Annotated in this window: 53 protein-coding genes and 2 tRNA genes (2 of these 55 only partly in view); 30 read left to right on the forward strand and 25 right to left on the reverse strand. The window is 31.7% G+C overall.

The features are described 5' to 3' along the window. Nucleotides 1-531: the 3' portion of a phosphatidylserine decarboxylase family protein gene (locus N456_RS17375; RefSeq protein ID WP_062059969.1), read on the forward strand. 117 nt of this gene lie to the left of the window's left edge; the window shows 531 of its 648 coding nt (coding positions 118-648); its start codon lies off the left edge, out of view; its stop codon occupies nt 529-531. Between the two features lie 135 nt (nt 532-666). Further along, nucleotides 667-939 carry an acyl-CoA-binding protein gene (locus tag N456_RS17380; RefSeq protein ID WP_062059971.1) on the forward strand — a complete coding sequence of 91 codons (273 nt, stop codon included), beginning with the start codon at nt 667-669 and terminating at the stop codon, nt 937-939. Between the two features lie 210 nt (nt 940-1,149). Here the strand turns inward: N456_RS17380 and N456_RS17385 are convergent, their stop codons facing one another. Beyond that, nucleotides 1,150-3,783: a valine--tRNA ligase gene (locus N456_RS17385; RefSeq protein WP_062059973.1), complete on the reverse strand. Its 2,634-nt coding sequence runs from the start codon at nt 3,781-3,783 to the stop codon at nt 1,150-1,152. 252 nt (nt 3,784-4,035) lie between these two features. On the opposite strand from N456_RS17385, the gene N456_RS17390 reads away from it, so the two are divergent. Beyond that, nucleotides 4,036-4,428, forward strand: a complete 393-nt coding sequence (locus N456_RS17390; RefSeq protein WP_062059975.1) for a DUF1573 domain-containing protein — start codon at nt 4,036-4,038, stop codon at nt 4,426-4,428. A gap of 55 nt (nt 4,429-4,483) precedes the next feature. Here the strand turns inward: N456_RS17390 and N456_RS17395 are convergent, their stop codons facing one another. Next, nucleotides 4,484-5,836 carry a retropepsin-like aspartic protease gene (locus N456_RS17395; RefSeq protein ID WP_062059977.1) on the reverse strand — a complete coding sequence of 451 codons (1,353 nt, stop codon included), beginning with the start codon at nt 5,834-5,836 and terminating at the stop codon, nt 4,484-4,486. A gap of 159 nt (nt 5,837-5,995) precedes the next feature. Beyond that, nucleotides 5,996-6,316, reverse strand: coding sequence for a hypothetical protein (locus tag N456_RS17400; RefSeq protein ID WP_148639362.1), 321 nt, complete (start codon nt 6,314-6,316; stop codon nt 5,996-5,998). A 479-nt stretch (nt 6,317-6,795) separates the two neighbouring features. On the opposite strand from N456_RS17400, the gene N456_RS17405 reads away from it, so the two are divergent. The 4 genes from N456_RS17405 to N456_RS17420 all read left to right on the forward strand — a co-directional run bounded on the left by N456_RS17405 (nt 6,796) and on the right by N456_RS17420 (nt 9,943). Next, nucleotides 6,796-7,986 (forward strand): pyridoxal phosphate-dependent aminotransferase, encoded by a 1,191-nt coding sequence (locus N456_RS17405; protein ID WP_062059980.1) that lies wholly within the window; start codon nt 6,796-6,798, stop codon nt 7,984-7,986. Continuing rightward, nucleotides 7,986-8,999, forward strand: coding sequence for a UDP-N-acetylmuramate dehydrogenase (gene murB, locus N456_RS17410; RefSeq protein ID WP_062059981.1), 1,014 nt, complete (start codon nt 7,986-7,988; stop codon nt 8,997-8,999). The genes N456_RS17405 and murB overlap by 1 nt, the downstream gene beginning before the upstream one ends. A gap of 121 nt (nt 9,000-9,120) precedes the next feature. Beyond that, nucleotides 9,121-9,327: a hypothetical protein gene (locus N456_RS17415; protein WP_062059982.1), complete on the forward strand. Its 207-nt coding sequence runs from the start codon at nt 9,121-9,123 to the stop codon at nt 9,325-9,327. Nucleotides 9,328-9,370: 43 nt separating this feature from the next. Continuing rightward, entirely contained in the window at nt 9,371-9,943 is a 573-nt protein-coding gene (locus tag N456_RS17420; protein WP_082422575.1) for an RNA polymerase sigma factor, read from the forward strand. Nucleotides 9,944-9,954: 11 nt separating this feature from the next. On the opposite strand, the gene N456_RS17425 is transcribed toward N456_RS17420, so the two are convergent. Next, nucleotides 9,955-10,185: a hypothetical protein gene (locus N456_RS17425; RefSeq protein ID WP_062059984.1), complete on the reverse strand. Its 231-nt coding sequence runs from the start codon at nt 10,183-10,185 to the stop codon at nt 9,955-9,957. A 268-nt stretch (nt 10,186-10,453) separates the two neighbouring features. Here N456_RS17425 and lipA point away from each other — a divergent pair, with 268 nt between their 5' ends. The 3 genes from lipA to N456_RS17440 are packed head-to-tail and all read left to right on the forward strand — an operon-like array spanning nt 10,454 to nt 14,606. Further along, on the forward strand, nt 10,454-11,326 hold the full coding sequence (gene lipA / locus N456_RS17430) for a lipoyl synthase (RefSeq protein WP_062059985.1): 873 nt from the start codon (nt 10,454-10,456) through the stop codon (nt 11,324-11,326). Nucleotides 11,327-11,348: 22 nt separating this feature from the next. Beyond that, nucleotides 11,349-12,353, forward strand: a complete 1,005-nt coding sequence (gap, locus tag N456_RS17435; protein ID WP_062059986.1) for a type I glyceraldehyde-3-phosphate dehydrogenase — start codon at nt 11,349-11,351, stop codon at nt 12,351-12,353. A gap of 30 nt (nt 12,354-12,383) precedes the next feature. After that, nucleotides 12,384-14,606 carry a tetratricopeptide repeat-containing hybrid sensor histidine kinase/response regulator gene (locus tag N456_RS17440; protein ID WP_062059987.1) on the forward strand — a complete coding sequence of 741 codons (2,223 nt, stop codon included), beginning with the start codon at nt 12,384-12,386 and terminating at the stop codon, nt 14,604-14,606. A gap of 486 nt (nt 14,607-15,092) precedes the next feature. Here the strand turns inward: N456_RS17440 and lpxK are convergent, their stop codons facing one another. After that, on the reverse strand, nt 15,093-16,106 hold the full coding sequence (gene lpxK, locus N456_RS17445) for a tetraacyldisaccharide 4'-kinase (RefSeq protein ID WP_062059989.1): 1,014 nt from the start codon (nt 16,104-16,106) through the stop codon (nt 15,093-15,095). Between the two features lie 107 nt (nt 16,107-16,213). On the opposite strand from lpxK, the gene N456_RS17450 reads away from it, so the two are divergent. The 4 genes from N456_RS17450 (at nt 16,214) to N456_RS24580 (ending at nt 19,750) form a co-directional block, all read left to right on the forward strand. Then, the gene (locus N456_RS17450; RefSeq protein WP_062059991.1) at nt 16,214-17,308 is read left to right on the forward strand and encodes a Nif3-like dinuclear metal center hexameric protein; all 1,095 of its coding nucleotides are present in this window, start codon (nt 16,214-16,216) and stop codon (nt 17,306-17,308) included. Between the two features lie 3 nt (nt 17,309-17,311). Continuing rightward, nucleotides 17,312-18,088, forward strand: a complete 777-nt coding sequence (locus N456_RS17455; protein ID WP_062059993.1) for a zinc ribbon domain-containing protein — start codon at nt 17,312-17,314, stop codon at nt 18,086-18,088. 65 nt (nt 18,089-18,153) lie between these two features. Continuing rightward, nucleotides 18,154-19,398, forward strand: coding sequence for a glycosyltransferase (locus N456_RS17460; protein WP_062060098.1), 1,245 nt, complete (start codon nt 18,154-18,156; stop codon nt 19,396-19,398). Nucleotides 19,399-19,609: 211 nt separating this feature from the next. Then, the gene (locus N456_RS24580) at nt 19,610-19,750 is read left to right on the forward strand and encodes a hypothetical protein (RefSeq protein WP_158447922.1); all 141 of its coding nucleotides are present in this window, start codon (nt 19,610-19,612) and stop codon (nt 19,748-19,750) included. Between the two features lie 377 nt (nt 19,751-20,127). On the opposite strand, the gene rpsT is transcribed toward N456_RS24580, so the two are convergent. The 4 genes from rpsT to proS form a co-directional block, all read right to left on the reverse strand. After that, the gene (gene rpsT / locus N456_RS17465; RefSeq protein WP_062059995.1) at nt 20,128-20,376 is read right to left on the reverse strand and encodes a 30S ribosomal protein S20; all 249 of its coding nucleotides are present in this window, start codon (nt 20,374-20,376) and stop codon (nt 20,128-20,130) included. A gap of 34 nt (nt 20,377-20,410) precedes the next feature. Beyond that, nucleotides 20,411-20,482 (reverse strand) — tRNA-Glu (locus N456_RS17470). 68 nt (nt 20,483-20,550) lie between these two features. Continuing rightward, nucleotides 20,551-20,622 (reverse strand) — tRNA-Glu (locus tag N456_RS17475). Between the two features lie 76 nt (nt 20,623-20,698). After that, nucleotides 20,699-22,177 (reverse strand): proline--tRNA ligase, encoded by a 1,479-nt coding sequence (gene proS / locus N456_RS17480; protein WP_062059996.1) that lies wholly within the window; start codon nt 22,175-22,177, stop codon nt 20,699-20,701. Nucleotides 22,178-22,276: 99 nt separating this feature from the next. On the opposite strand from proS, the gene N456_RS17485 reads away from it, so the two are divergent. The 3 genes from N456_RS17485 (at nt 22,277) to N456_RS24895 (ending at nt 25,456) form a co-directional block, all read left to right on the forward strand. Then, nucleotides 22,277-23,452, forward strand: coding sequence for a hypothetical protein (locus tag N456_RS17485; RefSeq protein WP_062059998.1), 1,176 nt, complete (start codon nt 22,277-22,279; stop codon nt 23,450-23,452). Nucleotides 23,453-23,540: 88 nt separating this feature from the next. After that, complete coding sequence (locus tag N456_RS17490) at nt 23,541-25,055, forward strand: OmpP1/FadL family transporter (protein WP_062060000.1); 1,515 nt, start codon at nt 23,541-23,543, stop codon at nt 25,053-25,055. Between the two features lie 113 nt (nt 25,056-25,168). Then, a complete protein-coding gene (locus N456_RS24895) occupies nt 25,169-25,456 on the forward strand; it encodes a hypothetical protein (protein WP_062060002.1) in 288 nt (95 codons plus the stop codon). 89 nt (nt 25,457-25,545) lie between these two features. On the opposite strand, the gene N456_RS17500 is transcribed toward N456_RS24895, so the two are convergent. From N456_RS17500 to N456_RS17510, 3 genes are all read right to left on the reverse strand, one after another. Further along, nucleotides 25,546-26,283: an SDR family oxidoreductase gene (locus tag N456_RS17500; RefSeq protein WP_062060004.1), complete on the reverse strand. Its 738-nt coding sequence runs from the start codon at nt 26,281-26,283 to the stop codon at nt 25,546-25,548. A 63-nt stretch (nt 26,284-26,346) separates the two neighbouring features. Continuing rightward, nucleotides 26,347-26,895, reverse strand: coding sequence for a Crp/Fnr family transcriptional regulator (locus N456_RS17505; protein WP_062060006.1), 549 nt, complete (start codon nt 26,893-26,895; stop codon nt 26,347-26,349). Nucleotides 26,896-27,233: 338 nt separating this feature from the next. After that, nucleotides 27,234-28,721 carry a T9SS type B sorting domain-containing protein gene (locus tag N456_RS17510; protein ID WP_062060008.1) on the reverse strand — a complete coding sequence of 496 codons (1,488 nt, stop codon included), beginning with the start codon at nt 28,719-28,721 and terminating at the stop codon, nt 27,234-27,236. A gap of 285 nt (nt 28,722-29,006) precedes the next feature. On the opposite strand from N456_RS17510, the gene folE reads away from it, so the two are divergent. From folE to N456_RS17535, 5 genes are all read left to right on the forward strand, one after another. Continuing rightward, on the forward strand, nt 29,007-29,684 hold the full coding sequence (gene folE, locus N456_RS17515) for a GTP cyclohydrolase I FolE (protein ID WP_062060010.1): 678 nt from the start codon (nt 29,007-29,009) through the stop codon (nt 29,682-29,684). A gap of 46 nt (nt 29,685-29,730) precedes the next feature. Beyond that, on the forward strand, nt 29,731-31,218 hold the full coding sequence (cysS, locus tag N456_RS17520) for a cysteine--tRNA ligase (protein WP_062060100.1): 1,488 nt from the start codon (nt 29,731-29,733) through the stop codon (nt 31,216-31,218). 3 nt (nt 31,219-31,221) lie between these two features. Further along, nucleotides 31,222-31,479, forward strand: coding sequence for a membrane protein insertion efficiency factor YidD (yidD, locus tag N456_RS17525; protein ID WP_205410283.1), 258 nt, complete (start codon nt 31,222-31,224; stop codon nt 31,477-31,479). Between the two features lie 186 nt (nt 31,480-31,665). Further along, nucleotides 31,666-32,598: a prolipoprotein diacylglyceryl transferase gene (lgt, locus tag N456_RS17530; RefSeq protein WP_062060011.1), complete on the forward strand. Its 933-nt coding sequence runs from the start codon at nt 31,666-31,668 to the stop codon at nt 32,596-32,598. Nucleotides 32,599-32,705: 107 nt separating this feature from the next. Beyond that, nucleotides 32,706-33,761 carry a hypothetical protein gene (locus N456_RS17535; protein ID WP_062060013.1) on the forward strand — a complete coding sequence of 352 codons (1,056 nt, stop codon included), beginning with the start codon at nt 32,706-32,708 and terminating at the stop codon, nt 33,759-33,761. 173 nt (nt 33,762-33,934) lie between these two features. On the opposite strand, the gene prfA is transcribed toward N456_RS17535, so the two are convergent. Beyond that, a complete protein-coding gene (gene prfA, locus N456_RS17540; protein ID WP_062060015.1) occupies nt 33,935-35,011 on the reverse strand; it encodes a peptide chain release factor 1 in 1,077 nt (358 codons plus the stop codon). A gap of 387 nt (nt 35,012-35,398) precedes the next feature. On the opposite strand from prfA, the gene N456_RS17545 reads away from it, so the two are divergent. Further along, nucleotides 35,399-37,297, forward strand: a complete 1,899-nt coding sequence (locus tag N456_RS17545) for an outer membrane protein assembly factor BamB family protein (protein WP_062060017.1) — start codon at nt 35,399-35,401, stop codon at nt 37,295-37,297. A gap of 253 nt (nt 37,298-37,550) precedes the next feature. Here N456_RS17545 and N456_RS17550 read toward each other — a convergent pair whose 3' ends face one another. Then, complete coding sequence (locus N456_RS17550; protein ID WP_062060018.1) at nt 37,551-39,110, reverse strand: peptide MFS transporter; 1,560 nt, start codon at nt 39,108-39,110, stop codon at nt 37,551-37,553. Between the two features lie 37 nt (nt 39,111-39,147). Here N456_RS17550 and N456_RS24585 point away from each other — a divergent pair, with 37 nt between their 5' ends. Next, entirely contained in the window at nt 39,148-39,309 is a 162-nt protein-coding gene (locus N456_RS24585; RefSeq protein WP_158447923.1) for a hypothetical protein, read from the forward strand. On the opposite strand, the gene N456_RS17555 is transcribed toward N456_RS24585, so the two are convergent. Then, nucleotides 39,283-40,392, reverse strand: a complete 1,110-nt coding sequence (locus tag N456_RS17555; RefSeq protein WP_062060103.1) for a hypothetical protein — start codon at nt 40,390-40,392, stop codon at nt 39,283-39,285. The two genes, N456_RS24585 and N456_RS17555, sit on opposite strands and share 27 nt — an antisense overlap. A gap of 1,012 nt (nt 40,393-41,404) precedes the next feature. Here N456_RS17555 and N456_RS17560 point away from each other — a divergent pair. The 6 genes from N456_RS17560 to N456_RS17590 all read left to right on the forward strand — a co-directional run bounded on the left by N456_RS17560 (nt 41,405) and on the right by N456_RS17590 (nt 45,856). Then, a complete protein-coding gene (locus N456_RS17560; protein WP_062060019.1) occupies nt 41,405-42,097 on the forward strand; it encodes a hypothetical protein in 693 nt (230 codons plus the stop codon). 69 nt (nt 42,098-42,166) lie between these two features. Then, nucleotides 42,167-42,562, forward strand: coding sequence for a type VI secretion system tube protein TssD (tssD, locus tag N456_RS17565; RefSeq protein ID WP_062060020.1), 396 nt, complete (start codon nt 42,167-42,169; stop codon nt 42,560-42,562). Between the two features lie 15 nt (nt 42,563-42,577). Next, the gene (locus N456_RS17570; protein WP_062060021.1) at nt 42,578-43,849 is read left to right on the forward strand and encodes a hypothetical protein; all 1,272 of its coding nucleotides are present in this window, start codon (nt 42,578-42,580) and stop codon (nt 43,847-43,849) included. A 13-nt stretch (nt 43,850-43,862) separates the two neighbouring features. Continuing rightward, entirely contained in the window at nt 43,863-44,267 is a 405-nt protein-coding gene (locus N456_RS17575) for a hypothetical protein (protein WP_062060022.1), read from the forward strand. Nucleotides 44,268-44,410: 143 nt separating this feature from the next. Further along, the gene (locus N456_RS17580) at nt 44,411-44,629 is read left to right on the forward strand and encodes a hypothetical protein (RefSeq protein ID WP_062060023.1); all 219 of its coding nucleotides are present in this window, start codon (nt 44,411-44,413) and stop codon (nt 44,627-44,629) included. Nucleotides 44,630-45,490: 861 nt separating this feature from the next. After that, nucleotides 45,491-45,856 (forward strand): hypothetical protein, encoded by a 366-nt coding sequence (locus N456_RS17590; protein WP_062060026.1) that lies wholly within the window; start codon nt 45,491-45,493, stop codon nt 45,854-45,856. Here the strand turns inward: N456_RS17590 and N456_RS17595 are convergent. From N456_RS17595 to N456_RS17640, 10 genes are all read right to left on the reverse strand, one after another. Further along, complete coding sequence (locus N456_RS17595) at nt 45,829-47,253, reverse strand: zinc-dependent metalloprotease (RefSeq protein WP_062060028.1); 1,425 nt, start codon at nt 47,251-47,253, stop codon at nt 45,829-45,831. The two genes, N456_RS17590 and N456_RS17595, sit on opposite strands and share 28 nt — an antisense overlap. A gap of 29 nt (nt 47,254-47,282) precedes the next feature. Continuing rightward, the gene (locus N456_RS17600; protein WP_062060030.1) at nt 47,283-47,834 is read right to left on the reverse strand and encodes a hypothetical protein; all 552 of its coding nucleotides are present in this window, start codon (nt 47,832-47,834) and stop codon (nt 47,283-47,285) included. Nucleotides 47,835-48,312: 478 nt separating this feature from the next. Further along, a complete protein-coding gene (locus tag N456_RS17605; protein ID WP_062060032.1) occupies nt 48,313-49,491 on the reverse strand; it encodes an AIR synthase related protein in 1,179 nt (392 codons plus the stop codon). 67 nt (nt 49,492-49,558) lie between these two features. Beyond that, on the reverse strand, nt 49,559-51,049 hold the full coding sequence (locus N456_RS17610) for a carboxypeptidase regulatory-like domain-containing protein (RefSeq protein WP_062060034.1): 1,491 nt from the start codon (nt 51,047-51,049) through the stop codon (nt 49,559-49,561). A 68-nt stretch (nt 51,050-51,117) separates the two neighbouring features. Beyond that, nucleotides 51,118-52,503: a CsgG/HfaB family protein gene (locus N456_RS17615; protein WP_062060036.1), complete on the reverse strand. Its 1,386-nt coding sequence runs from the start codon at nt 52,501-52,503 to the stop codon at nt 51,118-51,120. A gap of 9 nt (nt 52,504-52,512) precedes the next feature. Beyond that, complete coding sequence (locus tag N456_RS17620; RefSeq protein WP_062060038.1) at nt 52,513-52,923, reverse strand: curli production assembly/transport component CsgF; 411 nt, start codon at nt 52,921-52,923, stop codon at nt 52,513-52,515. 11 nt (nt 52,924-52,934) lie between these two features. Next, nucleotides 52,935-53,630 carry a CsgE family curli-type amyloid fiber assembly protein gene (locus N456_RS17625; protein WP_158447924.1) on the reverse strand — a complete coding sequence of 232 codons (696 nt, stop codon included), beginning with the start codon at nt 53,628-53,630 and terminating at the stop codon, nt 52,935-52,937. Between the two features lie 151 nt (nt 53,631-53,781). After that, entirely contained in the window at nt 53,782-54,282 is a 501-nt protein-coding gene (locus tag N456_RS17630; RefSeq protein WP_062060042.1) for a hypothetical protein, read from the reverse strand. Nucleotides 54,283-54,380: 98 nt separating this feature from the next. Next, nucleotides 54,381-55,904, reverse strand: a complete 1,524-nt coding sequence (locus N456_RS17635; protein WP_062060044.1) for a hypothetical protein — start codon at nt 55,902-55,904, stop codon at nt 54,381-54,383. Nucleotides 55,905-56,391: 487 nt separating this feature from the next. After that, on the reverse strand, nt 56,392-57,671 hold the 3' portion of the coding sequence (locus tag N456_RS17640; RefSeq protein WP_062060046.1) for a glutamine synthetase III family protein. The gene runs 907 nt beyond the window's last position; 1,280 of the gene's 2,187 nt are visible here — the last part of the coding sequence; its start codon lies off the right edge, out of view; its stop codon occupies nt 56,392-56,394.

Consider the following 57,671-nt stretch of genomic DNA (forward strand, 5'->3'; position numbering starts at 1 on the left):
ATCACATCAGTGTTTCTAATTTTAATTTTACAATTTTTTAGAAACCCTAAAAGAACTACTCAGGTTAATGACAAAACTATAGTTTCTCCTGTAGACGGAAAAGTTGTAGTTATTGAAGAGGTATATGAAAAAGAGTACTTTAAAGAAAATAAGTTACAAGTCTCTATTTTTATGTCTCCAATAAATGTTCATGTAACAAGACACCCTATTAACGGTGAAGTTCTATTTAGCAAATATCACCCTGGTAAATATCTTGTAGCTTGGCATCCTAAAGCTTCTGAAGAAAATGAAAGAACAACTGTAGTTGTAAAAAATAATGTTGTAGAAATACTATATCGACAGATTGCCGGAGCTTTAGCCAAACGAATTGTAAATTATGCAACAGTAGGAGAAAAAGTCATCCAGGGATCTGATGGAGGGTTTATTAAATTTGGGTCTAGAGTAGACCTATACCTCCCCATAGGAACAAATATTAATGTTTCTTTAAATCAAAAAGTAAAAGGTGGAGAAAGTATTATTGCTAAGCTTTAAATAAGGTACAATACATAAAAAATCCCCCATTTACTAAATATCAAAAACCAGACTATAATATAAGTCTAGATATTTGTTTGACTAACCATTTTGAGTTCTCCTCTAGGATGAATTCTCAAAAAAGGAGTAAGTATAATGACTGAAGAAGAATTAAATACAGCTTTCGAAAATGCATATGAGCGCGCTAGCAATACTAAAATACAATTGCCTCCAGATATCATGCTTCGATTCTACGCATGTTATAAACGAGCAATACACACAGATACAGAAGGTTTTTTTACCCCCTCAGGAAATAGTCAACTTAGAAATGCATTTAAACTAAATGCATTTTTTCAAGCAAAAAATCTCACCCCAAAAGAAGCAAAAGAAAAATATATCGAATTAGTGAATACATATATTACAGATTAAATTTAATTTCTATATCAAACTCCTTTATTAAAAATCTGTACACCTTATAAAATAAACGTAATATATTGTTGCTTTTCTAAGTCCCAATGTTTTTTTTCAAAAAATTGCAAATTTAAACACTAAAAAAACCATGATTAATTACAGAATCATGGTGTTTAGTATTAAATAGAATATAAACAATCTACATCTACACGATTACAATAGACAAAACTACTTCTGTAAACTCTCTAAACTAGATTGTATAGTTGCTATTTTAGCCTCCGCATCAGCTTGTTTTTTTCTTTCATTAGCAATAACCTGATCTGGTGCGTTATTTACAAAACGCTCATTTTGTAATTTTTTCTGTACAGATTTTAAAAAACCTTCTGTATAGGATAATTCATCAGTCAATTTTTTAATTTCTTCTTCTATATTTATCGCTCCTGAAATCGGGATAAAGTATTCATTAGATTTTACTCTAAAAGAAAGCGCACCTTCTACTTTAGCATCTACATAGTTTAACACTGATAGGTTACCAAGTTTACTGATTACAGTATCGAAAGTAGTGTTGTTTTTCTCACTATTCAATACAGATAATTCAATAGTTTCTTTAAATGCTATATTTTTTTCTTTTCGTATCGTTCTAATCCCAGAAACTACATCTGCTGCAATCTCAAATTCTGCAATCAAGCCCTCATTAATAGGTTGTGATTTTGGCCAGTTAGCAATAATCAACGCTTCTTCTGGTGTTCTACCTGCAACTTGTTGCCATATTTCTTCTGAAATAAAAGGTGTGAAAGGATGTAAAATTTTTAGATTCTCTTCTAAAATAGTAATCACTTGCTGATATGTTTTTGCATCAATAGGATTACCGTAAGTAGGCTTAACCATTTCTAGCAACCAACTACAAAAATCATCCCAGACCAGTTTATAAGTAATCATTAAGGCATCACTAATACGGTATTTTGTATAACTATCTTCAAGCTCTAACAATGCTTTCTGAAACTTTGAAACATACCATTCTATCGCCATAGTAGAAGATTCTGGCTGATTTATAGTATCATCAACTTCCCAACCCAAAATGAGTCTAGATGCATTAAATATTTTATTAACAAAAGCCCCTCCTTGTTTACATAAATCCTCATCAAACATCAAATCATTTCCTGCAGGAGAACTTAACAACATCCCTACTCTAATACCATCTGCCCCATACTGATCTATTAAATCTAATGGATTCGGGGAATTACCAAGTGATTTAGACATTTTGCGTCTTTGTTTATCTCGCACTATTCCTGTAAGATATACATTAGTAAATGGTTTTTCTTTTCTATACTCATACCCCGCTATAATCATACGAGCTACCCAGAAAAATAAAATTTCAGGAGCAGTCACCAAATCATTTGTTGGATAATAATAATTAATTTCTTTATTATCTGGTTGCAAAATACCGTTAAAAACACTCATTGGCCATAACCATGAAGAAAACCAAGTATCAAGAGCATCAGGGTCTTGAGTAAGGCTTGCCTCTGTTAGTTCTTTATTTCCTGTTTTTTTCTTAGCTAAAACGAGAGCTTCTTCCTTACTTTCTGCTACTACAAAGTCTTCTTTACCATCTCCATAGAAATATGCCGGAATTTGATGTCCCCACCATAATTGACGAGAGATATTCCAATCTCTAACATTTTCCATCCAATAGCGATATGTACTTATAAACTTCTCTGGCACAAGATTTACGTCTTTATTCAAAACAGAATCTAATGCTGGCTGAGCCAGGTCTTTCATTTTCAAAAACCATTGATCACTTAGTTTTGGTTCAATTACAGCTTTGGTACGCTCACTAGTCCCTACTTTATTAAGATGAGTTTCTATTTTTTCTAAAGCTCCAATACTTTCTAATTCTTTTACAATCTCTTTTCTAACTACAAAACGATCTTTACCCTCATATTGTAATCCATAAGAATTTAATGTCGCATCATCATTAAAAATATCTACAACATCCAAATGATGTTTATCACCAAGGATTTTATCATTAGGATCATGGGCAGGAGTTACTTTAAGGCATCCTGTACCAAACTCCATATCTACATATTCATCTTCAATTATAGGGATAACACGATTAGCAATAGGTACAATTACTTTTTTACCTTTAAGATGGGTAAATCGTTCATCATTCGGGTTTATACATATTGCAGTATCTCCCATAATAGTCTCTGGGCGTGTGGTAGCAATAGTAAGTATATCTTTAGAATTCTCTATTTTATAGTTAAGGTAATATAAATTACCTTGCTTTTCTTCATATATTACCTCTTCATCAGACAAGGTAGTTTTAGCTTCTGGATCCCAATTTACCATTCTGTACCCGCGATAAATAAGTCCTTTATTATATAAATCAACAAAAACTTTAATCACAGAAGCAGACAAATTATCATCCATAGTAAAAGCAGTACGTTCCCAATCACAAGAAGCTCCTAACTTTTTCAATTGTTCTAAAATAATTCCACCATGTTTATGAGTCCATTCCCAAGCATGCTCTAAAAACTCTTCTCTAGTAAGATCATTTTTATCAATCCCTTCTTCTTTTAACTTAGCAACAACCTTAGCTTCTGTAGCAATCGAAGCATGATCTGTTCCTGGAACCCAACAAGCATTATATCCTTGTAGACGAGCTCTACGAATTAACACATCTTGGATTGTATTATTAAGCATGTGCCCCATATGTAGAACACCAGTAACGTTTGGAGGTGGAATAACAATAGTATATGCCTCTCTTTCATCAACTTCTGAATGAAAATAATTATTTTCCATCCAATAAGAATACCATTTTTCTTCTATTGATTTTGCATCGTATTTTGCTGCTAAAGACATACTTTGGTCTGATTTTTGATTTTAAAATGCAAAAGTACTTATTATAGTATGAAGAACGAAGTTAGAAATATGAAAATTTAAAAAACATAGGTAATAAATCTCATACTGTTACTATACAAAAAATGTTGTATAGCTCTAAAATAAATGAAATTTTACAACTCATAGTATCAATTTCTAACCTCCAACTTTATAGTTATAATTTTGCGGTTGAATAAAAAGTAAGTACTTTTACATTTAATAAAAACCTACATTATGAAAAAAATAATAATGATTCTATTTATAAGTTTTCTGGGCACAACCATACATGCTCAGGATGCTAAGGCTCAAATAAAATTTAAATCAGAAGTTATTGACTATGGTGAAATAGCTAAGGGTAGTGATGGTGTTCGTAAATTTGAATTTACAAATACAGGAAATGCTCCTTTGATTGTTTCTAAAGTATATTCTAGTTGTGGATGTACTATCCCTAAAAAACCAGAAAATCCAATTGCTCCTGGAGAAACAGGTTTTATCGAAGTAAAATATGATACTAACAGAGTTGGTCCTATTCGTAAAACGATAACAGTAAACTCTAATGCTACAGAAAGTACCAAAGCATTAAAAATTAAAGGAACTATACTAGAAAAAAGCGTTTTAGAAAACTAAAAATGAAACATATATATATTAAAAGGCACTATTTTATAGTGTCTTTTTTTATATGTCAAAATAATACTTTCTTTAATAAGAATTGGTAATTAATTTCCATCCCCAACCTTTTAATCTTCATTTTAATTTTTTTACCCGACTCAAAATAGAACAATTCATTAAGATCAGAAAGTTTATAATTATGAGCACTTTTACCATTTACCTGCAAGATAATGTCTCCTTTTTTTAAACCTGCAAGATCAGCTGGAGAGTTAGACCTCACGTCTAAAATCTCATATTTAGGGTGAAGCACGAAATTGTTAAACAATTCTATAGTTTTTTTACTCACCACCTTATTTATCCCTAAATAAACCCTATCATTCTCTTGATAATTCTTTACTGCGGTAAAACCAGTATGCTGAATAGTAATTCCACTCATATTATAATTAAAAGGCTTATTAAAGAAACTATTCTTTTTAAAAGATATTTTTTGATGAGGGTAATCTACTATTAAATTAAACCTTCGTAATATGCTCCCTCCTAACGATCCTTGTCTGTTATTCAAAGATACTCCTTGTATGTATATAGAATCAGGAAATGAGGCTGTAACTTCTTTCATTTTAAAATCTCCTATCCGAAATTCCTTTATTTTTGTTTTTAGCCCATAAATATCACCATTAAACCCTTTTCCTAAAAAATCTCTAAAAGAATTGTCACTTGCATATATCCCTTTAGCTTTATTTTCAAACAACCATAAAGATGAACTAGAACCAGAATCCAATAATAGATCTACATCAACCAAGCCATTAGCAGAATGGTATTGAGCTGTTATATATGGTCTTCTTTTTTTGTTTCTAAACGCTATATTGGTTTGATAACATTTTTTACAATCCTTATACTCATATTGTTTAGGATCATATACTTTTATAACTTTTTTTGAATAATTAATATCTAAAACAAAATTTTTAAAAAAATCATAGCCTATAATCCCATGTATTGGAAAACCCATTCTGGGAGAGAAGTTAATAGACTCATCCAACACTAAAAAAATCTTATGGTCAGTACTGATTGATTTCCCTATCCTTACTTCATTGTTCATTGATTTTATAGCCTCTACAGGCTCTCCGTCACCCAATCCCCTAAGATAGATCTTTGAAGCATTTTTTAACTCTAATGTGCTCTTATTATCTACACTAAATATAATTGTTGAGCCAACTCCTGTATCCAATATAAAAGAAAGTTCAACTCCATTAACAACAATAGGAATAACAATGAGATTATTTGCTAGTTCAAACTTAATTTTGTCGCTTTTTTTACCAATAGGTAACCTAAAGTCTTTTTGAGCATAAAAGGCAATATTAAAAAATAGGAATAATACTAAAATTTTATTTTTAAAAAAATTATATAAATCTGGTAGTAAGTTCTTCATTACTCTAAATATAAAAAAATAGTTTAAAAATAGTACCAGAGATATTCTTATTTCTTAAAAAAATAAGAATATCATCATTATTTTATTTAATAATACTCACCACATACTAAGTTCATATTAAAAATATATTATATAAATCTCTGGAAAGATTTATTATTACTAAATTATTTCTTTTTTCTTATTGTTAAACAATCCCAAAGAAGAGCCAGAACCCATATCCAATAAAAGAGTAATATCAATCAACCTTTTTTCTAATAAATATTGAGCAACTATAAATGGTTTTTTCTTTTGTTCTCTTAAATAAAGTTTAGCTTGGTAGCACTTTTTACATTTTCTATAAGTATAAGATTCAGGAGGGTATATTTTTATATACTCTTTTGAATAATTAACATCAAAAATAAAATGTTTAAAGAAATTATAACCTATTACACCATGTACAAGAATTCCCATTCTGTGAGAAAAATTAATTGATTTATCCAAAACCTTATAAATCGTATGATTAATACTTAAAAAACTACCTATCTCAATCGTATTATTAACTGATTTTATAGCTTCTACAGAAGCTTTATCACTTAATTCTCTAAGGTCTATTTTTGAAACATTAATATGCTTTATAAGTCTGTATCATCTACCGCAAAAAGAATTGTAAATTCAATACCTATGTCCAACTCCTTTATATTAACAGGAATAACAATGAGATTGTTTATAAGTTAAAATCTAATCTTATCACCTTTTTTTCTAAAAGGTAACCCGAAGTCATTTTATACAGAAAGAACAAAACTGAAAAATAAAATATTCACTACAATCCAGCTTTTCATAAAACGAGAAAAATTAAAAAAATAAAAGCTTTAATATTAAAATTAAAAAATATAATCGAAAAATACTATCAAGGATACAGCTATTTCTTAAAAAAATTAAGAAATTTACGGCTATTTTATTTTTTTTTAAACTCAGATTAAATGCCAGTAGTGTCACATAAAGGCAAAACAATGCCCGAATCTCCAATACGAAAATTGGTTCCTTTTGCTGAAAAAGCAGCAAAAGACGGTAAACATATCTACCATTTGAATATCGGTCAACCAGATATCAAAACACCAATTGAAGCCATGGAAGCCGTACGAAATCACACATTAGACATTCTAGCTTACAGCCATTCAGCCGGATTTGAGAGTTTTAGAAGCAAACTAGCTCTATACTATGCTAAACATGACATTAGTGTTACATCTGATGATATTCTAATTACTACTGGAGGTAGTGAAGCATTAATCTTTACTATGGGTAGTATCACTGACCCTGGAGATGAAATCATAGTACCCGAACCTTTTTATGCCAATTACTATAGTTTTTCAACACAATCTACCGTAAAAGTAGTACCTGTAGTTTCTTCTATAGAAAATGGATTTGCTTTACCATCCATCTCTGAATTCGAAAAACTTATCACATCAAAGACTAAAGCCATATTAATTTGTAACCCAGGTAATCCAACGGGTTACTTATATAGTAAAGAAGAAATCAAAGAATTATCTAGACTTGCTATAAAATACGACCTATTCTTGATCTCTGATGAAGTCTATCGAGAATTTGTATATGATGAATCAGAACATTATTCTATTTTACAAGAAAAAGAATTAAATGAACATGCTATTGTAATAGATTCTCTATCTAAGAGATATAGTATGTGTGGAGCGCGTATTGGATGTATGGTTAGCAAAAATAAGAATGTAATAGAAACCGCCATGAAATTTGCACAAGCTCGGTTAAGCCCTCCTACCTTTGCGCAAATTGCTAGCGAAGCTGCACTAGATGCTCCAGAATCATACTACACAGAAACTATTGCTAAATATAAATTAAGAAGAGATACCCTAGTTGCTGGACTTAAAGAAATCCCAGGAGTAAAAGTATCCACTCCTAAAGGTGCTTTTTACTGTATTGCTGAATTACCCATTAAAGATGCTGATCATTTTACAGAATGGCTTTTAGGTACTTTTCATCTAAATATGGAAACAATTATGCTCACTCCTGCTTCTGGATTTTACTCAAGCATTAATAAAGGAAAAAATCAAGTTCGCATAGCTTATGTTCTAAATCGTAGAGACTTAAAAAAAGCAATAGAAATATTAAAAATCGCGCTAGAAAAATATAATGACTAATGAAGGTTGAGAATAATAAATCCTTAAAAGAATATAATACTTTTGGTATTAACAGTACTGCTTCAGAGTTTGTTTCAATAACCTCTGAAGCAGATTTAATTAATGCGATTTCAATCATACATAAAAGACCTATTTTTATATTAAGTGGAGGTAGTAATATGCTATTAACAAAAAATCTTGATGCATTTGTTCTACATATAAAAATAAAAGGTATTACTGTTATTGAGGAGTCAGAAAACTCAGTATTAATTTCTGTAAACGCAGGAGAAAACTGGCATGATTTTGTACAATATTGTATAAAGAATAATTATGGTGGATTAGAAAATCTATCCCTAATTCCTGGTTACGTTGGTAGTGCTCCTATTCAAAATATTGGTGCTTATGGTGTAGAACTTAAAGACACTATGATAAGTTGTGAAGCAATCAACATTGCCACCAGAAAGAAACACATCTTCTCGAATAAAGATTGTAAATTCGGATACCGCAATTCTATTTTCAAAAATGAAGTAAAGGGAGAATATATCATCACAAAAGTCACATTTAACCTCACTAAAAAAGAACATACTCTTACTACTAGTTATGGAGCCATAGAAAGTGCATTAAATGACCAAGGAATTACCAAACCAACAATCAAAGATATTTCTGAAGCAGTTATCAAAATACGTAAAAGCAAACTCCCTGATCCTTCAAAAATAGGAAATAGTGGTAGTTTTTTTAAAAACCCTGTTATTACAAAAAGTCATTTTACTAAACTTCAAAAAATATATCCAAACATTCCATCATATAAAATAGATGACGATCATATAAAAGTCCCTGCAGGCTGGCTAATAGAACAATCTGGTTTTAAAGGAAAACGATGGGGTGATGCAGGAGTACATGAAAAACAAGCCTTAGTTTTAGTAAATTATGATAACGCTACAGGAAAAGAAATTTTAGACCTTTCTAAAAAAATCATTTCAGGAATAAAGGAAAAATTTGATATTCTTCTAGAAACTGAGGTTAATATAATATAACCGCAAAACTCTTCACATTAAATTTTATTAAAAAAAATAATAATTGTTTTTATTTAATAGGGCACTTACTTAGCCGCACATTCTTTGTATCTTTGTAAAAAAAATTGATTTTTATACAGTTATGAAACTTTTATTACTTACAGTTGGTTTATTATTATTAGCATTTGGTGGTATTGCTATCAAGTTATGGGCAAAAAAAGATGGTAAATTTGCTGGTACATGTGCTAGTCAAAGCCCTTTTTTAAATAAAGAAGGTGAATCGTGTTCTCTATGTGGTAAAACTCCAGATGAATATTCAACCTGTAATGATGAAAAGCATTCTAATTAGTTTTTAACTATGTTAGTCACTTATTCTAATCAAAAAAAAATCATTGAAAAAAGAAAAATCTATTCCTCTAGAAGATCACATTAAAAATGCTAAAGAAGGGAAACAAATATCTTTTAATTATCTTTTAGATACTTTTTGGAATGATGTTTATAATTTTCAGTTAAAAAGAACTGAAGATGAATACGAAGCCGAAGATATTACGATACAAAGTTTTTCTAGAGCATTTGATAGAATCAGCACATTTAAGGAAGAATATAGCTTCAAAACTTGGTTGATTCAGATTTCAAAAAATATTCACATAGATTTATTACGAAAAAAAAATGCTTCAATACAATCTAAGACCACTACCCAAGCAGATGATGTGGTGTACAAAATTATTGACGACACTCCCACTCCAGAAGATAAATTAATTACTAAACAGAATCTAGCTCAGTTACTCCTGTATATTAAGCAATTAAAGCCTAACTATCAAAAAGTAATTAATTTAAGATATTTTCAGGAGTTGAGTTATAAAGAGATCGCTGACCACCTAGATGAACCCATAAATAATGTTAAAGTTAAATTACTACGAGCTAAAAAATTACTTTCTGAGATAATCACTGATGTAAAACATTAATGTTTTAAAAATTACCTTAAAGTAAATGAAGTAAACTCCTTTATAATACTGTATAATGGATCAATCCATTTATCATTAATCTTTTTATCATATTTAATAAACTTTTGTACCAACCCTTTTGGTGCAGAAATTTCTTTCTCTATTGCAGTGATATTAATATATCTCTGATTATTAAGTAACCATTTTTCCACACGCTTTCGATTGTTTTTCTTCTTTTTAAGACTAACCAATTCTTCAGACATGATTTTTTATCTTTAATTAAGAGGATAACTAGAAAAAATAAAAAAAATTTCACGTTAACTTAATTTTAACCTAATGTTAAGACTTTACTTAAGTAAGGTATTGCAGTAAACTAAAAAATCTATAGTTTATGATTTTCAGAATATACTTTTCTAACTAGAACACTTCTTTATTAATCAACAAACTTCTTTTGTAACGATATCTTAACTTTACAGAAAACTTCATTTTAATCTAAGCTTTCTTTGTATTTTTGCTAAAAATATTTCTTGTATGAATAATGATGTTACTAGTGTAGCTCCACCTAAAGGAAAACCAAAATGGTTACGTGTTAAACTCCCCACAGGAAAAAAATATACCGAACTCCGAGGACTGGTAGATAAATATAGTCTACACACAATCTGCACCTCAGGAAGTTGCCCTAACATGGGAGAATGTTGGAGTGAAGGAACAGCTACTTTTATGATATTAGGAAATATCTGCACACGATCTTGTGGTTTTTGTGGAGTAAAAACAGGAAGACCTGAGACAGTAGATTGGGAAGAACCCGAAAAAGTCGCTCGATCTATAAAAATTATGAATATAAAACATGCAGTAATAACATCTGTAGACAGAGATGATTTATTAGATGGTGGTTCAATTATCTGGGCAGAAACTATCCAAGCTATTCGTAGAATGAACCCAGAAACTACACTAGAAACTTTACTCCCCGATTTTCAAGGAAAAACAAAGAATATCGATAGAATTATTGCGGTAAAACCAGAAGTTGTTTCTCATAATATGGAGACCGTAAAAAGATTAACACGAGAAGTTAGAATACAAGCTAAATATGAGCAAAGCTTACAAGTTTTAAAATATCTTAAAGACAATGGCATTGATCGTACAAAAAGTGGAATCATGCTTGGTCTTGGAGAAAAAGAAAATGAGGTTATACAAACACTTACAGATCTAAGAACTGTAGGATTAGATATTGTTACTATCGGACAATATTTACAACCAAGTAAAAAACACCTACCAGTCAAAGAATTTATAACTCCGGATCAGTTCAAAAAATATGAAGAAATTGGATTAGAAATGGGGTTTAGACATGTAGAAAGTGGTGCTCTAGTAAGATCTTCTTATAAAGCTCAAAAACATTTAACATAACTAAAAAAGTAATATCCATTTAATGAATACGTCTACTAGAATTGCTATCAACGGCTTCGGAAGAATTGGTCGTAATTTATTTAGATTATTGGTCAATCACCCACATATAGAGGTTGTAGCTATCAATGATCTTGCTGATTCAAAAACATTAAGTCACCTACTTAAATATGATAGTATTCATGGTATTTTACCTTTTGAAATATCTTACACCAAAGATCATATAGTCGTACAAAACAAAACAATTCCATTACTTAACAAACAAGATCCCGAGCAATGTAACTGGAAAAAATACGATGTAGATGTAGTTATAGAATCTACAGGAAAATTTAAAACAAGATCTAGTGCTGAAAAGCACCTAAAAGCAGGAGCAAAAAAAGTTATTCTTTCTGCCCCCCCTGTAGATGATAGTGTAAAGACTATTGTTATGGGAGTAAATGATCACATTATAGATGGTTCAGAAAGTATTATATCAAATGCTTCTTGTACTACAAATAATGCAGCACCTATGATTAAGGTTGTCAATGATTTATGTGGTATTGAGCAAGCTTATATCACTACAATACATAGCTATACCACAGATCAAAGCTTACATGATCAACCTCATAGGGATTTAAGACGCGCAAGAGCCGCTAGCCAATCTATTGTTCCTACAACAACGGGGGCTGCAAAAGCACTAACAAAAATTTTTCCTGAATTAAGTAATGTTATAGGAGGGTGTGGAATCCGGGTTCCTGTTCCAAATGGGTCGCTTACAGACATTACCTTTAATGTTAAAAAACAAACATCAATTCAAGAAATTAATGATGAGTTTAAAAAAGCTTCAGAAGCTAATTTAAAAAGTATTTTGTCTTATACCGAAGATCCAATTGTATCTGTTGATATTCTTGGTAATCCATACTCTTGTACATTTGATTCATTAATGACTTCTGTAATAGGAAAAATGGTAAAAATAATAGGCTGGTATGATAATGAAATTGGCTATAGTAGCAGAATAATCGATTTAATTATTCACATTTGTAAGAAATAACTATCTTAGTTGAGATATTTCAAAAGAAAAATGCCAACCCAATTCAAATACTTTACAGTTATACTTTTATTAGTTTGTTATTTTTTTGGTGTCTCACAAACAACTAAAGATCTAGAAAACAAACAATTAAAAGACTCTATAGAACATTATTTAATTAATGCCTCTCAATCCATTGATCAAGCAAAATTAGAACTTGCACTTTCTAATATTATTAATGCAAAAGAACTTGCCTTACAAAAACAAGACAAAATCTATATCGCAAGAACTAATATGATACTTGCTAAGTTATATATAGAACTAGGTGATCTAAAAAAAGCTGAAGAACAAATTCTTGATGCAATAGCAATTCAAAATGAAGGGAAAGATGAAATTATGCTTGCTTCTTCATATACTATTTATGGATCAATATATATCAGACTTAAAAAATATAAAGCAGCATTACAATCACTAGAAACAGCACTTATACTAGCAAAAAAAAATAAAATTAAATCTCAAGAAGGGCATATAAAATTAAATCTTGGTATTTTAGCGCTTGCCCAAAATCAACCTGAATTAGCCATACAACATTTTGATAGTGGACTTCCCATTATCAGTTCACTTGATCAATATTATTTTAAAGCACAATTATATACCAATAAAGCTAGAGCACAATTATTACTCAATCAGCCTGTTGATGCAAAAAAAACTAATGATTTAGCCATGCAGATTGGTCAGGATATGGGATATTCTGAAATACGCTCAGAGTGCTATGAATTATATAGCCAGATATATGAAAAAAAAGAAGATTACTTCTCCTCTCTCCGTAATTTAAGAGCTCATGAAAAAATAAAAGACTCCTTATTTAACACCAATAAAGAAATTATAGCTCAAGAGGCTGGCGCAAAATTAAGTCTAAACGAAAACAATGTTCTAATTGAAGAATTAACCGAAGAAAACATTCAACAACAAAGATCTTTAAAATTAGGACGCCTAACTACTATATTAAGTATCGCATTAATAACCATATTATCACTTTTAACTCTTTCTTTATATAAAAATAATAATTTAAGAGCTAGAGCAAATGAATTATTACAAAACAAAAATACAGAACTTATTTTAGCCAAAGAAAATGCAGAAAGAGCAAGCGAAGCCAAAGTACAATTTCTGTCTACAATAACTCACGAACTAAGGACACCATTATATGCTGTCACAGGACTAACTCATTTATTACTTGAAGAAAGCCCTACGCCCAATCAAAAAGAGCATCTTAATTCACTTAAGTTCTCTGGAGAGTATCTTTTATCATTAATCAATAACATACTAGATCTCAATAAACTAGAAGCCAATAAAGTCGAAGTAGAAAACACCTCATTCAATCTCAAAAAAAGAATTAATGATGTACTAATTGCCTTAGGTAAATCTGCAAAAGACAGGGATAACAATTTACATTATGAGTTTGATGAATCCATACCTCCTAAATTAAAAGGTGATCCATTAAAAATATCACAAATTTTAATTAATCTTATTGGAAACTCTATAAAATTCACTCAAAATGGAGATATCTGGATACGTGTAAGCCCCATTAGCCAAGTTGAAAACAAAATAGCTCTTAATTTTGAAATTGAAGACAATGGAGTAGGAATATCAGAAAAGAAACAGCAAAGTATTTTTGAGAATTTTACACAAGGATCTGTACAGATTAACAGAAAATTTGGAGGTACAGGATTAGGACTATCAATTGTAAAAAATCTATTATCCTTAATGGGAAGTGAAATCAACTTAGAAAGTAAATTAGGTAAAGGATCCAAATTTATGTTTAATCTTACGTTTGAAATCTTTGAAGATAAAAGTACTGACTATGCTGAAGAAGCTAAAAAAATAGATTACAGCGTAATGGTTGACAAACATGTATTGATAGTAGAAGACAATAAAATCAATCAACTAATTACACGAAAAATTTTAGAAAAAAATAGAATAAATTGCGATGTAGCCGATAATGGAAATATTGCAATAAATAAAACAAAAGAAAATTCTTTTGATCTAATTCTTATGGATATTCATATGCCAGGAATTAGTGGAATACAAGCCACCAAACAAATTAGAGAATTCAACACCGAAATCCCTATTATTGCATTAACAGCAGTTACTCTAGATGATAATTTGGATGAGTTCTATGATAATGGTTTTAACGACATAATACCTAAGCCCTATAAAACAGAGGAGTTTTTTACAAAACTCCATAAAGCATTAGTAAAAAAACAAGCTACTGTTTAATTTTTAGCAAAAAAACTGAAATAAAAATCTTACAAAAAAATATCTCCCCCCTATTATAGCTTTCTTTTTAGTTAAAACCACATACAAGCGTAAAAGCAAAACACACTTTCTATCTAAATAATTTTAGAGCTAAGACTATATTACAAGTCCCCCCCACTTTGTTGATTGGATATATACAAACGTTACTTGTATAGATTATTTCTTTTTTCATAATCATTAACTATATTAGTTTTTTTAAACTAAAAATCAACGAATAAACTAATATACTAGGATATACCTCACAAAATAACCACTACTCTAAACCCTAGGAAGCATTCTCCTTACAATAACACTACTATGAAATCTTCTCTTTTTCTTCTAAGATAACCACTTCTCAAACAATACGTATATTTTAGACCTATCAAGAAATTAATCCAAAAAAAAGGGGTAAAACGTACTAATCTTAATATCCCTAATTTAAAATCTTATATAAATGAACACCAAAAATTATATAATACTATTCATAAATTCTAATATCTTAACATCAAAAAAATCGCTATTCTCAATAAACTTAATCTCTATTGGCTGATACCATAATTTCTTTTCAGAAATACTCGAAGACAACCTAACATAATCTTTTTCTGTAGTCACTATAAATTCCAGAGCACTTAATTTTATCAATTCAGTATCTGTAAAATTATGATGATCAGAAAAATTAATATGATCAAACTTTAGTCCTAAAGCAGTATAATATTCTACCAAAGGAGTTGGATTAGCGATACCTGTAACTAGAGTAAAATGAATATTCTTCAAAGAACTAACTGATCTAGCCTCAGAAACATTCATAATATTGTCGCCATAATTAATAGTAGTAAAAAACAAATCCTGATTAGGTTTTACAGCTAACTTATATTCTATTTTTTTTCTTTCCTCAATAGATAATTGACTAGGACATTTAGTAACCACTATAATATCCGCTCGTTCAGCTCCTCTTCTTGGCTCTCTTAAATTACCCGTAGGCAACACTATATCATCACAGTAGAGGTCATAATATGGAGTAAGTAAAATATAAAACCCAGCCTTTACCTTACGATGTTGATAAGCATCGTCCAATATAATAACCTCTGGTTGCGGAGTTAAAGATCGTAAAGTAGCAATTCCATTACGTCGGTCTGCATCTACAGCTACAATAACATCAGAAAATTTTTTTTTAAATTGAAGAGGCTCATCACCTACCTGTCTAACCTTAGCATCAGGTCTAACTAACAGAAAACCTTTTGTCTCTCTTTTATATCCTCTACTAAGAGTAGCTAATGTTATTTTATCTCTAAGTAATGTAATTAAGTATTCTACCATCGGTGATTTCCCTGTTCCTCCAACACTAAGATTCCCAACAACAAGTACTGGAAAATCATAAACCGTAGATTTCTTAACTCCTATATCATATAGTTTATTTCGCAACCAAGTAACCAAGTAATAAAATGGAACAAAAGGCAGAAGTATTTTTCGTAGTACATTCACACGATTAAAATTTTAAATATATTGACCTCACAAAAGTATAAAACGAAACTTTAGATTATTGGTAAAACTTTTTTTACATTCAATTTTTATTAAAAAAAGATATTATTATGCAAATAAAAGAAGTTATACAGCATCTTGAAGCTTTAGCTCCAACAGCATACGCAGAAGATTTTGACAATGTTGGCTTATTAGTTGGAAACTCTGAAACTAAAGTAACAGGAATCCTTGTAACACTAGATACACTAGAAAACATCCTTGATGAAGCTATAGAAAATAACTGTAATTTAATCGTTAGTTTCCATCCAATCATATTTAAAGGAATAAAAAAGTTTAATGGTAATACTTATGTAGAACGAGTAGTCATGAAAGCTATAAAAAATGACATTGCAATTTTTTCCATCCATACAGCATTAGATAATGCGCTATATGGAGTAAATAATATGATGTGTGAAAAATTAGGATTACTACAACGCAAAATTCTTATTCCACAAAGTGGGAATATTAAAAAACTAACTACATTTGCCCCTAATAATGAAGCTAAATTACTATGTACTAAACTTTTTGAAGCAGGAGCAGGAACCATTGGTAATTATGACAACTGTAGTTTTTCTTCTGAAGGAACAGGAACTTTTAGAGCATTAAATAATGCAAATCCCTCTCTAGGAATTATTGGAAAATTACATGAAGAAAAAGAAACCCAAATCCAAGTCACCTATCCAAAACATTGTGAAAACAATATCCTTAAAGCGCTTTTTAAAAATCATTCTTATGAAGAAGTTGCTTATGAAATTACCACTCTAGAAAATAAAAATCAAAACATAGGAATTGGAATGATTGGAGAATTACCAGAATCTATGAAGGAAATTGATTTTTTAAAATACATCAAAAGTATTTTTAAAACAGGATGTATACGACACTCAGCATTACTAAACAAGCCTATAAAAAAAGTAGCTGTACTAGGAGGTAGTGGCAGTTTTGCGATACAAAATGCACTATATGCTGGAGCCGATATTTTTATTACTTCGGATTTAAAATACCATGAGTTTTACAAAGCAGAAAACAAGTTCATACTTGCTGATATTGGTCATTATGAAAGCGAACAATACACAAAAAACCTAATTGTTAGTTATCTTAGAAAAAAAATCAGTAATTTTGCAATCATTTTATCGGATAAAAATACCAATCCCATTCAATACATATAAAATATGGCAAAGAAAGAAGTTACTGTTGAGCAAAAATTAAGAGCTTTATATGACTTGCAATTAATTGACTCTAGAGTTGATGAGATCAAAAACGTACGCGGGGAACTACCTTTAGAGGTTGAAGATCTTGAAGATGAAGTAGCCGGATTAAACAAAAGATTAGAAAAGTTAAACAATGATCTTGATACAATCGACGAAGGTACGAAGAGCAAGAAAAACCTAATCGAAGAAGCTAAATCATTAATCAAGAAATACGGAGAGCAACAAAAAAATGTTCGTAATAACCGTGAGTATAACTCCCTAAGTAAAGAAATCGAATTTCAGGAGTTAGAAATTCAATTAGCTGAAAAACATATCAAAGAGCACAAAGCTCAGATTATTCAGAAAAATGAAATTATTAATCAAACCAAAAGCAAACTTGCTGAACGCAATGAGCACCTTGCTCATAAAAAAGGAGAATTAGATTCTATCTTAGCAGAAACAGAAAAGGAAGAAGAAGCTTTATTAGCTAAATCTTTGGATTTCCAGAAAGAAATTGAAGATCGTTTGATTAATGCATATAAAAGAATTCGAAATAATGTAAAAAATGGCCTTGCTGTTGTCCCTATTGAGCGTGGAGCATCAGGAGGATCATTCTTTACCATACCACCACAAGTACAAATGGAAATTGCTTCTCGAAAGAAAATCATTACCGACGAACATAGTGGCAGAATTCTAGTAGATCAAGAACTTGCAAGAGAAGAAAAAGAAAAAATGAATGCTCTTTTTTCTAAATTATAATAAAAAGATAATCAAATAATATATAGCCTCAGTTTTGCTGAGGCTTTTTTGATTTTATGAAACAAATGCAACACATACTCATCATAGGCTTTGTTTGGCCAGAACCTAATTCCTCTGCAGCTGGCAGTCGAATGCTGCAACTCATAAAACTATTTATATCTCAAAACTGGAAAGTTACCTTTGCTAGCCCTGCAGCAGAAACAGAGCATATGACTAATCTTGATGATAGAAACATAAGCAAAGAAATCATAACCCTCAATAACTCCAGCTTTGACAATTTCATTATAAAAAAACAACCTAACATAGTCGTTTTTGATCGATTCATGATAGAAGAACAATTTGGATGGAGAGTAACCAAACACTGCCCTAACGCATTAAAAATATTAAATACAGAAGACCTACACTGCCTTAGAAAATCAAGGGAAGAAAGCTTTAAAAACAAAGAGCAATTCGAAATCAAAAATCTCTTAAATACTAACATTACTAAAAGAGAAATTGCTAGCATCTATCGATGTGATCTATCACTAATAATCTCTGATTTTGAAATACAATTACTTATTGAAACTTTCAAAATAGATCCGGATCTATTATACTATTTACCTTTTTTATTTAGCCCTATCACCACAGAATCAAAAAAGAATTGGCCGAATTATGACGATAGAAAACATTTCATTACTATAGGAAATTTTCGACACGAACCTAACTGGAATAGCATTTTATATCTCAAAGAGACTATATGGCCACAAATAAAAAAAGAGCTCCCAGAAGCAGAGCTACACGTCTATGGTGCTTATCCCCCTCCTAAAGCTACTCAATTACACAACCCAAAAGAAGGTTTCTTTATTAAAGGATGGACTAAAGATGCTAAAAGAGTCATGTCTCAAGCACGTGTTTGCCTTGCTCCTCTACGATTTGGAGCTGGAATCAAAGGTAAACTTGCAGAAGCAATGCTTTGTGGAACTCCTAGTATAACAACCAATATAGGAGCAGAAGGGATGCTTGATGAAGAATCTGACTGGAATGGTTTTATAAGCGACGACCCATCAACCCTCACCAAAGCCGCCATAAGACTTTACAACGATAAAAATCTATGGTTACAATCACAACAAAATGGAATAGGGATTATAAACACTCGGTTTCAGAAAAAAGAATTTTCCACTACATTTATAAAACAAATCCATAAGATCCAAGACAACCTAGCAGAATACCGCACTAAAAATTTTATAGGCAATATGATGCAGTATCACACTATGCGAAGTACTGAATTTATGTCTCGTTGGATAGAAGAGAAAAATAAGATTAAGGAATAAAAAAAATATCACATAGCCTTATCACAATTTCTACCCACCTCCTATTCCGAAAAACACAGAGTTAACATCTTTCCTCAAAAAAACAACTCAAATACTTGATTATCAATCAATAAAATATTTATTAGCTCAAAATAAATTTATCAATTCTTATAGCGTTATCATTTTTGGCATACTGTTTGTCCTAAAAAAGTTAGAAACTAAAAAACAAATCATGAAAACAACTCTACAATTACAAAGTATTTACACTCCAAAACGTAAAACAAAAACTGCAGAAGATTGGATTGGGTATATCAATGCTAAGAGAAAAGAAATCAGATACGGAACCCATCATTCTATATTAACAAAAGAATAAATTATCTTATTAATCGAAGTATAAATACAACCATAAATCATCACTTACTTGATTCTTATTTATTAAATAAATAGTTAACTAATTCATAAATCAAAAGCTTCAGAACTAGCTCTCGAAGCATGCTTCCAAAAAACATTTTGATCATCCGAGGAAAGCCTCAGAGAATTAAGCCCTCAATAAGAGATTAAATGCGCTTTTAAAGGATCATTCGGATCATTCCTAAAAGTTGTGTGTGAATTGAAATAAGAATGTGATCTTTGTAAATAAAATCAACTATTGGTCTTGATCCCATCTATCAAGCATAACATATATATACCAAAAAAAGCTTTTCCATAACAGGAAAAGCTTCTATATGCTAAAAATATGTTTCGTACTGTTTATAGAGCAGCTACATATTTTGTTAATTGTGACTTTAAATTAGCAGCCTTATTCTTATGAATAATATTATTTTTAGCTAATTTATCAAGCATAGAAACAACTGTAGGAAACAAAGCCTCCGCTTCTTTCTTATCAGACTCACGCAATTTCTTAATAGCATTACGTGTTGTCTTATGTTGATATCTGTTTCTAAGACGTCTTGTCTCGTTACTTCTTATTCTCTTTAATGCTGACTTATGATTTGCCATCTCTCTTCTATTAAATTTTTTACTATAAAATTTGTAGCCCGTAGGGGAATCGAACCCCTCTTACCAGGATGAAAACCTGGCGTCCTAGCCGATAGACGAACGGGCCATTTTCCTTTTCCAAGGATTGCAAATCTACAGTTTTCACTTTTAATTTGCAATTAATTTCAATATTTGTAGCCCGTAGGGGAATCGAACCCCTCTTACCAGGATGAAAACCTGGCGTCCTAGCCGATAGACGAACGGGCCTTGGTTGCCTAATTGCGGATGCAAAAATACAACTATTTTTGAATGTTGCAAGTGTTATTTTATTTTTTTCTAAAACTTAATATGCTTTTGCAAATAACACTCTGATTTTAGACGACTTACCACTATAGACACAATTACCATTTTCTTCTTTAGCATCAAAAGGAATACAACGTATTGTCGCTTTTGTGAGCTCTTTAATCTTTTGCTCAGTCTCTATAGTCCCATCCCAATGTGCAGAAATAAAACCTCCTTTATTATCCAAAACCTCTTTAAATTCTTCAAAAGAATTTACTTTTGTAATATGTTCATCCCTATACTGAGTTGCTTTTTTATATAAACTCTCTTGAATTTCAGTAAGCAATGATTCAACAGTTACTACCACTTCATCCTTAGAAACAAACTGTTTTGTTAACGTATCTCTACGAGCAAGCTCTACAGTTCCTTTTTCTAAATCCTTAGGACCTATTGCGATTCTAAGAGGAACTCCTTGCAATTCATATTGAGCAAATTTAGCACCAGGTCTATAGGTATCCCTATCATCAAACTTAACAGATATTCCTTTTGACCTCAAGTCAACAACCAGTTGGTTTGCTACTTCAGAAATTTGATTAAGTTGCTCTTCGCCTTTATATATAGGTACAATAACTACTTGAATAGGAGCTAAATTTGGAGGTAAAACCAAGCCATTATCATCACTATGAGTCATGATCAACGCTCCCATCAGACGAGTAGAAACTCCCCAAGAAGTTGCCCACACATGATCCAATTTCCCTTCCTTAGAAGTGAATTTTACATCAAAAGCTTTTGCAAAATTTTGTCCTAAAAAATGAGAAGTCCCTGCTTGTAACGCTTTCCCATCCTGCATCAATGCCTCTATACAATAGGTATCATCTGCTCCTGCAAAACGCTCACTCTCTGTTTTTCTACCTTTTACTACAGGAATTGCCATAAATTGCTCTACAAAATCAGCATATATCGTATTCATTTGTTCAGTTTCTGCAATCGCCTCTTGTTTTGTTGCATGAGCTGTATGCCCTTCTTGCCATAAAAATTCGGCAGTACGTAAAAACAATCTAGTACGCATCTCCCATCTCACTACATTAGCCCATTGATTAATCAATAATGGCAAATCTCGATAGGATTGTATCCATCCTTTATATGTATTCCATATAATAGCTTCAGAGGTAGGACGTACAATCAATTCTTCTTCTAATTTTGCATTAGGATCTACTATCAATTTAGAAGCATCATTAGGATCAGTTTTTAATCTATAATGCGTAACAACCGCACACTCTTTAGCAAATCCTTCTGCATTTTTTTCTTCTGCCTCAAACAAACTTTTAGGAACAAACAATGGAAAATATGCATTTTGATGCCCCGTTTCTTTAAATTTCCTGTCTAATTCAGCCTGCATTTTTTCCCAAATAGCATACCCGTATGGTTTAATCACCATACACCCTCGTACTGCCGAATTCTCAGCTAAATCAGCCTTAACGACTAATTCATTATACCATTTTGAATAATCCTCACTACGCTTAGTTAAATTCTTGCTCATAACCTATTGTTTGGCACAAATATTGTGGCTCTGTTAAATATAATTTAATTAGCGCAAAACTAACTAAATTTGTAACGTTCAACAATAAAATAAGAAGATATGCAACTTAAAAATTATTTTCAAAGAGTTAGATCTGCTGGATTTTTACTTTTGGCTACCATATTTATGTTGACATCTTGTGGTTCTTATGAATATACCCCATATAATGATGGTATTTACAGTAATACAAGAGGCCAAGAAAACACCAAAAATAGAGTACATAGCATTAAAGAAAAACCAAGTTATTATTCTAGCTATTTTTCAGAAAAATCTGCACAAATTGATGATGCAATTGAGGAAGATATAATTTTTACAGATATTGATTCTTATTCTAGTGAAGGTTATGATATAGCAGACACAACTTCTACTACCCTAAACTATAAAGAGGCACAACCATCATGGGGAAGCAATCCTTCTGAGGTTAGTGTTAATGTTATCAATACTGGTTGGAATAGACCGTATTGGGGAATAGGATTCGGATGGAATACCATAGGATGGGGTGGTTACCAAGGCTTAAACTGGAGTATCGGATGGAATAATCCATACTGGTATAACAATTTCTACTGCCCTCCTTATTACTATAATGGTTATTATGCAGGATATCAGCATCCGTATTATTATAATAGATACCCTTATTACGCAAGAAACCGTTATATAGCATATAATAGAGGTCATAGAAATGCATACGCTTATTCTACAAGAAATCGTAAATCTTACAATTCAAACTATAGCACTCGATTAAGAGGAAATTCAAACTACAACAGCAATAGAACTAGACAAGGTTACTCTAATAGAAAAGCAAGTACATCTGCAAGAACACGATCTTCATCAAATAACAACTATTCTCGCTCTCGATCAGCTACATCTGTAAACAGGAATAGCACTAGAACTAGAGCCAGAAACAATTCTTCTTATACTAGAAGTAGAGGAAACTCTCCCTCTAATAATTCCACTAGAAGCAGAAGTTCTCAGTATTCTAGAAACAACTCTTCTACAAACAGAAGCAGAGGGTACTCTACTCCTAATAATAACTCCTCTAGAAGCAGAAGTTCTGGATACTCCAGAAGTAATTCTTCTTCAAACAAAAGTAGAAGCTACTCCCCTTCTAGAAGTAGAAACTCTGGGTATTCTAGAAGTAACTCTTCTCGTAGCAGTGGGTACTCTAGATCTGGAGGAAGCAGTAGGTCAAGAAGTAGTGGTAGTGGTAGCAGAAGTAGAAGCCGTGGAAGAAATTAGCAACCGTAAACAAGCCTAATTTAGTAACAGTTTAAACAGCTTTTACAGCCATTATGCATAAAGTTTTCAGAAATTCAAAAAAAAATAGATGAAAAAACTATTCTTATTGATAGGAATATCATGTGTATCTTTTCTAACCGCTCAGGATATTAATGACGCATTACAATACTCACAACAAGATATTTTGGGTACTGCTCGTTATAGAGCCCTAAGCGGTGCCTTCGGAGCCTTAGGAGGAGATATTTCTGCATTACAAATAAATCCTGCAGGGTCTGCTGTTTTTTTAAATTCTTATGGATCTATTACCTTATCCTCTAGAAAAGTTAGTAACGATGCTGGTTATTTTGGTACTACTACTAATCGTGATTCTAGAAATATGAATTTTAACCAAATTGGAGCTGTTTTTATTCTTAACAATCAAAACAATACTACTTCTGGAATAAATAAAATTTCATATGGGATAACTTACGATCAAACTACTGATGCTAAAAATAAACTTTTTGCCTCTGGTCGTAGCCCAAACTCAATAGACCGTTTTTTTCTTACTGAAGCACAAGGACTTCCCTTAAACCTAATTTCTAGAAGAGCCGGAGAATCTATTGATAACCTTTACGGTTTCTTAGGAGAAACTGAAAGTTATGGTACTCAACAAGCATTCTTAGGATATGAAAGTTTCATCATAGAATCAAGTGATCCTGACGACCTCAACAGCACTTCCTATATTTCTAATATTGCTTCTGGTGTTTTTGATCATGAATATTATAAAAACAGTACTGGATTAAATGGAAAACTTACGTTAAATGGAGGGATTCAAATCAATCAACGATTTTATGCTGGTTTAAACCTAAACTCACACTTTATTAATTATGATAAAACTACAGAGTTTTTTGAAGGAAATAATAACACAGGGAGTGATATCAATGAGGTTATATTTACTAATAAATTGTCTACTGTAGGTACAGGATTATCTCTACAAGTCGGAGGAATTGCAAAGGTATCTAATATGGTTCGGTTAGGTGCTTCTTTCGAATCTCCAACTTGGTATTATCTAAAAGAAGAGACTGTTCAGCGATTAAAAACACTTAGTGATAGTAATGGGAGAGCAGTAGTCAATCCAAATGTAGTTAATATTTTTCCCGAATATAAATTACGTACTCCAATAAAAGTGACAGGAAGTATTGGTTTATTATTTGATCAACAAGGGTTAATAAGTATCGATTATTCCTATAAGGATTACTCTACCACTAAATTAAGTTCTGATAAAGGAAATGATTTCTCTGCTATCAATAAAGATATAAAAACAAATCTTCAAGGAGTTTCTAGTATCAAAATCGGTACTGAATGGAGGTTTGAAAATTGGAGTATGAGAGCTGGCTATAGTTTTGAAGAAAGCCCATATAAGAATGATTTAATTGCCGGAAACAAAACAGGCTATTCAATTGGTACTGGATATAACTTTGGTAAATTTAGATTTGACATTACATATGATTATACCGAACAAGAGATCACTGAACAATTTTTCCCTAACTCCGCCTTCAATAATGGAACTTTAATTGATAATTCTATTAAAAATATTACGTTCTCTCTTGGAATGAACTTCTAATATCTATTAATTTTTTATTTGATTGTTATTAAAACCACATGACAGATCAAGAAATTAAAGAAACTATTACTAAAAAAGCTATGTAGTATGTAGTACCCTCTAGTTTTTATATCTTGTATGATGGTCTAACTAGTAGTTTTAAAAACGAATTTGAAAATTCTATTAAGAAAAATAACCTTAGATTACTTATTTATAGTCTTCCGAATGGTAATTGGGTAGTCATTGGAACTAAAAAAATTGCTATAAATGATCATAATAAACTTAAATTCCTTCGCATTGATGCTATAACAGGAGTTATTATATCAAAGTCTGAAAATATAAAAAAGGCTAAAGTTAATCAACATGGTAGGACGATTAGCTTCCAAAATTGGAGAAATAATAACCTACACTCAATACAGTAAACAAACACTGCATTGAGGAGGTTTTCATTTCATTATACGTACACATCTTATACAATGATATATTGAATAAATTCATGATATAAATAGTATTACAAATTATTTATCTTTTTTAGCGCAAGCTTTGGAAATATTCTAGATAACATATATAATAATTTTACTTTTGAAACTTTTATTTCTGTTTTTCCTTCTTCTAATCCTTTAATCATTTCGTAAACTGCTGTTTGTGTAGAAATAGCAATCTTTGGAGCATTTCCCTTATGCCAAGGAGTGTCTACTGCTGGGAACAGTACTTCCACTACTTTAATATTACTTTTACCTAATTGAATTCTAAGAACTTGTGTAAAAGAATGCAATGCTGCTTTTGTTGCATTATAAAAAGAATAAGCAGCTTTTGGCGCATAAACCAGTCCTGTAGTAACATTTATGATTATTGGATTATTATTTTTATTTAAGATAGGATATAAATATTTTGTAAGTCGTAAGGGAGCAAAAAAATTGACTTGCATTTCTAAATCTGCTTTTTTTAAAACATCGTCTCCTTCTATAAATGGAGTTACATGAACAATCGCAGCATTATTAATCAAAACATTTAAGTCACTATGGTTTTCTTGTACCCAAGTAGTCAAATCAAAACATTGTTTTTCATCAGACAAATCACATTGAAATATTTCAAACTCGGGGTTACTCCTTTTAGCTTCAAGTAATTTTTCTTCTGTACTACCACAGATGATCACTTTATTTTTTTTCTTAAGCAGTTGTTTACCTAACTCTAAACCTATCCCAGAACTTCCTCCTGTTATAAGCACCTTATTATTTAAAAAACTCATTTTATTTACTTTTATAATTATGTTATTACAAAAGTAATTTGCTTTACATCTCTAGAAATTAACCTATGTTAAGTTTGCTTTTTTTCTTATCCTGCTCAAAGATTCAGGTTGAATACCCAAATATGAGGCTACAATATTTTGCTTTACTCTACTTTCTAAATCAGGGTACTCTTCTAAAAAATTGAAGTATCTTGTCTCTGCATTAAGTAGTAAAAATTCTCTTTCTCTTTTTTCTTTGATACAGAATGCTTTTTCTAACAATTTGATCAAAAACTTATCCCAAAATGGATTATTTTCTCTCAATTGCAACCAATGTTCATAACTTATTTCAAGGATTTCTGATTTTTCTAAAGCTTCTATAAAAAAATGTGACGATGACTTAGATATCATTGCTGAATATGACGCAATAAAATTAGATTCCATAATAATTCCTTTTGTATACTCCCCTCCCTTATTATTAATATATGCATATCGAAAAAGTCCCGAATTTACAAAAGCTAATTTTCTTGGTACTTCTCCTTCTCGAATGAAATATTCCCCAGGATTATACATTTTATTTTTTCCAATCGAGATCAATTCATTAACCCGATCAATAGGCATAATTTTTCTCATAATATCCTTTATTTAATATCCGTTTTTATATGAAGCTACTGTAAGGAGAATTGAATCTCTTATGTTTACAACCAAAAAATAAAAATGCAAGGATAAGAATCATTGCTCAGTTTTATTTAGAAATATTGAAACATAAAGAAACAATTTCATATTTCACATAACAAATAATGTACCAGATGTAACAAGATCCCCAAATCTATATTCAAACAACTAAGGTTAGTAAGTATTCTCACAAATACATCCTCCTTTTAACCGATACACTTCCAATTTAAATTACTACGTGATAAAATTAACTTTTACAAAAAAAACATCTTTCTATAAAAATGCTCTGTACCATATTACCGTATCAAAGAAAAATTACCTGCAAAGGTTCTTCTACGCATGTTTGGATCTCTGGGTTCATTAAACTCTACTCTAAACCAATAATCTGAAGATGGCATATTTTTACCATTATATGTTCCATCCCAACCTAAGCCACCTGGTGCTAATTGCTTTATCAGTTTACCGTATCTATCAAAAATATAAATTTGTGCCGTAGGTTGATTCTCTATATTTATGAGATTCCAAGTATCATGAAAACCATCTCCATTAGGTGTAAAGTATTTAGGATACCCTAATATTACAATCACATCAGAAATTTCTTCGCTAATAGGACAATTTGCATATCTAGCTCTAATAAAATAATCTCCTGGAGGGACGTTAGAAAATATTGGAGAAGATTGAAAAGGTCTATACTCTATAAAACCTCCACCTAAATCTCGATCCAATCTATACTCAAAATTATCAAATCCTGCTCCTTCAATTTCAGAAGTTGCCGCTACACTTGCAGTAATTGTATAGCTACCAGCAAAAGATTCTTCTCCGACAGTATATCCTACAGAAACTACAGCATCAGAAACATCTAATACCACTAAATCATCCGGAGAGTCAGCAACCTCAGTCCCTGCTCCATCAAAACCACTTAATCGATATACTCCCTCTGTAGTAACCTCTAAGTACGGTATTGTTCCTGGAGGTCCTGAAACATTTACAAAATTGGTAGTTCCGACATCTGCTCTTGCCCATTGATATGTAACTGCTCTAGGAAACCTTCCTTCTATTGTAACAGGAAACTCTCCGCATGTAGCTACATCTGGTCCAACACCTGGTTCTAAAATACTACAATCCGTAGTCCCTGCATTAGGTGCATCGAGATTCGTTTGCTGCAATTGTATTACTCCTGATTCATTAGCAAAATTAGTAATCAAAATAATATAGTATTCTTCTGATTGAGCATTAGGTATCGTAAAAGTTTCTATAAAAACATTATCGTCTGGTGTTCTGGCATAACTACAATCTACTATATTTGTATTATCTAGATTATCTATATAATATGAAGGAACATCTACGTTATTAAAGCATTCTACAGCACGTATATTATCTCCATCACCATTATTATCGCATCCTGTAGAGAGCACATCACAGTTTATATAAGAGGTTGTAAAAGGTCCCCAAGCAATAAAATCTACATCTAACTGTCGTTCTCCCCTATCCAAAGTATTATTCTCATTACCATCCACCCATTGCTGAATATCAAAAATTAGTTCTCCTGATTGATCAATTCTAATAAAATACCAAGCTGGATTAGGAGTTGTATTTAAACACCCTATTTCTCCTAAGCCATCTACATCACTCGTTACATTAGGAAAAGTTAATTCTAAAGAAGCATCAGAGCAAAATGGTTGGGCTCTCCTACAAGCTACATCAAAATCTTGAGCGTAAAAAAAGGTGCTTTTAAATAAAATAATCCAAAAAAGCAGCGAAATTTTTGGTAATACTGTTGCCATTTTCATAAAACGTTTAAATCTAGTTCTTTATGTATTAAAGTTCAATTTGGGATTTAAATATACATAACTTCTTTAAGAATTCTTATATTAAATTGTTTAACATAGCTTTTACTAAGTAAAACAACAAAATTGTATCTTTGCAAGCTATATTATAGAAGTATTTACAATCATTCTTCTATTTATGTTCTTTATAAACAATAAAACAAAGAGTTTTAGTACGTAAAATTCGTTTTAATTTATTGTTTTTTTGAAGTTTTAATGAATTGAATTATAAAAAATTGACGTGTGAAAATTGACAAGGCCCTTGAAGCTATTGAAGCGCTAGGTGATAATCATGTAGCTACTAGCGCTACTAATCCTCTTAGAAAAGATGCCTTTAAACTTAGTGATTCTGAAAAAATTGCTTTGATTAAAGAAGATGTTAAACATATTATGGAAACTTTAGGGTTAGATCTAACTGATGATAGTCTAAGTGGTACTCCCCAACGTGTTGCCAAAATGTTTGTAAATGAAATTTTTTCAGGACTTCATCCTGATAAAAAACCAAATGCATCTACATTTGAGAATAGTTATAAGTATGGAGAGATGCTCGTAGAAAAAAACATTACAGTATATTCTACCTGCGAACACCATTTACTTCCTATAGTCGGTAGAGCTCATGTAGCCTATATTTCTAATGGTACTGTAGTAGGATTATCAAAAATGAATCGTATCGTTGATTATTATGCTAAGCGCCCTCAGGTACAAGAACGTATGACTATGCAGATTGTTCAAGATCTTCAAGAGATTCTAGGGACTAAAGATGTTGCATGTGTTATTGATGCAAAACACCTATGTGTCAATTCTAGAGGAATCAGAGATATCGAAAGCAGCACCGTTACTAGTGAATTTGGTGGTAAATTTAAAGATAATTCTGTCCGAAGAGAGTTTTTAGATTATATAAAGCTAGACACCACTTTCTAATTTTTTCAACATAAATTATAAGCATCATTTTTACATTATGGCAACAATCCCATTGTATCAAACTCAGAAATTACAAATTTACAACTCTATTTCCGGAGAGAAAGAAACATTCACATCTATTACAGAAGGTAGTATTGGTATGTACGTATGTGGACCAACGGTATATAGCAATGTACATTTAGGGAATTGTCGCACATTTATATCATTTGATTTAGTATTTAGATATTTAAAACATTTAGAATATAAAGTCCGTTATGTAAGAAACATTACGGATGCTGGGCATCTAGAGAATGATGCAGAAGAGGGAGAGGATAAAGTAGCAAAAAAAGCACGTTTAGAACAATTAGAGCCTATGGAAATTGTACAGCGATACACTTTAGATTTTCATCAGGTGATGTCTAAGTTTAATGCTATTGCTCCTAGTATAGAGCCTACTGCTACAGGTCATATTGTAGAGCAAATAGAAATCATCAAAACTATTATAGATAATGGTTTTGCTTATGAGTCTAATGGTTCTGTATATTTTGATGTTCAAAAATTTAACAAAACAAATCATTACGGAAAACTAAGTGGTCGTAATCTCGAAGATATGATCGCTAATACTCGTGAGTTATCTGCGCAGAGTGACAAGAAAAATCCTCAGGATTTTGCACTATGGAAAAAAGCAGAACCGCAGCACATTATGCGCTGGCCATCTCCTTGGAGTGATGGTTTCCCTGGTTGGCATCTAGAGTGTACTGCAATGAGTACTAAATATCTTGGCGAGCGTTTCGACATCCATGGTGGTGGAATGGACTTAAAATTTCCTCATCATGAGTGTGAAATCGCGCAAGGAGAAGCTGCCTGTGGTCAAACACCTGTAAATTACTGGATGCATGCCAATATGCTAACACTTAATGGTAAAAAAATGTCTAAATCTACAGGAAATACCATTTCTCCTGATGAATTATTCTCTGGTAATAATAATTTCCTAGAGAAACCATTTGATGCTTCCATAGTTCGTTTTTTTATGCTTCAGGCACATTATCGAAGTGTTCTCGATTTTTCTAATGATGCATTAGAAGCTTCAGAAAAAGGTTTTTATAAACTTATTGACGCTATCCAAACTATTGACAATCTAACTACGAGTGCTGACACAAAAGGATTTAATGTTTCTGCATGGAAACAAGAATGCTACAATGCTATGAATGACGATTTTAATAGCCCTATCTTAATAGCTAAGCTATTTGATGCTGTTAAATTTATCAATACGGTAAAAGAGCAAAACTCTACTATTTCTAAAACAGATTTAGAACTATTACAGCAGACAATGCATGCCTTTGTATTTGATGTACTTGGATTAGTAAATATAAATGAAACCTCATCAGATATTAGTGGTAAACTTTCTGGTACAGTAGAATTATTAATTAATCTAAGAGCAGAAGCAAGAGCGAATAAAGATTTTGCAACTAGTGATAAGATCAGAGACGAATTATTAGCTATAGGTATTCAGCTAAAGGATGGACGCGAAGGAACCAGTTTTTCATTAAACTAAATTATGTTGATTTCTAAAACGACTATAAAGCAGATTTTAATATTTCCTTTTATAATTTTAATAAAATTATATCAGAAAGTAATATCACCACTAACCCCTGCTACTTGTCGATATCAACCTACATGTTCTCATTATACATTAGAGGCGTTACAAAAACATGGAATTTTTAAAGGAGGATTTCTATCTATAAAGCGGATTTTTAGCTGTCACCCATGGGGAGGCAGTGGTTATGACCCTGTTCCGGATACAGATAATGAGTAAGACCGTATTTAAAAATAAAAATTGAAAAACAGAGTTTAAAAACAACAATCATAACAATATAGACTAAATAGTTAGTCTAAGAAGTAACTAAATTATTAACATAATATACTGATTTGAAATAGGCATGAGTTACCTTGGATTTAGTTTAAATACCTATATTTACTTTCAGAAAAATAAAATTCATACATGATACTTTCTAAAATTATATGGAGTCCTGTAGAAGGGATAGACTTAGGCTTTTTTATCATTCGTTTTTACAGTTTAATGTTTGTAGTTGCCTTTACATTAGGATGGTATCTAATGAAAAAAATCTACATCAGAGAGAACATCTCTATGGAGAAACTAGATTCTATATTTATATATGCAGTCATAGGCACATTATTAGGTGCTAGATTGGGACATGTTTTCTTTTATGACTGGGCTTATTACAAAAATAATTTACTAGAGATTCTTTTACCTTTTAGGTTTAAACCTACGTTTGAGTTTATAGGTTTTCAGGGATTAGCGAGTCATGGTGCGGCTGTAGCTTTTATAATCGCTATGTATTATTATTCTAAAAAAATAGTCCATAAGCATCCATTATGGGTTCTGGATAGAGTTACTATTCCTGCTGCTTTTGGAGGAATATTTGTACGATTGGGTAATTTCTTTAATTCAGAAATTATTGGTAAAGAGTCTGGAGACTCTCTTTTTGGAGTAAAATTCATTAGAGCCGGAATTTCAAAATCTCAGGCAATGGCAGAAACGAGTATAAAAAATGTAAACGAAGCATATGCTGCAATAATATCAAAACCTGAATTCTCTAACATATTAGAAGCTATACCTTATCGTCACCCAGCACAATTGTATGAAGCCTTTGGATATATATTTGTATCTATTGCGCTATGGTTCATCTATTGGAAAACTGATAAACGAAATAATAGCGGATTTCTTTTTGGGATGTATCTAATTTTAATATTTACGGTACGCTTTATTGTAGAATATGTTAAAACAAGTCAAGGAGGTTTTGAGAACGCTTTAGGAATACTATCAACTGGGCAATGGCTGAGTATCCCTTTTGTAGCTACTGGTATATATTTTGTAGTACGATCAATGAATAAAAAAGAAGATTCGATTTAAAACTTTTATAAATCATTTTTTATATTTCTATTACAAATAGGGGAGATCAATTATAGTGCTTATAATTTGATCTTTTCTATTTTTTATCTATAATCTATAAAACTAAAATGAGGAAATTACTTTTTTTTAAACTAACATTTCTAGTAATCTTTTTAACAATCTATAGTCAAAAAGTATATTCTCAAAGCACTTTACACCCTTTATCATTTAAGGCTAATCAAGGTAATTACGAAGACTCTTATAGCGAATATTATTACAGCCTTCAGAAAGAAGGAAATACATATAGATTAGTCGACCCAAAAGGAAGAGATGTACTACAAAGAGCATGTGATACCATCCTAAAAAATGCTCATTTTATAAAAGCAATACAAAAAGACTCTTTTTATATTTACAAAAACTATAATCTCGAAGCGCTAAAAATACCAAATGCTAAGCAAGTTTATTTTATCAGAGACGGATTAGAAGTTTTGACTACACAAGGACCCCAGTATTATGATAATACTATTACTAAAATTAATAATTTCCCAAAATTAGATCTTTTTGCTTGTGGAAATGTATACTCTAAGCGATATACGCTAAGCTACAATAAAGAATCAAAAAAGCATACTATTCTATTATCATTTGGTGATTTTGGAGAAATTAGAACAGAAACTATTCTAGATTTAAAAGGAATTCCTTACCCTATAGAGAAACTCAGTTTTATTACTACTAAAAATTATATTTCAGAAAGCATTAATAGTTCTTATAACAAGTCTCCTCATCTTATTAAAATTACAAAAGAAGGAAAAAGTGGCATTTATTCTTATACTATTGATCAAGCGACATATCCTCCTAAAAAGGCAAAAGAAAAACCTGATTATTTTATTGATGAAACAACAGGCGATACTATATTCGAACCTATTGCTATAGTACCTATATCTTTTCTAAAAAAAGGATCTGTTATGCTTCAAGAGGTATTACCCTTAGTATATGATAGGATTCAAATGGATTCTAATAATGGATTGATATACCTTTATAAAGACAATTTAATAGGTATTTATCCTAACCATATATCTACTACTTTTGAGGTTTTTGAACGAAAAACCTCATCATTCTACAGAATTGTTAAAGACGGAAAACAAGGATGGATAGACATTAGAACTTTTAAAGAATACTATTTCTAAGAATAGAACATTCTCCTATATCTATAATTAAATACTACAAACAATTACTATAATTAACAACTATGTGGAGACAAGCTCAATATTATTGAGGTAGCCAGAATCCATAGAAAACTAAAAAAGTCCATAGATAATAAGATCTATGGACTTTTTTGTAAAATTTATATGTATTTTTTTTAAAATATCTCGTTAGATTCTTTTAGTTTTTCTGTATTGGCTACTAACTGAAGTTCTTCAATAATTTTATGAATATCTCCATCTATAATATTTCCTAGATCATATAATGTTAATCCGATACGGTGTTCGGTTACCCTACCTTGTGGATAGTTATAAGTTCTAATCTTAGCAGAACGATCTCCTGATGACACCATACTCTTACGTTTTTCTGAATCTGCTGCTTGTTTTTTAGCAAGTTCCATTTCATACAATCGAGAACGTAATACTTTTAATGCTTTTTCGAGGTTTTTATGCGATGATTTCTGGTCTTGGCAACTTACTATCATCCCTGTAGGCTCATGATGCAGTTTAATAGCAGAATATGTAGTATTTACAGACTGTCCTCCTGGTCCTGTAGAAGTTGTTCTTTCTATCCTTACCTCTGTCATATCTAATTCTACATCAAACTCTTCTGCTTCTGGCAATACAATTACTGAAGCTGCACTGGTATGTACACGTCCTTGGGTTTCGGTTTGTGGAACACGTTGTACACGATGTACCCCTGCTTCAAACTTTAGGGTACCATATACATCTTCTCCATTAACTTCGAATATAATTTCTTTATATCCTCCACTAGTTCCTTCATTAAGATCCACTACACTAGTACTCCACCCTTTACTTTCACAAAATTTAGTATACATTCTAAATAGGTCTCCGGCAAAAATACTAGCTTCATCTCCTCCTGCCCCTGCTCTAATCTCTACTACACAATTTTTAGCATCTTCTGGATCTTTAGGCACTAGCATAAAACGAATCTTCTCTTCTAAAGCTGGTAGCTCTTCTTTTGCTTCTTCTAATTGCATTTTAGCCATTTCCACCATCTCGGTATCACTACCATCTGCCAAAATTTCTTCTGCTTCTTTTAAATTATCTGTAAGTTCTATATAACGCTCTCTTTCGTCCATAAGAGCTTTAAGATCTTTGTATTCTTTATTAAGTTGTATGTATTTTTTTTGATCTGCAATGATATCTGGCTGAATGATTAAATCAGTCACCTCGTCAAACCGTTGCTTTACAATATTCAATTTATCAATCATAGTAAGTATATCCTAACTGTGGAATTGACAAAAGTACGATTTTTTGTTAAAAACTCATACCTCCTTATAAGAATAGAAATCAATTTTATGCATAAGTTTTACTACTAATTTCTTTATTTAGAACTATAAATCATTTATATACTAATTATCTAAACGCACCTAACGGCTTTCTCTGTAAAAAACCAGCTCATATTAATTATAAACATTCTTAATCAAAGACAGAATATTTCATTACTTTTAAGAAAACCTATTTCCCTTATTTTTTTTAATTATCATTCGTTCTCTAAAAAATACTTATTTATTAGTTATTAAAATCAGAAGAATCATACCTTTTTTAGCAACCAACCTAACGATATGAAAACTAGCTCGATTTTTATCATTATTTTTATGTTAACAGTCACATTATTTGCTCAACATAAAATTAATTTTGACAATATAATTAAAGGCAAAATTTTAAACAATAACACCGGAGTTCTACTCATTAAAACATCTACATCCATTTATGGTATTAGTCCTAAAGAGCAAAAAATCATTTGGACACAAAAAATCCCTAAACAATTAGACTTTTCTTCTTATCTAGAAATTCCTTTTACTCCTTTAATCATTTTTGATAGAACCCCTCTCATTAACTCTAGTTTATTATCAAATACCTTAGGAGTCAAAGGAAAATCTCGTACCATAATTAATGTGGATAATGGAGTTATTATGTTCGATTCTGAAGCAAAAGGATATAAAGCTATAAATAACACATTACTAATCTCTGAGAAAAAAGCAATTTTTGTAGAGGGCATTAAAGACGAAAACTTAGTAATTGGGCTTTATAATTATGAAAACGGAGATAAAATATGGGAACAATCTATAGAAAGGACTAATTTCTTAAAAACTACAAAATCAGATTTATTAGGTAATGAAAAAATAGCACTAGACATCAATAATGATATTATATGGCTAAAAGGAAAGACCCTTTTAAAAATCAATACCGATACAGGAAGTATTGATTATAAACATGAAGAGGTCACAACTTTTGAAATGAATGAGGAAGGGTCTATAATTTATACATTTTTGAATCAGATAAAGTTAGAAAAACTACGCAATGAAACTTCAATCACAGCTTTATCAGTACATACTTCTAAAACTGTTTGGGATAATGAGCTTACTATATTAGGCGATATCCAACAAACGGTGCTGGATAGTAAAAACCTGATTGTAATCACATCAAAAGGGTTTGATGTAATTAATAGTATCACTGGAAAAAAGAAATGGGATAAATTAAATCCACTACCACTAATTAAAAAAATTGTTCCTGTTAAAAACGGATATTTAGTCGCTCAGGATAAGTTCTTAACTCATATCGATACTACAGGAAAAAGCACATGGGAAAAATCTATTAAAATTTCATTATCTAGTCAAGAAAATCCCGTGCATATCATTGACAATGATCAGTCAGCTATATATATTACACCGTCAATGGTTAATAAAATCAATATCACAACTGGGAAAAAAGAATGGAAAGATGTGATCTTAAACGATGCTGATTTTGTTACTCGAAATTTAAAGTTAAAAGAACATCCATATAAAATTTGGTATGATAAAAAACATAATCAGTTTCCTGTATATACTGATAATAGTTTTTATATTTTTAATCTTCAGACACAAGAAGCCCCCTCTCCTTTATCTGAGTTCGATTTTGGAAATGAACTTCCATATCTAAACATTAGAGAAAATGGGTATTTTTTAAGCTTTAATACTACATTTTATTTATTTGATAACTCCGGAAAATTAGTATACAAAAAAGAATTTCCATCTCATCATAACTCTTCTTTACTAACAGAATCAATGTATTGGGCAAAACGGGGATTACAAACATATACCGCTGCTATTGGTTTAGCTACAAACCAACTAAATCAGATCTATAAAAGTATATTAGTATCTCAGGATATTAGTGTTCTGAGTAAAGTTACATCTGGTATATATGGCTCGTATCAATCCTATCAAAATTCACTTAAAAGTCATACAAAATTAAATAAGGTAAAGTTTAGCTCTAGCCTACAAACAATTTTTAACAGAATCAAAAAAAAACAAGACAATGATGATTATATTATTTTAGTTATTTCTGATAAAGATCAAACTAAAAAAATCATTAGGCTCCATATGGATACTGGTCAGGTCGACGATATAAAACACATTAAAGAAAATCAATCTGATTTTATCATTGATCAAATAGAAGGTATACTTTATTTTTTTAATCAAAAAGATGTGACTATAGAACAACTCTCTATCAATTAAAAAAAGAATTCTTACTATCTTTTTACTCATATAATGATAAGGTTAACCAAAAAAAGCTAATCAACTTGGATAATTGTAGCATTAAGTAATGAATAATACTCTACTATTTTTAACCATTTCTTAAAAACGGTTAGTACCACTACCAATTTATTGATATACGATAAAAAACCCATCATGGTTTACATAGCTCATGATAGGTTTACTACTACTCAACTAATCTCAATACGATACAATGCTAGTTCGATTATACTATTTAATGTACCCCTTCCATTAATTCTTTGATAATAGGTGATATAAGAAGTGCTACTACTCCTATGCCCATTGTAATCACCCCAAAGTTAGCATACACTGATACATAGGAGTATAATTGCTGAAAAGCTTCTGTAGTATTCTCTGTTGTTACTGTGCTAGATATCCCTGTAATGGTCTGGCTTATTGTACCCCATACACCTTCAGAAAACACACTTCCCTCTCCTTCTTTTACTGTAGTGAGTTTTGCTATTTTTCCTGCAAAAAAATGTCCGTAGAAATTAGCAGAAAACCAAACTCCCATAATAAAGGTAGCGTATTTTAATGGAGATAGTTCCGTAATTTTAGACAACCCTATTGGGGATAAGAATAACTCTCCAACAGTTAGTATTAGGTATCCAAAAATCAGGTAAAACATTGGTGTTCTGGCATATTCATCTACTTCTTGTGCTGACATCCCAAAAACTACAAATCCTAATCCCAAGAATAGCATTCCTAGACCAAACTTAATCGCAGAATTAGGGTTTGCTTTTTTCTTACTCAGAAATGTCCATAGTATCGCAAAGGGAATTGCTAAAAGAACGATCCAAGTAGAGTTAATACTATTAGTCTGTGCTGCATTAATCCCTACTAGGTTTACATTTCTATCGGCAAACAATGTAAGAGAACTTCCTGCTTGTTCAAATACTGCAGAAAATAATGCGTATAAGGTTGTAAAATAAACCACTACCAGTAATCTTTTTCGTTCCTTAACAGAGACTTGGATAAGTATATAGGTAATGTATCCTATTAAAAACAAAGAGGCAACCCATACTAAGTAATGCTCAAATTCGTTAAACCGTACGATTAATGCAAATAATGGTACTGATAACCATGCCAGAAACCAAATACGATCTCCTGTATTAAGTCCATATAATCTCTTCTTATAATTTTCGATATCTGGTACTAATCCTTTAGTACCAAATACATCTAGTTGGGTTCCTCTTTTAAAAACTAACAATCCTACCATCATTCCTATTCCTGCTAATAAAAACCCATAATGCCATCCATATACTTCTGCAAACCATGCACATGCTAGAGGTGCTACTGCGCCTCCTATATTAATCCCTAGATAAAAAATTGTAAATCCAGAATCTCTCCTACCATCGCCTTTTTTATATAATGCCCCTACCATTGTAGAGATATTGGGTTTAAAAAATCCGTTTCCTACAATAATTAAGGCTAGTGATCCATAAAAAAATACAGCAGTCTCTATAGTTAGAAAAAAATGCCCTGCTGCCATTAATACACCTCCTAGAATAATTGATTTTCGATACCCTATATATCTATCTGCAATCATCCCCCCTATCATAGGAGTTACATACACTAATGACATATAGGCTGCCATTACCCCAAAAGAGGCGTTATCAGAATACAATAAGTGTTTGGTCATATAAAGCACCAAAAGAGCTTTCATACCATAAAAAGAAAAACGTTCCCATAGTTCTGCAAAAAACAGGTATAATAACCCCTTAGGGTGTCCGAATAATTCTTGCTTACCAACATCTGTTTGATCTATATTCATATCATGTGTTTAAAATAATGTCTTAAAAACACAAAGAATGAATAGTTCTAAACTATCTAAAAATGAAGTTCTAAAAAATAGTAATTTATATCAATTTGTTACTACATTACAAGGAGTTACAAATAATCACAATGCTTGTATACATGCAGATACACGAGTACTACGTAACTATTTAATTGGTTTTACTAAACTCTTGTAATAATGTTTGGTCAATACTAATATTTTCGGGAATAACTCGTAATCGATATTTTCCTTGCCCTATAAATGTAAATAAATCCTTTCGCTCTAGCTGTGAGATGGATTCTAACTGTAGTATCGAATTGATATTTTCTATGATTCTACTCAGGTAGGTTTGGCTTTTTATTTCTCCTCCAGAACTCACTAAGACATACTGCCTATCTCCCTCTTCATATTTACGCTTTATACCAAATTTTAGCAGGTTCTTATACTGTGTTGTTTTAGAACCAAAATCTATCGTTTTATCATAGATACCCTTAGATGGAATTGTTATTTTTACTAACGACCAATCCAGAAACTGAATGGTCATTTCACTAGGTTTAGGAGTTAATGCTAATTGCATTACCCAACTAGTTGCTAATACTAGAAAGATCGAAATAAACGTAGTTTTGGCAATAATCTTTATCAGATGCTCATATAACATATCATCCATTATCACAAAAACATCTGGTACCTGCGAGACTAACATTAATAAAAATGCTATTGTAGAAATTATAGCGACCATTTTTAATCCCCTACTCATAAAGGTTCTGTAAAAAGAAACCGTAAATAAATAGGTTAAAAAACAAGAAAGTAATAAATCAGGAACACCACTTAATCGAACTCCGTTAATGACTGGATTGTTTTTATAATATTGAATTAAAACCAAAGTCAATACAGAGACAATAGCAACCAAAGCTATAAGAATCAGCGTATTCTTTTTATTTTTATATAAAAATGAAGGAGCAAAATCAATATAAAATAATGCAAATAAAAGTAGCGAGGTATTTACTACCGAAAAGAAACTATACCCAATATCATACAGTATTGTATTCTGAAAAGAAAAAAGGTTTGCCATATAAATCCAAGTACCAGAGAACACCCATACAAATAGTGCCAGACTTAGGTATAATAATCCTTTATCAATTCTTTTCTGCGAATCATCTTCTTCTAAAAATTGACTAAACCGCTTTCTTATATTATACCAAATTGCTAATAATAATATCCCTCCTATCAGAGCAATACAGATATGGGCAAGGCTATAAAATTTAGTTATATCTGACATGTAAGTGTATCTACTACCATTTACTTTTTTTAAAAAAAATACTGGTATCATTATCCTTGCCCAATTTACATATATCTTTAAAAACATACATATACTAAATGTAGATTCTTATAAAACTATACTCATCGGATACTAGATGCTAGCACTCTATATGTATAATAGGTTATATATATCTATATCAACTCTCTCCAAGATCCTTATTATGACCTAAAAACACTACTTCATCGTAATTATCCCTCTTTTTTTCTTTTGTAATATTATAATGCTAAATATCTTATGCTGTATAACATACTTTAATAAATACTACCTAACAGTTTAATCATCTATATTGTTATTAGTGTTGTCTGCATCGTTATCAGCGTCGTCCGCTTTGTTATCATCCTTGTCTGCCTTGTTATCATCCTTGTCCGTATCGTTATCAGCATTGCCCGCCTTGTTATCATCCTTATCCGTATCGTTATCAGCGTTGCCCGCCTTGTTATCATCCTTGTCCGCATCGTTATCAGCGTTGCCCGCCTTGTTATCATCCTTGTCCGCATCGTTATCAGCATTGCCCGCCTTGTTATCATCCTTGTCCGCATCGTTATCAGCATTGCCCGCCTTGTTATCATCCTTGTCCGCATCGTTATCAGCATTGTCCGCCTTGTTATCATCCTTGTCCGCACTAGTATTTATCGCTACTGGTCGTGTTTAATACAATAGATCGGGAGTGTTTAACAAAGTATATCACCAAGTATAAACATTTAACTGAGAGTGTTCAGTAAAGTGTGTCACCACGTATAAACATTTAACTTTGTGATATTATGGAAGAAAAAAAAGAATTTAATGATGATGATTTTTAAAAGGAGGCTTTAAAAGGTTTAGAGGGAGTCTTCAATAGATTAATTATTATTTTAAAATAATACTACTAATATGGGGTAACATTTGATCTTGTAGAAACATATACTTACTAACAAACAATATCATTTATATAATCACCCTAGTATTATAGGGGTTTAAAACAAACAAACATATGGCAGAACGTAGTTACAAGATCAAAGACGGTATCGTATTAGAATGGGCAGATACTGTAATTTCTTATCTTAAAGAAGATATACAACTATTTACTGATTTTGACGCTAAACTAGACCAGAGATTTATAACTCTCTTAGAAAGTAAAGTTACACAAGCATATAAAGAAGGAGGTGATCAATTAAATATAGCACAATTACAAGAAAAAACAGAATCTGTAGATCGTGCTATGAATGACTGTCATGCCTATTTTAAAAAACTACGCTACTGGGTACTTGATGCTTTTCCGGATCAAAAAGCAATACAAAAACAGTTTGGTGTTGGTAGATATGCAATAATCAGAAGAAGTCAAATCAAGATGATCCAATATACAGAAGGGCTCACCACTACCATCAATCAGCACCGAGATGCACTTATTGCTACAGGAATCCCTGCACAGTTATTAGAACAACCCGCAGTCTTATCCGAAGCCCTGCGTAGTGCAAATAATGAACAAGAACAAAAAAAAGGAACCCGTACCGTAGATACTGACCAACGAAAAGAACTCTTTAATGAGCTATACCGTATCTTACAAAAAATAAATGCAGCAGCAGACAATGTATTCGATCAACACCCTGCTAAACGAAAACTCTATCGTACTCCCAGAGTAACTAGTAGTACCAGAAGTATAACAACCAATGATGAAGAAGAATAAAAAAATACAGATCCATACAATAAATCATACAATTACACATTAGTAATAATAACTCTTAAAACCTAAACCATGGCAACAAAAACCGAATTACTTATCCACAATCAGCAATACCGTCTTATTGAATCCTCCTTTGACTTCCACCAACCCACTGATTATAATGGCAGACCCAGTGCCAAGGTACGTGCTGGCAGTATCGTAGCTCTCATTGATTTTGATGGAGAAGAAGAACTCATCAGCTGGGCTGGTAATGATATCACCACCCGTAGTGGTAAGATCATCTACTATAGCGCTGATGGTATGGGGATTAAGTTTACTCTAGAGTTTACCGATGCCTATTGCTCAGATATGTACATATACCAGAGCAATATTGTCGGGGGTGGAGTCCTATCAGAGCTTAAGATCACTGCCAGAGAGATGGTAATAAAAGGACATACTCATACGAATAACTGGCCTGTAAAAAGCTAAAAACCTGATATCGCGATGAGAAAAAGTAACCAAACACTACAGGGGCTAGATGCAGTACTAGCCCCTGCTATAGAAAGAGCCGTATGCCCCTCATTTTCTGGCAAGACTCCCACCGCATTTGATATTGGGATTAAACTACATCGAGAGCTCGATAATACCCGTACATCCCTATCAGAAGCACTCTATAAAATAGACCTTGCCAATGATGATATAGGTGTAAAACAAGCCCAGATGCATCAGTTACAGAGCATGCGCCCCTATAATACAGATGCTGTAGACACCAATGATTATATCAGAAAAGCCAATAACGGCTATCAGGTATGGGATGGCAATCGATGGACACAGCTCTCTAAAGATGCCAAAATAAAAATAACTAGTGAGCGTAGCGAAGCCACCAATAATAAGCTTGCTGTAGTCATACAAGCAGAAGATACCAGTACCAATACGCAGATTTTTTTTGTAGATGATAATGTATACAAGCGCGGTGGGGAGATCAGTTATAATGGTAGTATCAGAGATAATCCAGAACTTAGCCCTAGGATGATAAATGAGGAGATCAACTGGCAGAGCATACTATATGATGCCACCAAGATGGGAGTTGCTACAACAGGTAAGGCTGCCGGAGCACTAAGTCTGACCCGTATCGGCAATCTTACCCCGTGGCATAAAGGCGCAAACCTTCATAAAGCAGTAGGATGGTATCGCAATAAAGAAGGGATCTACCGTAGCCTAAGTAGTCAGCGTAATACCATCGGTGCCGGTGGGCACCGTGTAGGCGCACGTACTGCTGCCAAGAGTGTAAAACATCTTAAACTCCTAGGAAGAAGAATTGCAATAATCAGTGTTGGGATTAGTGTGCATGAAGTTATTGACGCATATAAAAAAGACGACTTTAATAAAAATCAAGTAATTACCAAAGCAGGAGTTGATATAGCTATGACGGTAATAGGTACTTTAGGAGGTCCTGTAGGTTGGTTCATCTCTGGGAGTTATCTTATCCTATCGACTACAGGGGCATTTGGGGATTGGGGGACCCCCAGTGGAGTAAACAGTAATGGAATCCCTTATGGCAACACCAATTTTGGTACGACGGGGGGAGCATCCAGCCAATATACCGATGAGTTTACTATAGACTATGTACCCCCAATAGAGCATAAACGCAGTAAGATGAGAGAACGCTTATACCGTATGCAAGACCATACTGCTGTACAACCACAAGTACATTATCAGGTAAATATGGAGGGGCAAGACTTCTTCCCTAGAAATCAATATTATACTAAATTTTAAAAAAGAAAAACGTATGGATTTAACTTCAATAATTTTCATATCAGGTATACTCATCCCTCTATCTGTATTTTTCTTTTATAGAAAACAATTAGAAAATAACGCCCAATGGTTTATCATTGGGGGAGGGATAATCGCACTAATCGGTATATCTATCTATATGACTAGTATAGAAATAGAAGAAGAAAGGATTTTATATCTAAGCTTGCTTACCCCACTATATGCAACCCTGTTATATAAAGGGATGATTTACCTGTTTGTAAAGCTATTTGATAGGATGCCAGTAGATACTACTTTTGAGTTTCATGTTAATATAAGAGATAGCCTGTTTAATATTATATATGCTTTATTAATAACTATTGTTCCTATGCTTACTATAATATATTTTGGAGAACTAGCCAGAGCAGCAGCAAGAACATAAACGCAGTAAGATGCGAGAACGCTTATACCGTATGCAAGACCATACTGCTGTACAACCACAGGTACACTATCAGGTAAATATGGAAGGACAAGACTTCTTCCCTAGAAATCAATAGTATACTAAATTTTAAAAAAGAAAAACTTATGGATTCAGGTGATTTTATTTATATGGCATCAGTAATGATCCCTCTTTTTGCATTTTTCTTTTTAAGAAAACAATTAGATGAAAACAATTTATGGTTTATCATCGGAGGGGGGATAGTAACCGTAATTGGTTATGTATATATATATAAGTACTATAGAAGACAAAAAAATACTTTATTTAAATATGCTGATACCTTTATATGCACCATTGTTATATAAAGGGATGGTTTACATATTTGTAAAACTATTCGGTAGGATGCCAGTAGACACCTCTTTTGAGTTTCATGTTAATATACGAGATAGCTTGTTTAATATTATATTTTTTATCATGATAACAGTTTTTCCAATACTTATTATATTATATATTGTTTCATAAAAAGTGATATCTATAGAAAATAAAATGATATGATCTCTGGGAATTATCTTATCGACTACAGGAGCATACTACTGTGCAACCACAAGTACATTATCAGGTAAATATGGAGGGGCAAGACTTCTTCCCTAGAAATCAATATTATACTAAATTTTAAAAAAGAAAACGATGGATTTAGATACTTTTATTTTTGCTACGTCAATAGCCATACCTCTTTTTACATTTCTTCTTTTTAGAAAACAATTAGAAAATAATACCCAATGGTTTATCATTGGGGGGGGGATAGTAACTATAATCGGATATATATATATATATATATATATATATATATATAAGTACTATAGAAGATAAAAAAGTACTTTATATTAATATGCTTGTTCCTCTATATGCAGCTTTACTATATAAAGGGATGATTTATCTGTTTGTAAAACTATTTGGTAGGATGCCAGTAGACACCTCTTTTGAGTTTCATGTTAATATACGAGATGTTCTATTTAATCTTTTATATTTTATTATGATAACTGTTCTACCTATGCTTTCATTACTTTTTATATGAGAACATAAACGCAGTATGATGCGAGAACGCTTATACCGTATGCAAGACCATACTGCTGTACAACCACAAGTACATTATCAGGTAAATATGGAAGGACAAGACTTCTTCCCTAGAAATCAATATTATACTAAATTTTAAAAAAGAAAAACGTATGGATTTAACTTCAATAATTTTCATATCAGGTATACTCATCCCTCTATCTGTATTTTTCTTTTATAGAAAACAATTAGAAAATAACGCCCAATGGTTTATCATTGGGGGGGATAGTAACTATAATCGGATATATATAAGTACTATAGAAGACAAAAAAACACTTTATTTAAATATGCTGATACCTTTATATGCAGTATTGTTATATAAAGGAATGGTTTATGTATTTGTAAAACTATTCGGTAGGATGCCAGTAGATACTTCTTTTGAATATCGATCCATGTATGGTGTCGTAGCATCCCGAAGGGTGCTATGCGCCATACATTTTGTTAGGTGTAGTTATTTTATTATCAATTTTCGAGTATAAGATTTTTTCTCGGTTTGGAAGATTAACAAGTAAAATCCTTTTGAAATTCCCTTAGGAATATCTATATCATCTTTTGACCTAATGGTTTGTTCAAAGACTTTATTTCCGTTCTGACTTACTAGACTTAAAAGACCTACTTCTTCGGGTAAAATAATTTCAAAAGAACCATTATTAGGGTTGGGGTATACAAATAAATTGTTACTAATATGATAATCTTTTTGTTCGGAAAAATCATTTCCTTGAGGTTTTGCTTTATAGTCAGCGATTTTGTTTTTTTGACCTGATACTTGATTTGATTTATTACTTGTTCTCAAATTATTAAGTCGAACATATTTATCACATTCAAAACCTATTTTTGCATGAAATGTACTTCCTTCTTCTACCTCAAATCCAGGATGTAGATGAATTTCTTCATGTGCTACATACCTAATATTACTATTGTTAATTATCTTATTATGTGCTTCAATATTAATTGACATAAATGTTTTAGGTTGATTAGGCGGATATGGTTCATAAGGTGTAGAATTATTAGAAATAGTAAAATTTGCTGAGAGGACATTATCAGTATCAGGAACAATTATGTGATTTTTGTCATATATCGCACTATAATTTATTCTATTGTATTGTTCTTGACTAAAATGGTCTCTACAATTACTTCGAGAATATGACATTATATTTCTAGTATCAGGGGAGTAAAGTTGTCCATTAGCATCAGTTGATGAACCATTATAGATACATGAAAAAGATACTTCTCCAAAAAGATTTGGATCGGCAGGAGTGTCGCAAAGTTCATCTCCTGCAGTTGTGCAGTTACTTCCATTTACTAATTCATCTGTAGTACCCGTATTAGTTTTGCCGTGTGTATGATATAATGTAAAAAAGTGACCCATTTCGTGTGTAATTGTAGATAATCCTTGAGCACTTCTCATATAAATTCTATTTTCAGAGTTACCCTGAGGAGAATAAGTATAACCTCCAACAGAGCCACTATTAGTGGTAACTGAGTTAAAGTAATATATATTTATAGCTTCATAATTGTCATGACTTGTAATTAGGTGTTCTTGATTTTGATGAAAATCATATAGATTATCACTATTAACATATTTTACATCACAGACAATGAAATTAATGTTAGCATTTATATAATATTCATTTAGTTCGTCCATAAAATCATTCAGCTTATTTAAACTCATCCCCCCAGTCCCATCAGTTCTTGTAACAATTACATTATTAATTATAAAGCGTATTACAGGTTGAGAAGAAGATTTTAGGTTAGTATTTGAAAAGTGTTTTTGTCTTGCTAAACGAGTTGAGTCTAAATGTTCTTGCTCTAATGTGCCTATGATAGTTCCACATTTTAAATCAGTTTGTCCAAAAGTTATTTTTGCAAAAAGCACTATAGCAAAGAACCCTATTCATCTTAAATTTACCATTCTAAGTATTGTATTAAATTTTGTTTAGTATTTAAAGTTGATAGTTTTTTTGTCTTATTTGATTTTGAATCTTTAAAAATGATATCTTTTAATTCAATTTGAATGTACACTTCATAATCTCCATCTGTTAGTTCCGATTGGTTAGGGTTGACATGTATTATTGTACTGTCAGTTACGATAGCTGTTCCAGATATAGCTACCCAAGTATTTTTTATAGGATTAGGTGATAATGTTTCAAGAAATGGAATGTAACAAAGTTCAAAGGCATTTTCATAGAAATGAATATTAATGTTGAAAGATGAAGTATCTAGTGAAACAGTATCTTTTTGATTATTGGGATCGGGGAAATTCTCGAAATTTATTATCTCTGTTTTTGAAGAATTTGCTCCAAATACAGAAAAATTATTGGATCCTCCTCCGCAACCTTTAAAAGTTTGATACTTAAATTCTGGACTGTAATTCTTTTCCTCAGGAGAAACTGGACTGTTCTCTTTGCTACACGAGGATAGAAAAAAAACTATTATTCCTATTGCTAGTATTTTCATAATTTATTCATTTTCATTCTGACGAACGTTTTTATATCGTTATGAAAATCAGATGTTAGCAGTTCTGTTTTTCAGTGTTGTTTTCTTCTTTTTTATCTAACTAAACGTTATCTTAAAGTAATTATTTGTTTTTCCCACTAAAGGAGGAATTACACCTAACATATAAATATACGAGATGTTCTATTTAATCTTTTATATTTTATTATGATAACAGTTTTTCCCGAAATTACTATAATATATATTGTTTCATAAAAAGTGATACCTATGAAAATAGAATGATATGATCTCTGGGAGTTATTTTATTTTATCGACTACAGGAGCATTGGGGTACCCTCAGTGGAGTAAACAGTGTCTTGTACTAAAATAGGTTTACAACTTCTTTTTAGTTCTATTATTGTAAACTAACAATAGGTTTTTGATAAAAAATTCACTTGTTTTTATAAGTCCTATTAAAAAACTTACATAAAATTAGCGTTAATTAATATATATACGTACCAAACTCACTATTAATTGTAAGTTTCTTTTTTTCAGAAGCTTCTACCCGACCTACAATCTGAGCATCTACATTAAAACTCTTGGATATAGCCATAATTTCTTCTGCAATCTCTGGTGTAACATAGAGTTCCATACGATGTCCCATATTAAATACTTGATACATTTCTTTCCAGTCGGTCCCTGAGTTTTCTTGAATTAGTTTGAATAAGGGAGGAACATCAAATAAGTTATCTTTTATAATATGTAGATTATCTATAAAGTGTAATATCTTGGTCTGTGCACCACCACTACAGTGTACCATTCCATGAATGGTTTGTTTATCAAATTTTGATAACATTTCTTTTATAATAGGTGCATATGTTCTGGTAGGAGATAGCACTAGTTTCCCTGCATCTATGGGTGAGTCTTTAACGGTATCGGTTAAGTTTGTTTTACCAGAGTATACTAAATCAGAAGGTACGGATGGATCAAAACTTTCTGGATATTTTTCTGCTAGAGTTTTACTAAATACATCGTGGCGTGCAGAGGTCAATCCATTGCTCCCCATACCTCCATTATACTCTTTTTCATAACTTGCTTGCCCGAATGAGGCTAATCCTACGATTACATCTCCTGCTTTTATATTTGCATTATCAATAACATCTTTTCGTTTCATACGTGCAGTTACGGTAGAGTCTACAATAATAGTACGTACTAGATCTCCTACATCTGCTGTCTCTCCTCCTGTAGAATGAATTTCTACTCCGAATCCTTTAAGATCTTCTAATAATTCTTCTGTTCCGTTAATTATTGCAGAAATTACTTCTCCCGGAATCAGGTTTTTGTTTCTACCAATAGTAGATGATAGTAAAATATTATCGGTAGCGCCGACACATAATAAATCATCAATATTCATAATCAGTGCATCTTGTGCAATACCTTTCCATACAGAAACATCTCCTGTTTCTTTCCAATACATATAGGCTAATGAAGATTTAGTTCCTGCACCATCGGCATGCATAATCAGACAATACTCCTCATCTCCTGTAAGATGATCTGGTACAATTTTACAAAATGCTTTTGGAAACAATCCTTTGTCTATGTTCTTAATTGCACTGTGTACATCTTCTTTTGATGCAGAAACTCCTCGCTGGGCATATCTTTTGCTTACTTCTTGACTCATGATATTGGAAATTAAAGCGCAAAGATAATCGAATTTAAGAACTCAGAATTCAGAATTCAGAATTATATTACTCCCAATCTGGCATCATTGCATTTTTTATCAATTCTGTTCTTGTATTTACATCATCAATAGGTAACGTTTGAATGTTTTTTACCGAGATTCCATCATTAGAAGTGTTTACAAAAATAATACTAGCTTCATTTGGTGAAAATCGTGCATCTAGATCATTTGTCCCTGCGGGTCTATCTGTAGAGAGGTCTGTACTGGTTGTAGTTGTAAAATCGTATATAAAAATACGAGAGTCTAATTGACGGTGATCGGCAAACTCTGATCCCGACATATCTCTACTATATAACAACTTAGTTCCATCTATTGATAAATTAATACTACCTGCTGCGCCATTTTCTCCTGTAAGTATGGTATTCTGTACTCCTCCTGTACCATCAATGGTAAAAATCTGTACGGAATACCCATCTAGATTGTTTGTTTTTAGAGCGATCATTCCTGTATTTTCATTTTTATCAACTTCTGTAATTAGATCTCCTGTGGTTTCATATAATTTATTAAGGTTACTACCATCTATGTCGATACTGTATAGTTTATTCTGATTAGGAAATAATAATTTAGCTCCCTTAGCATCCCAGGAAAAATCTATTTCTTCTAGGTTATATCCTGATACTCCTACTGTAGCGGTAACTTGTTGTAATTGCGATCCATCTTCATTCATGATAAATAAATGAGTCTGTGATCCTACGGACTGTAAAAAAGCAATTTTATTAGTTATTGGATTTCTTCTTGGCCTAAAACTATTTTTAGAACTAGGAGTAAGCTGTATCTCTGTTGCTCCAGTTTCATCAGCAGAATACACTACACTATTACCATTGACTAATCTGGTATATACAATTCTATTATTTGGTGGTGCAACGGTTGTAAAGGCATGGCTTGTACTGTTCACTTCTGTGTTTATACTATCACTAGCTGTTACTTGCCAAAAATACTGAGTACTGTATAATAATCCTGAAACTGTATATGTAGTGTCTGTAATATTTTCAAAAATCTCTATCGTTGTATTTTTTTCATTTCTAAGACTCACTTTATAGGTCAGTTTATCGTCCTTATCTGGGTCTTTGGCACTCCATATAAGTTTAGCTTCTACAGGAATATCAGTAGCATTATCTACTGGTGTTACTAATTTTATTGTTTCTGGAGGGCGATTTGTTGCAGTAGCCTTCTTCATTTCTATTACCAATTCTACCTCTTTATTTGTCAACACTTTAATCCCTTTAAAAACTCCTTGCAATCCTTCTTTCTGGGCAGAAAGTGAGTATTCTCCAGAGGGTACATTACTTAACTTATACACTCCGTTTTTATCTGTAAAAACTGTACTCGAAGAAGGAGTGGTGGATACTTTAACATTTTCTAGGGGTTCATTAGTTCCTACTTTTACTATTTTTCCTTTTACAGATCCCAATCCTTCTACATCAATTGTATCTTCACTACAGGAAATTGTAATTAGAATTATTATGAAACTTATTCCTTTTATGATCAATTCTTTCATCTGTGTATGTATTACTTTTATAAAGATCATATCGTATATGACTTATCTTTTTAAATGTACTATAGTATTTACTCTACTTTTTTTCTTTTAACGGGGTTTCCAAAATACCAATTAAGCCCTAAAGAAAAATTAAAATAATGGTCATCTCTTTTTCCTTGTGTTACTCCATCCAATTTATCGTCTAACATTATATTGTGGGTTGCATCTATCGAGAGACCTATTGTATTAGAAATTAAATATTCTATCCCTGCTCCGTATTGAATTTTTAATAGTGTATTTTTAAAATCATCATCATTTACAACTCCCATCCCTCCATATAGGAAAGGAGATAGTTTTTCAAACGGTAATAGTGTTAATTCGCTATTTAGATCAATTGCATTAAATCCTTTAGAGAATGATTTTTGATTAGATAGTTCGAATTTAGCAATACTAGCATTAAGGTTAAGATATGGATTAAAATACCATCTTGTTCCTATTTTTGCGGCGTATGTAAGCTCTGGAGTATTATAATCACCACTAATAAGGGCCCCTCCTCCTTTTACAAACATCGATACTTTAGTTCTTCTTTCTTTAAAATATCGATCATATATACCTGTATTCTGTGCTTCATTTTTTTCTGACCTATAGCTTTTTATTAAGGTTTTTACAGTTTCAGAATCGGCATCAACTGCCCATAACTTATCTTCTACACCTTCTATTATCAACGATTCTACAGCTTTCTCTATAGCTTCTGTAACTGCCATCTGAGTAGGTTCATTCTTGGTAAATCCTGTTTCTGCTTCTAGTAATCTTTTAAATTTTACATATCTAAAAAAATTAGCATCTAATGCCTGTGATAAAATGGTTTTAGAGACGTATACTGTTTTTAGAATTTTACCACTAGAGGTGGATACTGCTCTTAGGTAGACTGTAATTCTATCTTGTCTATATTTTGTAGATGCTCCGATCCCAAAGTATCGTGCTCCTACACCGCCTGTTATAATATTAGAATCGTATGAAACAATACCTCCTTCTAGAATGATCCCTGCGTATAATAATGGTGGTAATTGTGGTTCATTTAGGTTTTTTGTTTTTCTGTATTCTTTTCTGGTAGAGCGTATAATATTACGCTCATTAAGCAGGTTACTTAAATTTTCTCTTTCGATAGGTACAAACCACCTAGAGTCTTCGAGTGCTTTTATTAAGATTGTAGTTGCTCCCTGAGTGACTGCGGTACTAAAAGTGCTCCCTCCTTGTGTAGGTTTATATTGTCCTGTCTGATCTCTAAATTTATAAACCCCTACTACTACTGGCTCAATAGGAAGAGGAAAATCTCTTAATGTTTTTGTCACCTCTGTATCCGCTCCTATTCTGGCTTTTTCTATAACGATGGGTTGATTAAAATATGCTCCACAGCGAGGTAATACAAATACGCACGAGATTATAAGGAGTACTCTATATAGTTTATGATACATTAAAAAAAATTAATTAGGAATTATTATTTGGGATTGATCTCCTGTATTGGTGTCTAGAATATCTACAACCAACCCTTCTCCCGAGCGATACACTTCTACAAATAGACTTCCAAAATTAAAAGTCCCTGGGGTAATCCCTTCTTTGCCAAACTGTCTATCAAATAGTGTTCTTGAGATCTTATTGAGTAATTGGCTGTTTAAGTTTTCTGTAAATCTATCTAAATTAGAACGTTGATTTCTGGAGGTACTCCCTTTAGGGTCTGTAAAAGTATTCTGTGCCTCTGCAGAGCTAAGAAGCCATTGATAATTAAAGGTATCTCCTCCAAAAGCTGGGTTTATAGGCTTGTATACTAAATCTTGCCCAAAAGATAAGTTATATATTGAGAAAACAAGAAAAAGAGTAATGACAGTTGACTTCATTGATAATGGTTTTAATACTGAAAGATATCGTTTTTTTGTTTTTCTAAATTCTTAAAGTATGTGTATACTTTTCTAATGCCTATTTTTGACATTTGTTCTAAGTATTCTATATCGGGTTTACCGATAAATTCATGAATAATAGTATCCTCTATTTTTATTTGAATAATAGTACTACGCCCAAAATTTAGTTTTTCTACTACTGCTACAATTTTATTACCGTCTATATGATGCAACACATATGATGCATAGAATAGCTCATAAAAATCTTTTCCTGGTTTAGTTTTGGTTTCTTCGACTACTATTCCTTTTAATTCTATCCCATCGTTGGAGGCACTTTGTTTGGTTGTTTGGGGTGTATTAGTTGTTTGGTCATTAAATACAATCCTATCTTTACCTACGATCTTATCTTCTTCATAGATCAATAAAAGCACTACTATTTTACTACTTGTATCTATATCAATCGAAACTTTAGAAAGTTCTTTACTTTCGTTAGCTTCTAAGGTAAATCTTCCTTCTTGAGTATTCTTTGATACATTATTAGCTGTATCTGTTTTAAATACAGAAATAGTATATCGTAAGCTCTTATAAACTTCTGTAGTATTTGTTGCGTTCCCTACTATAGAAGCTATAGTAGTATTCGTTTTGGTTTTAATTTTTGCTACTATATCCGTATTGGTATACTGAGCTGTTGATATTTTAGATATCATTATTAGCAGTACTATACATGTATATTTCATTGGTGTATTACTTAATACTAAATCAATACTATTGGCACAAATTTATTAGGTACGCTTTTGGATAAACATTTTGATTATAGAAGTATTATTGGGGTTTAACCTCTTTTTTTATAAGGGAATTTTAAAAACTTCTAATAATTATAGTCTTAGCTTTTCCTGTCATTTTATATTTTATATTTTTAGATAACTCATTGCTTCCAAATCGTTCAAAAGTTAGATTATCACCTTTTTGAACAAGCTCTAATTTGGTTGCTATATCAGGGTTAAAAGAAAAATCTTTTACTGTATTGCTATTTCCTGATTGTACTATCTGTTTTTCTATTTCTCTTGCTGATTCATTAAATTCTATAGTATTATAATCTCCTTTTTGAAGTATATTAATATCTGATGCTGTTGCTCTAATCGTAGATGATACTTTATTATAGGTTCCTATTTGTTGTATAAAAACAGAATTTACACCACTAGAAACAGTTGGTTTATATTGATTCGCTGTTTGCGATGAAATAATAAATTTATCCTGATTACTAATAGGGAGTTCATTCTTCTCTTTTATATCCTGAGCGTATATTGTAGAAAAGGACATTAAAAATAATAACATTTGTATAAAAAAAGTTGTATTCATAGTTCAGAATTTAAAAAATTAGGAAAAGAGCTATACTTAATCATAGATAGAGACTAAATATAACTCTTTTACAAACATAAAAACGTAATCAAATTTTATTAATTTGATCCACCATTATTTTGAGTTACAATAATTGAATTATTAACTCCATTTTGAACAATCATACTGGTATGCATATCTCCTGTTTGACTCACACGAGTACTATTACCTGTCCCTAATTGCATATCTTTTGCCATATTCATCTCTCCTGATTGTAAAATATCACTTACATTACTTGCCCCTTTTTGAGTAGAAACTGCAGTATTTTGATTTCCTGATTGAATCTGAAGAATGCTATTAGATTCTCCTGCTATTCCTATATCTCCTTCTTGAGAAGCTTCTGCAGTATTATCATTACCTAATTGAAGTTGTTTTGCTATATTCTTACCTCCAAAAAATGAAACATTCTGAGTAGCAGAAGCAGTATTTCTATATCCTATCTGAGTTTGTCCTATAGTGTTATCATCCTCTTCATGTTTTGCAAATGCTTTATTATCATCACCTAGCTGATATTGATTAACACTACCTCCTCTAGATACGAAGAAAAAACCTCCTTGTTCAGAAGTTGCGCTATTATTAGTTCCTATTTGTTTCTGGATAAGTTTATTATCAAATCCTGATTGTTTTGCTAGAGCTGTATTCTGTTTTTCTGACTGTGATTGATCTGCACTATTATCACTACCATCTTGTTCTATTGTCGCAGTATTAGCATTACCTTTTTGTACTTGAATTGCATAATTATCTCCTCCATATGCTAGCAAATTTTGTTTGGCACTTGCATTATTTCCTTCTCCTTCTTGCCCTTGTAGGATTGTATTATTACTTTCTTCGTGATTAGCAAAAGCTGTATTTTCGTCTCCTATCTGCACTTGTTCAACTCTTCCTCCAGTAGCACTATAAAGATCGCTCCCTTGTAATGATGTTGCGATATTACCATTTCCGCTTTGATCCTGTCGTACAGAATTATTATTTCCCCATTGTTCTGCTTTGGACATATTAGCGTCTCCTTCTTGTAATTGTGCAGAGACATTCTCATCACCAACCTGAGCTATAGAAGCCACATTAGATTTTCCTTTTTGCTCTAACTCACTAAAGTTATCGTTCCCTTTTTGTACAGAAGATGCCGAGTTATCATCTCCTAATTGAACCTGAAAAGCTGCATTAACGTTGCTCTCTTGAGATATCATAGCTTCATTTCTATTTCCTTCTTGGTTCTGCTCAGAGAAATTCTCTTCTCCTGTTTGTTCTAGATTCTGAGTAGCTCTTGCATTGTTATCATTACCTATCTGTACCTGATATACTTTATTACCATCTCCTTGTTGCTGAGAAAATAGTGAGTTTTTATTGCCTGTTTGAGACTGTTCTACAACTCCATTATTCGAATTAAACTCTTTAACTCCTTGGGTAGATTCTGCTCTATTCATTACTCCTTCCTGACTTGTTTTCAATACGTTAGAAGTTCCTGTCTGGTTAACCGTAGTAGCATTTTCATTCCCTTTTTGATTAACATCGCTTATATTTGATTGAGCAATAACTGCTGTAACACTTAATAAAGCTGCTAGACTAAAAATTATTTTTTTCATGTGTGATATAAATTAAAGTGATTAAATATGTTTTATTTCATAAAAGTATAGCGCAGATCTAAAAGAGATTAAAAGAATAACCTCTACATTTCGGTAGCTATAGCTTTATTTTTTTGGGGACTTGTATTAATTTTTATACGAAATAATCGTATATAATTAGTTTCTTATGTTCTATACTTCAAAATAAAATGATAACTAGATTATCTCTTGAACTCGGTTCTACTGAGTACATTTTTTTACTTTTATTTAGAACATAAACAATTTAATTTTGCCTACAATAATTCCAAATAAGAACTGGTATAAGGGGTAATGTTTTACCAAATTTAAGAAATATTAAGACTATTATTACATACTTAATCCTCTTTCGATGAAATACATACGGGAAAACCATAGAAAAATAAATTTCTATGGTTTTTAAAGGGCTTATTAATATGTTAATTTTTTACTAAATCATTTCTAGCAAGAAAAAACGTAAGTTAATTCTTACCTATCTAGTAAACAATAATTCTCTATATTTTGTTAGTGGCCATAATTCATCATCGACTAGTAGTTCTAATTTATCACAACTATATCTAATCTCATCAAACAGTGGCTTTACTTTTTCACAATAACTGGAAGCTTTCTTCTCTAGATTTTCTAATTTGTTTGCCTTTTTACGAGCCTCGGTCATCTCATTTACTTTAGTATTAATTTTTCCTATATGTTCAGAGATTTCTTCTAGAATACCCATTTGTTCTTTAGCATGCTTTTCAAAATCATCGCCATATAAGCTTTTTAAGCCTGACACATTACTAATAAGTGTATTCTGATATCGTATTGCCGTAGGAATAACATGATTACGAGCAATATCTCCTAATACTCGACCTTCTATCTGGATTCTCATTGCATATTCTTCTACTTCTATTTCATAGCGAGCTTCTGCTTCTATTCTATTCATCACTCCCATTTCTTCAAAAAGCTTAAGGTTTTTTTCAGAAACTTTTGCTTTTAGAGCTTCAGGAGTAGTTTTATTATTACTTAATCCTCTTTTTTTAGCTTCTTTCTCCCACTCCTTACCATATCCATTTCCTTCAAAAAGGATGTTCTTAGATTGTTTTATATACTCTCTTAATACATTAAATATTGCTTCATCTTTTTTAAGATCTTTTTGCTCAATCAATGCATCTACTTCTTTTTTAAACTCTTTGAGTTGTTTTGCAACAATTGTATTTAAAATAGTCATTGGATTTGCACAATTTGCTTTTGACCCAACTGCTCTAAATTCGAATTTATTTCCTGTAAAGGCAAAAGGAGAAGTTCTATTGCGATCTGTATTATCTAATAGTATTTCTGGTATTTTACCTACTACATTAAGCTTAAGATCTGTCTTTTCTTGTGGAGATAATTTTCCATCAGTAACACCTTCTAACTCTTTTAATACATTTGTTAATTGCTCTCCAATAAATACTGACATAATAGCTGGAGGGGCTTCATTTGCTCCTAATCGATGATCATTACTAGCTGATGCAATACCTGCTCTCATTAATTCTTCATTTTCATTAATTGCTTTAATCGTATTAATAAAAAAAGTTAAAAATTGCAAGTTACTCATTGGTGTTTTCCCTGGACCTAATAAGTTTACACCTGTACTAGTTGCTAAAGACCAGTTATTGTGCTTACCTGATCCATTGACTCCTGCAAATGGTTTCTCGTGTAATAACACTCTAAGATTATGTCTCATTGCTACTTTATCCATTACATCCATCAATAAAGAATTGTGGTCAACTG

The sequence above is a fragment of the Aquimarina longa SW024 genome (assembly GCF_001401755.1).
Taxonomy (GTDB): Bacteria; Bacteroidota; Bacteroidia; order Flavobacteriales; family Flavobacteriaceae; genus Aquimarina; species Aquimarina longa.

Bases quoted from the DNA above. Each gene is read 5' to 3' on its own strand.
- N456_RS17380 (WP_062059971.1), top strand. From the start codon at position 667: ATGACTGAAGAAGAATTAAATACAGCTTTCGAAAATGCATATGAGCGC.
- N456_RS17385 (WP_062059973.1), bottom strand. From the start codon at position 3,783: ATGTCTTTAGCAGCAAAATACGATGCAAAATCAATAGAAGAAAAATGG.
- N456_RS17390 (WP_062059975.1), top strand. From the start codon at position 4,036: ATGAAAAAAATAATAATGATTCTATTTATAAGTTTTCTGGGCACAACC.
- N456_RS17395 (WP_062059977.1), bottom strand. From the start codon at position 5,836: ATGAAGAACTTACTACCAGATTTATATAATTTTTTTAAAAATAAAATT.
- N456_RS17405 (WP_062059980.1), top strand. From the start codon at position 6,796: ATGCCAGTAGTGTCACATAAAGGCAAAACAATGCCCGAATCTCCAATA.
- murB (WP_062059981.1), top strand. From the start codon at position 7,986: ATGAAGGTTGAGAATAATAAATCCTTAAAAGAATATAATACTTTTGGT.
- N456_RS17415 (WP_062059982.1), top strand. From the start codon at position 9,121: ATGAAACTTTTATTACTTACAGTTGGTTTATTATTATTAGCATTTGGT.
- N456_RS17425 (WP_062059984.1), bottom strand. From the start codon at position 10,185: ATGTCTGAAGAATTGGTTAGTCTTAAAAAGAAGAAAAACAATCGAAAG.
- lipA (WP_062059985.1), top strand. From the start codon at position 10,454: ATGAATAATGATGTTACTAGTGTAGCTCCACCTAAAGGAAAACCAAAA.
- gap (WP_062059986.1), top strand. From the start codon at position 11,349: ATGAATACGTCTACTAGAATTGCTATCAACGGCTTCGGAAGAATTGGT.
- N456_RS17440 (WP_062059987.1), top strand. From the start codon at position 12,384: ATGCCAACCCAATTCAAATACTTTACAGTTATACTTTTATTAGTTTGT.
- N456_RS17450 (WP_062059991.1), top strand. From the start codon at position 16,214: ATGCAAATAAAAGAAGTTATACAGCATCTTGAAGCTTTAGCTCCAACA.
- N456_RS17455 (WP_062059993.1), top strand. From the start codon at position 17,312: ATGGCAAAGAAAGAAGTTACTGTTGAGCAAAAATTAAGAGCTTTATAT.
- N456_RS17460 (WP_062060098.1), top strand. From the start codon at position 18,154: ATGCAACACATACTCATCATAGGCTTTGTTTGGCCAGAACCTAATTCC.
- N456_RS24580 (WP_158447922.1), top strand. From the start codon at position 19,610: ATGAAAACAACTCTACAATTACAAAGTATTTACACTCCAAAACGTAAA.
- rpsT (WP_062059995.1), bottom strand. From the start codon at position 20,376: ATGGCAAATCATAAGTCAGCATTAAAGAGAATAAGAAGTAACGAGACA.
- proS (WP_062059996.1), bottom strand. From the start codon at position 22,177: ATGAGCAAGAATTTAACTAAGCGTAGTGAGGATTATTCAAAATGGTAT.
- N456_RS17485 (WP_062059998.1), top strand. From the start codon at position 22,277: ATGCAACTTAAAAATTATTTTCAAAGAGTTAGATCTGCTGGATTTTTA.
- N456_RS17490 (WP_062060000.1), top strand. From the start codon at position 23,541: ATGAAAAAACTATTCTTATTGATAGGAATATCATGTGTATCTTTTCTA.
- N456_RS17500 (WP_062060004.1), bottom strand. From the start codon at position 26,283: ATGAGTTTTTTAAATAATAAGGTGCTTATAACAGGAGGAAGTTCTGGG.
- N456_RS17505 (WP_062060006.1), bottom strand. From the start codon at position 26,895: ATGAGAAAAATTATGCCTATTGATCGGGTTAATGAATTGATCTCGATT.
- N456_RS17510 (WP_062060008.1), bottom strand. From the start codon at position 28,721: ATGGCAACAGTATTACCAAAAATTTCGCTGCTTTTTTGGATTATTTTA.
- yidD (WP_205410283.1), top strand. From the start codon at position 31,222: ATGTTGATTTCTAAAACGACTATAAAGCAGATTTTAATATTTCCTTTT.
- lgt (WP_062060011.1), top strand. From the start codon at position 31,666: ATGATACTTTCTAAAATTATATGGAGTCCTGTAGAAGGGATAGACTTA.
- N456_RS17535 (WP_062060013.1), top strand. From the start codon at position 32,706: ATGAGGAAATTACTTTTTTTTAAACTAACATTTCTAGTAATCTTTTTA.
- prfA (WP_062060015.1), bottom strand. From the start codon at position 35,011: ATGATTGATAAATTGAATATTGTAAAGCAACGGTTTGACGAGGTGACT.
- N456_RS17545 (WP_062060017.1), top strand. From the start codon at position 35,399: ATGTTAACAGTCACATTATTTGCTCAACATAAAATTAATTTTGACAAT.
- N456_RS17550 (WP_062060018.1), bottom strand. From the start codon at position 39,110: ATGAATATAGATCAAACAGATGTTGGTAAGCAAGAATTATTCGGACAC.
- N456_RS24585 (WP_158447923.1), top strand. From the start codon at position 39,148: ATGAATAGTTCTAAACTATCTAAAAATGAAGTTCTAAAAAATAGTAAT.
- N456_RS17555 (WP_062060103.1), bottom strand. From the start codon at position 40,392: ATGTCAGATATAACTAAATTTTATAGCCTTGCCCATATCTGTATTGCT.
- N456_RS17560 (WP_062060019.1), top strand. From the start codon at position 41,405: ATGGCAGAACGTAGTTACAAGATCAAAGACGGTATCGTATTAGAATGG.
- tssD (WP_062060020.1), top strand. From the start codon at position 42,167: ATGGCAACAAAAACCGAATTACTTATCCACAATCAGCAATACCGTCTT.
- N456_RS17570 (WP_062060021.1), top strand. From the start codon at position 42,578: ATGAGAAAAAGTAACCAAACACTACAGGGGCTAGATGCAGTACTAGCC.
- N456_RS17575 (WP_062060022.1), top strand. From the start codon at position 43,863: ATGGATTTAACTTCAATAATTTTCATATCAGGTATACTCATCCCTCTA.
- N456_RS17580 (WP_062060023.1), top strand. From the start codon at position 44,411: ATGGATTCAGGTGATTTTATTTATATGGCATCAGTAATGATCCCTCTT.
- N456_RS17590 (WP_062060026.1), top strand. From the start codon at position 45,491: ATGGATTTAACTTCAATAATTTTCATATCAGGTATACTCATCCCTCTA.
- N456_RS17600 (WP_062060030.1), bottom strand. From the start codon at position 47,834: ATGAAAATACTAGCAATAGGAATAATAGTTTTTTTTCTATCCTCGTGT.
- N456_RS17605 (WP_062060032.1), bottom strand. From the start codon at position 49,491: ATGAGTCAAGAAGTAAGCAAAAGATATGCCCAGCGAGGAGTTTCTGCA.
- N456_RS17610 (WP_062060034.1), bottom strand. From the start codon at position 51,049: ATGAAAGAATTGATCATAAAAGGAATAAGTTTCATAATAATTCTAATT.
- N456_RS17615 (WP_062060036.1), bottom strand. From the start codon at position 52,503: ATGTATCATAAACTATATAGAGTACTCCTTATAATCTCGTGCGTATTT.
- N456_RS17620 (WP_062060038.1), bottom strand. From the start codon at position 52,923: ATGAAGTCAACTGTCATTACTCTTTTTCTTGTTTTCTCAATATATAAC.
- N456_RS17625 (WP_158447924.1), bottom strand. From the start codon at position 53,630: ATGATATCTAAAATATCAACAGCTCAGTATACCAATACGGATATAGTA.
- N456_RS17630 (WP_062060042.1), bottom strand. From the start codon at position 54,282: ATGAATACAACTTTTTTTATACAAATGTTATTATTTTTAATGTCCTTT.
- N456_RS17635 (WP_062060044.1), bottom strand. From the start codon at position 55,904: ATGAAAAAAATAATTTTTAGTCTAGCAGCTTTATTAAGTGTTACAGCA.